Below are 57,671 nucleotides of genomic sequence, written 5' to 3' on the forward strand. Positions count from 1 at the left end.
ATCCGGTCCTGCAGGGCGCGATCGTCGAGAATGGCACGGACATCGGCGGAGATGCGGCGGACGATCTCGGGCGGCGTCGCAGCGGGAGCGACAAGCCCGGTCCAACCCGCCGCCTCATAGCCGGGCGACAGCGTTTCCCCGATTGTCGGAAGTTCCGGAAGCTGCGGAATGCGGCGCGGCTGGGCCACGGCCATGGCCCGGGCACGCCCGCCCTGGACCTGCGGCAGGGCGCTTGCGACGCTGTCCATCATGAGCGGCACATTGCCGGCCACCAGGTCCGAGATGCCCGGGCCCGATCCCCGATAATGCACGATGTTGAAGCGCAGCCCGGTGCGCAGCTGTAGCAGTTCGATGGCGAGATGCTGGCTGGTGGCCGGGCCTGCCGAGGCGATGTTGATCTCGCCCGGCCTGGCGCGGACCAGTGCCGCGAGCTCCTGGATCGTCTGGGCCGGGAAGCTTGGATGGGCGATCACCAGCAGGGGCACCATGACGACGTTGCTGATGGGCGCGAAGTCGCGCTCGGCGTCATAGGGCAGCCGTTGCAGCACGGAGGGATTCACGCCCAGCGTGCCGGAAGTGCCGGCCGTCAGCGTGTACCCGTCAGGCGCGGCGCGGGCGCCGGCCTCGAGCGCCGGTGCCCCGGCGCCACCGCCGCGGTTCTCGACGACGACGCGTTGCGGCCAGCGCTGCGAAAGCTGGTCGGCCACGAGCCGCGTGAAGATGTCGGCGGCCTGGCCGGGCGGGAAGGGCACAATAATCCGGACAGGCCGCTCCGGCCAACCCGATTGCGCCTGAGCGGCGAAGGGCAACAAGGCAGGCGCGGCCAACAGGCCCCGGCGCGTGATCGTCATCGTTTTCCTCCCTCGGCGGGTCTTGCCGCTCTTTGGTGTGCGGTTAGCTTGGCGGCATGGGAAAAGGAAACGCAAGGCTATGAACGCACTCGATATCGCGGTCCTGCCTGGCGACGGCATCGGACCGGAGGTGATGGAAGCCGCGGTGGCCGTGCTGCAGAAAGTGGATGCGCGCCATGCACTGGGGCTGGGCTTCACCGAGCTCCGCGCTGGCGCCTTCGCCTATCGCGATACGGGGACGGATCTCTCCGATGAGGTCTTCGAGCGTTCTCGCAAGGCGGATGCCATCCTGCTCGGCGCGATGGGTTGGCCCGGCATTCGTCACGCGGACGGCACGGAGCTCGCCCCGCAGATCACCTTGCGCCAGAGGTTGGACCTCTTCGGTGGGGTACGCCCCATCCGTGCCATCCCGGGCGTGCCTCTGCCGCTTGCCGATCCGCGCGCCGCGAAGATCGATTTCGTGATCCTGAGGGAGAGCACCGAGGGACTGTTCTTCTCCAAGGACAAGGGCCTGGTCACGCCGGATATGGCGGAGGAGACGCTGCGGATGACGCGCGGCACCTCGCTGCGGCTGGCGCGCATGTCCTTCGATCTCGCCGGGCAACGCGCGCAGCGGCTGGGTCGGCCGGGGCGTGTGACGCTGGTGGACAAGGCCAATGTCTTCCGCGCCTTCGCCTGGCTGCGCGCGATCTTCGGCGAGGTAGCGGCCGAGTATCCGGATGTGCGCCATGATGCTGCCTATGTGGACGCCATGGCGCTCGATCTGATCCGGCAGCCTTGGGATTTCGACCTGCTGCCCACCGAGAACATGTTCGGCGACATCCTGTCGGATCTTGCTGCCGGGCTGATCGGCGGCATGGGCTTCGCGCCATCGGCCGATCTCGGCGAGGCGCACGCCGTGTTCCAGCCGAGCCACGGCACGGCGCCTGACATTGCGGGTCAGGGCAAGGCCAATCCCACCGCGACGATCCTCTCGGCGGCCATGATGTTGGACTGGCTGGCGATGCGCGGCGCGGGCGCGCATCTGGCCGAGGCTGCCGGGGAGATCAGGGACGCGGTGGATGCCGCCTTCCTGGGCGGATTGAGGACGGCGGATGTCGGCGGCCCGACCGGCACGGTGGAGGCCACGCGCGCCGTGCTCGACGCGTTGGGCTGATGCTCCGATGGACGTGATCCCCTGGGCGATGGTCCGGCCCTCTGCGAAATCCGGCAAGGTGATCGCCGCCTCGGTTTTCCGCCGTGTGGTTGACCATGATCATCCCCATCGCGACGCCGGCGGCACAAATCTGCCGGAGGAATGGCCCGGTGTTGCGACCGGGCGCGTGGCGTCCGCTGTCGTTCCGGGTTAAGCATTGCAAGATGCGTCTCCGGTTGGGCCAATCGATGTTGCGACCAGACCATGCCCGCGAGGTGATCCGTGCCGGCGGTTCCGGCGAGACGACGATGGATGGTTGCCTCGCCGATGCCCTGCTGGATGCCGCCGGGGTGAGAACCGTGGTTGCCCGGTGCCAGGCGGCCGGCGCAACATTCTGAAGACGAAGACTGGAGAATTTTTGTATGAGCGGACTCAAGCCTCTCGCACGCATTCACTGCCCCCCGCGATCGGCCATGCAATCGGGCCGGGCGAATACCCACGAGTGGGTTTTGGAATACGCCCCCTCCGAAAGCGTGCGCCTCGATCCGTTGACCGGATGGCCGGGCTCGGGTGATACGCGCAACCAGCTCTGTCTTCGATTCCCGACCCAGGAGGCGGCCGTGGCCTACGCCGAGGCCAAGGAAATTTCCTTCGAGATCGAGCCGCGTTTGCCGGCAAAGCCGATCAAGCCCAAGGTCTATGCGGATAATTTCCGTACCAACCGGGGCGAGAACTGGACGCACTGACCGGATTCCGCGCCCTTAGCTCAGTTGGATAGAGCAGGAGCCTTCTAAGCTTCAGGTCGGTGGTTCGATTCCACCAGGGCGCGCCATTTTGAAATCACCCGCCGAAAGCGCAGCTATCGCTTTGAACGGTAAGGATAAAGTAGGAGTTCTAAACCCCTCTTTCCGGACGTACGGAAGTTTGCCCGCGAATACCAATTTCAGGACTGCCCGGCGCTTCTCAAGCGACCCAGAATCCCAAAGATTGCAAGGGTTTGCGAGGAAGGTCAGGGCGGTTCTAAGACTCTCGTCAAAGGTCTTCCCCAAAACCACGGTATTCGCCATGCGCTCCTTGATGAGGATCGCATCGGCTTCAAGCTTGCGGACCCGTTCCTCGAAGGCTGCGATCACGCTCGGGACAGTCGCATCGAGGATTCGGTCGAGCACCTGGTCGCGCTGGGCGTTGATCCTCACCAGCTCGACGGCCATCGCCTTCTTCTGCGCCGCGATCTGGTCGCCCCGATTGTCCCAGAGATCACGGAACATCCGGCTTGCCACCTTGAACAGCTTCTCGGTCGGACGAACCGAATTGAGGAGCTGATCGAACTCACCTTCGATCACGTCGCGGCGAATCGACTTGCCGTAGCTGGGGCAACCCGGCTTGTGGCAATGGTAGTAGGGGTGGAGCTGGTACTTCCCTTTGGCCCAGCACGAGGTCAGGGAGGAGTTGCAGTCGCCGCACGCGACGAAGCCCCGGAGCGGGAAGTCTTCGTCGAGGTTCCGGCGCTTGGCCGTGCGGCCAATGCCGCTCAGACGCTCCAGAATGCGATGATGGGTCTGATAGGTGATCAGGGCCTCGTGCTGCGCGGGTCGGAGCGAAACGTCCCAGCTAGGCGCGTCGATGTAGCCTGCATAAGCCACCTGCTTCAGAAGGATGCCGACGCGCTGGTGCCGGACAAGACCGCGCCGATCCTTCGGGAAGAGCGGATTGTCCTGAAGGAAACGGACGACATCCGCCTGAGTCTCGAAGCGGCCATGGGCATAGCCTTCGAGCGCTTCCTGGACGACAGACGCCACAGGCTCATTGCGTTTCAGCATCATGCCGCGCTGGGGCACGCGTTCCCAGCGATAGCCGACCGGAGCCTGGAACACCCAATAACCGTTCATCACGCGGGCGCGCATGCGGTTCTTGGTCTGCTCGGCGTTCTTACGGCGGTGATGGTGAGAGAAGGTCGCCTGAAGGTGCTCCTGGAATTCGGAATCGGCGTCGTCGCCGAACTGCACCGTGGGAGATTTCAGAATGCCGCCCGCTTTTCGGATCAGATCGCGAAGGTCGATGTGGGTGCCCAGGTCGCGGGCGAGGCGGGAGATGTCGTCAATCACGACCATCACGCCGCGCGAGCGATGCTGGCGCAGAAATGCGAGCAGCGCTTTCATGGCCGGGCGGTCGGAGACGCTTCCAGTGATGTCATCCTTGAAGACGCCGACCACGCTCCAGCCTTGGAACTCGGCATATTCGCGGCAGCGCGTTTCCTGGCTCTGGAGCCCCTGGCCACGGCTAACCTGTTTGTGGTCGGAAACCCGGCAGTAGATCACCGCCGGGGTTGTTTGCTTCTCGGGCATGGAGTGTCGCCTTTCTGGCACCGCTCGTCGGTGTCCTCTCAGTGGTTGGTTGAGGCCGAGTCTACTCGGAGCGGGACTCGCCGTCCGGGCTGGGGAGCAGGGGGGCGATGTTATCCACATCGATTCCCATCTCGACGAAGCTGCGCATGATCTCGAAGATCACGCGGAGCAGCTCGTCCTTCTGAGCGTCGTCCATGTCGAACTCGCTCAGCTCGGCGCGGTAGTTATCGGGGTTGAACTCCAACGCGCCGGGGACGGGCGCGGGAGTGTTGCGAGCTTGCGCGCCATTCGCGCAAACATCGCTCTTCGTGTCGTTCGTGTTCATCACACCCTCCTTGAACTCACCATATAGAACAAAACAGGAACAATCAAGGAATTTAATCCTACTGTTCTCTTTTTCGTCTTTGGCTTGAAGGGGATTGGATCAGCATTTCAGCAGCCCGGCGACGCGCTGCGGCTTGCAATTCAGGAGATCAAAACGGAAATTAAATTCCGGTCGCTGGAGAATGGTTTTTGCTTGGATCTCGTTCTCGTGGCCGTCCGCGAAAGCATACCAATCCATTGAGCCGAATCAAAGCGAACGCGGCGCTCGCCGTGCTCACGCTCGTTCAGCAGGAGGAGGGATGGTCCAAGGCTGAAACAGGCCGACAGATCGGCGCTTTCGGCGACGTGGCAGCATCGAAGAAGATTGCCGACCGCCAGCACGCGGATTTTGTGATGGACGACAAGACGGCGGCGAAAGCGCTCGATGGTGGTCCGGTCGACGCCCATTTCGAATGGGCGATCTATCTTTGGGCCCGGGCGAAATATTCCAAAGATCTGGCAGACAGATGCACCGAGGAGGAGATGAGGCAGCAGGAGCCATTGATCGCTGCTTTCACCGATTTCTGGGGCGTCAAATCACTATCGGCCGATCTTGTTCGGAGCGCGGCGGGTGAATACGAGATGTATCGCCCTTTCTATAAAGATCCCCATTCAAAGATCCTGGTGTCGCGTTTCAGCGTCGGCGGCGCCAGCATGTTCCGATGCGAGATGCGGGCAGACGCATCCGACATCGGCAAGGACGTCCCGCGAGACAGATTTCACGGGAAGCTTATCCCGCACGGTGAGAGGCTGATGGCCGTACTGCGGTCCCCCATGCGGATCAGCTCCAGCATCATCATCCATTTTGACCAGATTGTATGCGAGCACTCCGACGAACTGATTACAGCCATGGACGGCGTGATGCTCACCGCGATTGGCTATGGCCCATCCAGCGCCTGGCCTGCCTGCTGGCGCCGGGTCGAGAGCGCGGAGCATGCTCACCCCCGCCTGATCGAAAAGGCCGACTGGGGTAATCTCGATGAGAGTATCCTCGACGCATTGGGCCGGGGCACGGTGCACTGGAATCCGAGGCACAACTCATCGTTCAAGCGTGCTGCAGGTTCCTAGACGACTAGAGCGGCTGGCGTAGCTCCCGGCATCAGCTGGTGCTTGTGGAGCCGCTCCTCGTTGGGGGAGGCGATTCACAAAATAAGCAAACTGAACCGTGCAAGGTGTGCGGTGTAGTACCGCAACCTTGGCAAGGGGGCCGCTGCGCGCCCCCGTTGCATCCCCCAGCATGGCGGCTCTTCGGGGATAGACCCACTCATCACCGCCGCAACGTATGGCCGTTGCATCACCAATCAGGGCGCCTCCGTGCTCCCCGATACCCCATGGCCAACCTCTCGCGGTTGGATCACGACCAGGGAGACTTCGCTCTCCCTTGGAACCCATCGACCAGGGCCGTGCCTGCCCCTTGGAACCCAGCCTCTCCCGAGGGGCCAACCATGCGCGGATTGGATGCGCGCCAACCTTTCGCGGTTGGATCACGATGAAGTAGACCTTCATCTCCCCTGGACCCCATCGACCTCGCAGGCTAGCTTTTTTTCATCTCAGCGAGTCGGCGGTTGATCGATTTTCGTTACATGGAATTGAGATCAAAGATGAAAAGACGTGGATTAACTGTCGCTACTGAAATTCTTTCAAGCCGATTGTCTTCGTGATATCATAGCAAAAACAACAGTGGGAAATCGTGTCAAACGCAAAGCAAATTATAGCAATGCTTAAAAGTCGCTCCGATGGGGACGACGACTTGTTCTTTTCGATAGCACTACAAATAGCTGCGTCTGAGGCACGTCAAGGGCATAAAGATACCGCAGAAGAAATGCGTTTAGAAGTTGATCGCGCACGAGCTGCGCGTTCCCGAGGCCCTTCCGTACCAATAGCTTTTGGAGCACCTCGCGGCAATCTTGAAGGATTGCTCGAAATGCGCCAATCCCGCTTCAAAATGAAAGATGTGGTTCTTAACCCACGTCTGGTTGATCGAATGGCCGACGTGGTTCGCCAGCAACGAAAGCGCGACTGGCTGCGGGAGCATGGAAAGGTGCCTGCACGCCGATTGCTATTCGTTGGCCCTCCCGGCTCAGGGAAAACAATGTCCGCCGAGGCGTTCGCTGGCGAGCTAAATCTGCCCCTTTATGTGATCCGCCTTGAAGGGATTATTACAAAATTTATGGGCGAAACCGCCGCTAAGCTGCGCCTAGTTTTTGACGAATCAGCAAAGCGTCGCGGCGTTTACCTTTTTGATGAGTTTGACGCCGTCGGAAGTCACCGCAACTCCACTAACGATGTTGCGGAAATGCGCCGGGTACTGAACTCCTTTTTACAATTTATGGAAGAAGATAACGCTACTGATAGTTTGATAATTTGCGCCACTAATCATCCCTCGCTTCTTGATAGAGCCTTGCTTCGCCGATACGATCAGGTTCTGGAATTCAAAACACCATCACAGAATGACATTAAAGAAATTATTAGCGTCAATTTGCGACCAATGAAGGCCCAGCGCCTATCTTGGAAGAAAATTTTTGATGCGGCAGAAAATCTTAGTCAATCGGAGTTAGTTCGGGCTGCGGATGATGCCGTTAAGACGGCAATTCTTGAGCAAAGAACCACGATCTCTACGGAAAATATATTGGAGCGGCTCCAAGAGCGCCGCGATATGCGGGCAGCTTTTCTTGATGATCCGGCATAATAATTATAATGACAAGCCGGTTTGATCTTCCTCATCTAGTTATTTCAGCTCGCGTCACCTCCGGCGAGTATGCCGGTCAAGGTGGCGGGGGTTCGAGCTCGCCCCGCATACGAGCTGCCCATGGGGCAAAGCTTGCGGCGGAACTTTCTGCTGCACTTGTCGCGGCGGACGCGTCAAGAATGGTCGATGCGCGCCTAGAGGCCGCGACAGGTAGCTACATTGAAGTCCAGTTACGTAGAGGGACTAATCCCGATACTATAGAGCGAAAGAAGAGTGGTATTTCTCCAAGGGCTGTGAAGGACGATGACGGCGGGCGAACAGTCGCTCTCTTCGTTCCGGATCACGCTCGCGCTGCCTTAGCTTCAATAATTGAAGATTACCGAAATGGCCCGCTCACGGCAGCAGGTAATCCGCCAAAACAAGCAACGGTTGAACCAATCGAAGCGTTCCGCCGCGCCCGCCTGGAAACATTATGGACAGATGATCCCACTACATTACCGCGCGATGCTCAGCATCAAATGTGGTGGTCAGTTTGGGTGTCGCCAGCCAATGAGCCTGCACTTGAAGATATTTGTCAGCGCCTGAGCCTGCGGCCAGCCAATAAGGATCGAAGGCTGTACTTTCCCGAAGCTACAGTCGTCCCTGTTTATGCGACGAGGGCCGCCATTGAGCTTATGATGTTCGCTACGGGTATCATCGCGGAATTAAGACGCGCAACTGATACGCCAGCCTTTTTCCTCGATGATGTGCGATTTAATGAGCACGAATGGAACGACGATCTCGCAACGAGAATTACTTGGCCAGGAAATGATGTTCCGGCAGTATGTCTGCTTGATACTGGCGTAAATAGAGGGCATGCCTTGCTTGAGCCTGCCCTTACTGTCGCGGACCAGCACGCAATCGATGTGACTTGGGGAGTTGATGATCACGATGATCACGGGACTGCCATGGCGGGTGTCATTCTACATGGTGATCTTACAAGCCCATTATCAGACACTGGCCAAAGAGTTCTATCTCACCGCCTTGAATCGGTGAAGCTGCTGCCGCCTAGAGGGGCTGCAGCTAACGATCCACACTCATTTGGGGCTTTAACGCAAGCCGCAGTTGCGTTACCCGAAATTGCGCAGCCTGAGCGGCAGCGTGTCTACTGTATGGCAATTACAAATGAAAACGTTTCCGGTGCACAACCTTCAATTTGGAGCGCTGCTATAGATCAAGCGGTGTCTGGAACGATGATAGGCGACGAAGCGAATGCTCCGCGCAGATTATTTATCGTCTCGGCTGGTAATACTGAACCCGTAATGGAGCGAGCGCGTTGGCTTGGCCAGGATGCCTATCCTGCGGAAGATCCTAGCCAAGCATGGAACGCACTTACTATAGGCGGTTATACTGACCTCGCAGTGATTGATGATGAAGGTTACGAAGACTGGACGCCGATGGCTGAAGTGGGGGCATTAAGTCCGCATAGTAGAACCTCGGTGCGGTGGCCGGGCCGAACACCATTTAAGCCTGAATTGGTTTTAGAGGCTGGAAATCGGGCTGTAAGCCCCGGTGGTATAGACTTAGTAAATCTAGATTCACTTTGCCTTCTTACCACAGGGCGAGACTTAGGGCAGCGCCCCTTAGTTCCAATTAATGCAACAAGTGCCGCGACCGCGCAGGCAGCTCGAATGGCTGCACAGCTCACTGCAACATTTCCGGATTATTGGCCTGAAACGATCAGAGCTCTGATGGTCCATAGTGCTGAATATACTCAACCAATGCGAGCGAACCTCGACGCCGTAGCAGGTTTGAGGGATCGTTACGCGATAGTCCGTCAATTCGGTTATGGCGTTCCGGACGTAGACCGGGCCTCGGCTTCGGCACGAGATCATCTTGCGTTGATTGCTCAAAATAACATTCAGCCGTTCAGACTCGAAGGCATACGTAAATTTAATGAATGTCATTATTATTCACTGCCATTGCCTAATCAGATATTGGAGCAGCTAGGTAACGAGTCGATCACTCTGAAAATCTCGCTGTCTTATTTTATTCAACCTAACCCGGGTTTCTCAGCAAATGTTGACCCTCAGCGTTATCAATCTTTCGGATTGAGATTTGATCTTCGAAGAAAAGGTGAGTCTCTGGCGAATTTTAAGAGTCGAGTTAATGCTTCGGAGCGGCAGAGTAATGGCGCTGCGGCGCCCAATCACCCCGACGATGCTCGCTGGCTACTGGGTCCTGATAGCGTGTCGGCGGGTTCGCTTCATTGCGATACGTGGCAAGGTCCAGCGATTGATTTGCTTGGTAGGGATAGCCTCTGTATCAAGCCCGTTGGAGGTTGGTGGCGGGACCGTGCGGACCGAACTGTTGTAGGCCGTCAAGCACGCTACGCCCTGGTGATTACGCTCAAAGCGCCGCGGACCGATGTTGACCTTTACTCTGCTATTTCGGCCGTGATTGCTCCGCCAATAGCGACGCCAACGCCAATTCAGGTTTAACAAAAATTCCTTATTGGGCATCTTAGGGTTAATATGAAATTGCCTTCCAGCATTGAAATCGAACAAAACGACGACGAATATTTTGCAATACCAGAGGATGCAATAAAATATCTTCCAGAAGAATGGCGGGAGCCAATTCAAGCTCAAATGGATAATGGGCGAGCAGTCCTCAAATCTATTGATAAAGAGCTTTCGCAATTATTCAAACTTATAAACTCTATCCCGTCGCTAATCACTTTGAAGCATATACGAGATCGGATGGTTGCATATGAATTTTCCGCAAATATTGATTCTATTTTAGAAAATGAAATGCTAACTACGGCGTTTGTTGTTACATATGTGCGCCTTCATCATGGTGGGGATGCCGTTGGCTTTTCTCGTAAAACGCTCCCTGAGAATCTCCGCAAATCTCACGACGAGATAATCGAGTTTCGGAACAAAAGATATGCCCACAATGACGGCCATCCTTCTGTTGAAAGTGCAACAGAAATACAATTTTATGATAATACGTTTAGTATTCGTCCGACGTTAAAATTAGGAACTTATATCGGCGGAGCCTTGGCTTGGCGCGATTTAGTAGATTTTCTTGACCAATTGACGCACACTCGCATCCATAAGCTTCTGGCCGCCCTAAAGACCAAAACTGGCCTAAACTGGACTTTCCCATCTGGGCCAGAAACCAAGCAATGATTAAACGCCCTCACACGGGATCGCCGGAAATTCTGTTGGGGGGTTGATAAAGCTGAGGACTTAGGGCTTCGCCCCCAGCGCACTCCGGAGAGCCTTCCACCCAGCTTCGGTCGCTGCGCTCCCTGCCAGCCGGGTCCCTGCGAAGGCTCCCCTCCGTTTGCACCCCCATTCTCGCCGAAGGGCAGAGGTCCAACTGCGTTGGACCTTGCCTCTAATCGGAGCGGAGCGTCTTCAGGATAGCCTCGATGTCGTCGTCCGCAGAGGACACATCCGGCGTGAAGAGAGCCGCGCCGTTTGACCGGGAGTATTCCAGCCAGGCGTAAGGCGAAGGCCGCTGCCGCACATCGCGCAGATACCCGCTCAATTCGGCGCGCTCCCAGAAGTTTGGCATATCGACGGTGAAGAAGCCGGAGTCACGGGCTTCGAGGAGACCCGTCTCGCCGCCCGTCGCCTTGCGAATGTCCTCCACCTGGAGGACAGGGCGCGATTGTTCCACCAGATTGTCGCCGGAGCCGTTGACCTGGTTTTGCGAGACGTTGAACCCGCGCACCATGACGCTGGTCTTGCCGGAGCGGTGCTCCATGTCCTTCAGCGTCTCGTTGTCCGGCAGGCCGCGATAGATGGTATGCGCCACAGCCTTCTTCCAAAGGCGCGCCATCTCCCGCCCATAGCGGGCCTCAATCTGCGCGGCGGCATTCTGGAAGACGCCGAGGAAGTTGATTCCGCCTTCGCGGTAGAGGGTCAGGATCTCATAGAAGTTCGAGACATAGAGCTGGCCCCATTCTTCGCCCACGACCATCGCGCGCAGCGGCCCATGGGCATCCGCGAAGCGCTCGATGACCGCCGCCGCCATCGCGCCGACGAAAGTTCGACTCGTCTGGCTGCGCGCAGAGCCGATGATAAAGAGCGCCGTGCGCTCATGCTTCATGTCGGCAGGATCGAAGCTGTTGGCATCGGTCGCGGCGCGTGCCGCCGAGCCCCGCTGGTAGCCTTGGAGCTTCTCCAAGAACATGGACGAATAGGCGTTCCACTGGTCCCGGGATTCCGTCAGGCCCGCGAGCTGGAGCGACATTCCAGACTCGTCCTGCATCCGGCCATCGCTCGCCCAGGTCTTCAGATCCTCGGCAATGTCCTCGCGGCCACGACCGTAAAAGTCCCACAGACCGCCCGCCGTGCAGGGCCAGCGCTTCGAGGGAAACTTCGCGGCAATCTTGATGTAGTGGGCCGCCGCCGTGCGAGCGCCCTGGCCAACCCATTTCGAGCCTGCGTCAGGATCGACCGGGAAGTGGTAGCTCGCGGCATCGTTCGCCGCCTCGCCGAGCAGGCCATGCAGCGCGGGGCGCGCGGCGATTTCCAGGACGCGCGTGTTGAAGTTGTAGGTCTCTGTCGGATAGCCGTAGAGGCGACCAGCGTTGAGGAAGCGGACGCGGTAGCCTTGCCGCTCCAATGTCTTCCACGACATCCAGGCCAGCTCACCGTCCTTGGGGTCAGTGATAATTTTGCTCAGATGCGCCGTGCGCGGGGAGACGAGATTCACACCCAGGAAGCGAGTGAGCTTGCCTTTGCCTGCCTGTGCATCAATGGCGACAGGCTCCGTGCCATCATAGACGAGCGCCCGGCCACGGTTGAAGCCAAGCTCAATGCCCCGGCGCAGCCGTTCGCCGGATGGTACGAGCGCGCTCATAGCAAGCCGGAATCGTTGAGGTTATAAGGATCATCCAGCCTGGCATCGCCGAGCGCGCCGCTCGGGTTGGCATCCAGCATGGCTCTCGATTGCGCCTCGGCGCGGGCTTCCGCCCGCGCTCTGGCAACTCGCGCTTCATCGGCATCCTGCCACGCGCGCCGCTGCTGCGCGTGGGATTCGAACATCCAGAAGAACTGCACGAACTCGCTGACGTAGCGGAACATCAGCGCCGCGCCTCATCATCCCACGAGGCATAGTCGAAGGGCTTGGCGGGCGGCGGGAGGGTGGCGCCGGGCGCGGGCGGCGGCTCCGGCTGCTGCTGCGCCAGCTTCTGCGCGTCTTCGGCTTCCTTGAACTTCTCGATCAGCAAACCGAGGATCAAGGAGCCAAAGGTGTAGCCGATAATCCCGGCATACATCGGGAAGTCGGGGTGGGTGTAGATCGGCAGACCCAGCCACTGGCAGATGAGACGCAGGATCGGCAGGCCCATGAGGATGCCGATCAGGCCGCGCCCCACATAAGAGCGGGCTTCCTCCGGCGTGACGATGGCACCGAAGAGCGAACGCGGCTTGTTCCAGGCCCAGAAGGCCACGAAGGTGAAGAACAGCGCGGCCAGCGCCACCATCGCGGCGATGAAGATGACGAAGTAGCCAACGATGCACACCGCGATGATGAGGATCGCCATTTGCGGGTCCACCTGGTTGTTATTGTTGGACATGAGCAGAACTCCTTGGGGTTGAGGGCTAGCGTTCAAGCCTGAGCGAGCGTTCCGCCCCGCGCGCGTGCGCGGCCTCCGGCTCTTGCCCACGCGAGAATTTGAGGAAGCGGCCAATGTCGGCGCGCAGCTCGGAGAGCTGCTTGGCCTGGCCGCGTCGAAGCTCTTTGAACTGATCTTGAAGGACCGCGCGCTGGTCGCGCTGCTTGTCGATCACCGCCTGCCGTTCGGCGGCATGACGCTGGCGCGTCAGCTCGGCCTCAGCCTCATTTCCAGCGCGGACTTGCTGGTAGCGGCCCGTAATGCGGTGCCACAGGCCGAGAAGACCCTTGGGAAGCCGCGCCTGGCGCGCCTTCGTCTCGGTTTGCCATTCCGCCGCTTGGCGCTGGCCAACCTTCTTGCGCGCCTCCCTGTGGAGGTGCGTCATCTCCATCTTGTAGTGAGAAAGCTTGGCCGTGCGGGCGTGGAAGCGCGTTCGCGCTTCCTCAACATGACGCCGCAAGGCGGGCGTCATCCGCTCGCCTATGGCCTTGCGCGTGGCCTCGACGGTGGGGAGATCGTCGCCAGACCCCAGGCGCGCGCGGACATCTTTGGTTTTGAGATCGAGGGCGCGCGGCAGCGAATGGACCTCGCCGTCATGGTCCAGGACCACGAGGCCACGCTTGTCGCCCTTGGCGAGGAAGAAGCCACGCTCTTCCAGGCTGCGGTGGAAGGCGGCGCGGTTGTCCGAGCCTGCCCAGCAGGCTTGCAGCGCCTGTTTCGTCCAGCGGGGATCGACACCGCGCCGCTTGGCCTGCTGCCATTCGGCGAGATTGAAGTTGGTGGGATCGCGCTCCAGCGGCGCGGACATCCCGCGCGGCATCTTCCAGCCGTGCTCAAGATAGAGATCGCGCGAGACCTCCATCAGCCTGTTCTTGAAGAAGGAGAGCTGGCGCGCCGTCATGGTCGCCGCGTCGATGCGCGACCAGACGCAATGCGCGTGGAGGCGCCCTTCCTTTTCATGGAAGACGACGGCGCGCGGCTGGCCTTCCAGGCCGAGCCGTTCTTCGATGCTGCCAATCGCCCGCTCGAAGGCTTCCGGCTCGACGCGCGCGTCAGCCGGAGGGCTCAGGCTCAGGGAGAAAAGATACTGGCGGCACTTCGTACCGATGCTGACCGCCTCGGCCTCCTTGAACGCGCCACGCAGATCCTCCGAGACGAAGCCGCGCAGCTCGTGAAGCCGGACATGCTCATTCTCGTCAGCTCGCATGAGGTGAGCGGCGAGATCCTGGCCGCCGCTGCGCTGAGAGGCTTTGAGGATCATGCCCCGGCCTTCTGGAGGCCGAGGGCCTTGAGGAGCAGGCCGCGCATCTCCCGGACAGCCAGATAGGCGTCGTGGAGTTCGGCCTCCGTCTCCGGCGTCATCGGCAGCGAGCCGATGTTCGCCAGATGGGCGAGCTGGTTGAGGTTGCTGGCCAGGCGGCTATCGCCGAGCCGGGCCAGGAGCTTCGCCAGCGCCTCGCGGTCTTCGACCGCCAAGCCGCTCCGGCGCATCCGCGCCGGGGGCGGCGTGCCGACGACCTTGCTCTTTATATAGGTGCCGAGGGGCGCCCCCCCGGCTTCCGCCACGAGGCGGGCGCGTTCCTCCGCCGAGAGGCGGAGGCTGAAAGGCGCTGGACGTTTAGTCGACGGGGAGGGGCTGCTAGCCGCGAATTCCTGGGTTAGGGGCACGGCGGCACCGCAGCGTCTTGCGACGTGCGGTGCTCAAGGAAGGTGTTCCAATCGGCCAGGACCTCGATTATCTCATTCGAGGTAGCGCCATCCAGGCGCGCCATTCTGGAATCAACCATTGCAAGGCCGACCGTCGCCCTGAAGGGTAAGACGGATCAGGGATCGCAGTTTCGGTTCCCCCCTTGGACGCATGCCTTCCGCCAGAATCAGCTTCATGAACGCGAGGCGATCCTCCAACCTCCTCATGACCGATAAATTCCAATTCAAATGTTTTCGAGGAAGGTGAGTGCGTCTTCATGGCTCTCATCCAGGGCCTTCATGAAAACGCCGACATTGGCCGCGCGCTCGCGCGAGCAGCATCCAATCCCAAACTAGGCGGCACGTCGGCGAGGACGTGTTGCCGCCAGCCCTAAAAGGCCTGAAATTCGCGCTAATCGAGGAACGGGCCAGACCATAGCGAATTGCCATACAGGCCATGCGTTACGGAACTTGCCGAGGAAACTCGAAACGAAAAATTGGTGGAGCCAGTGATTTGCCTAAGTTGGACGAGAAGCTTGAGCCTATATTCGCCGATATCCTCCGCCGGAACTCCGGAGAAGTAGAGTTCCATCAGGCGGTCAAAGAGGTCTTCGAGAGCCTCGGGCGCGTTGTCGGCAAGAAGCCATCCTACCTCAACGATGCCCTCCTTGAACGGATTTGCGAGCCGGAGCGGCAGATCATCTTCCGCGTGCCGTGGACGGATGACAGCGGCCGCACGCATGTCAATCGTGGCTTCCGGGTCCAGTACAACTCGGCGCTCGGCCCCTATAAGGGCGGCCTTCGCTTTCATCCCTCGGTGAATCTCGGAATCATCAAGTTCCTGGGCTTCGAGCAGATGTTCAAGAACGCGCTCACCGGCATGCCCATCGGCGGCGGCAAGGGCGGCTCGGATTTCGATCCGAAGGGCCGGTCCGAAGCCGAGGTGATGCGGTTCTGCCAATCCTTCATGACGGAGCTGTACCGCCATCTCGGCGAGTACACGGACGTGCCCGCCGGCGACATGGGCGTGGGCGGGCGGGAGCTTGGCTACATGTTCGGCCAGTACAAGCGCATCACGAACCGGTACGAAGCGGGTGTTCTCACCGGAAAGGGCGTGGGCTGGGGCGGATCGCTGGTTCGCACCGAGGCGACCGGTTACGGCGCGAGCTACTTCGTGCAGGAGATGCTCCGCACCCGCGGCCAGGCCATCGAAGGCAAGCGCGTGGTCGTGTCCGGCTCGGGCAATGTCGCGATCTACACCGTTGAGAAGATCCACGAGCTCGGCGGCAAGGTCATCGCGATGTCTGACTCGGCGGGCTACGTCGTCGATGAGGAGGGTATCGACCTCGATCTCATCAAGGACATCAAGGAGAACCGCCGCGAGCGTATTTCGCAATACGTGAAGGAGCGCCCCTCGTCCCATCACTACGGCGAGGGCTCCATCTGGTCCGTTCCCTGCGACATCGCGATGCCCTCGGCAACCCAGAACGAGCTGACGGGCCGGGACGCGGAGATGCTGCTGCGCAACGGCGTGATCGCGGTCGCCGAGGGCGCGAATATGCCTTCGACGCCCGAAGCCGTCCGCGTCTTCCAGGAGGGGGGCGTGCTCTTCGGCCCCGGAAAGGCCGCGAACGCCGGCGGCGTCGCCACCAGCGCCCTGGAGATGCAGCAGAACGCTTCGCGCGATTCCTGGACCTTCGAGGCGACGGAAAAGCGCCTGGCGGACATCATGCGCGACATCCACCGGGCCTGTGCGGAGACCGCCAAGGAGTATGGGGCTTCGGACAACTACGTGCTGGGCGCGAATATCGTTGGCTTTAGCCGTGTGGCGGATGCCATGCGTTCCCACGGCGTCATCTGACGAGGGCGGCCGGAGATATCGCAGGGCCGGGGGCGGTACCCTCCGGCCGGAGGCTCAGTTGGGCGGAAGCCCGGAGATGCAGCGGCCCCGATGGTAGGGGCCGCTGGGGGTTCGTCACCCACAAGGGCACGCCATTCCGGCGGTACGGAGGCCGTACTTCTTGGCAAACCTCCGCCGACGCGTGCCGCGGTCCTTGGCTGGGCAGCCTGTCAGGACTTGCCCGCGTAGCTCTTCCCCATGCCCTGGGCGGGGTCGGCCTGGGGGCCATAGGGCATGATCGGATAACGCAGTCCGGCCTTGGCAAGGCCTTTCAAGCCTTCGATGGCGCGGGCGAGATCCGCCGGCGGGCAAGCCATGAGCATTTCATCATCGGCCACGCCGCCATAGCGGCGCTCGGCGTAGCAGGGCAGGGAGAGGCAGACCGTACGGTCGCGCAGGGCCCGGCCCCAGCTGTCGGCGCAGGCGCTCTCGCCGGTGATGGAGAAGTCATAGCGGCGATAATTGCGCCACTGCAGCCCATTGATGAAGAGGATCATCTGAGCCGGATTTGCATAGAAAAGGCAGACGTCCGGCGGGTCGAGCCGGGCGGAGCGCAGGGGCGACACGACGAGGCCGTGATACTCCGGCGGAACGCGCGGCATCTGCGCCTGGTGTGCCGCGGAGGCCTCGATGTTCTGGAACCAAACGCCATCCATCTTGCGGCCCGAGGTGTAGAGCTCGGAGGGCGCGTTCAGGCCGATGACGCCGCCGCAATTGCTGAACTCCGGCACGTTGTCGTGCGTGATGGCGAGGGTAAAGCCCGCCATGCGCGCCTGCGTGACGAGTTGGCAGGTGGAAAAGCGCGTGCCGGGCTGGGGCCTGCGCAGGCCTGGGATGGCCTCCATCTCCGCCTGATCGCGGAAGAGCTTCATGCCGAAAGGCAGGGTGCGAAGGCGCAGCAGATCGGAAAGCCCGTGGGCCAGTTCGGCTATGGCTGCGGCATTGGGCGTTGGAACATCGATCGAACCCTCGGGCATGGCGTATCCTCCGTCTTATGATTGCCTCCACGGTCGCACAGGCGGGATGGCGACGGAAGTCGATCGTTGCAAAGGCGAGCGTCGGCGGAAGGATGTCCTTTCGGTCGCTTCAGATGATCGAACCCGGAGGTAGGTATCAGGCGGCCAGGCCGGTCAGGATGACAGAGACACCGCTGCGTTCGCATTGCTTCCGCCGAGTGACAAAAACTCCCTGTCGTGGCCTAATGACCCTTCTGAATGGATGATCTCGCCACTCACTCCCCGCCCTATGACCTGTTGCGCCCCGAGCGACAGACGATCCCACTTGTCTTTGCCTCACCGCATTCTGGACGCGACTATCCGGACGATTTCCTCGCCTCGATCCGCCTGGACGCCATCGGCATCCGACGGAGCGAAGATGCTTTCGTCGATGAGCTTTTTGCCGCGGTTCCATCCATAGGCGCCCCGCTCCTGGCCGCGCGTTTTCCACGCGCCTGGTGTGACGCGAACCGCGAACCCTGGGAGCTGGACCCCGGCATGTTCGACACTCCCCTGCCAAGCTGGGTGAACAGTGCCAGCCCGCGGGTGGGGGCCGGGCTTGGAACGATCGCTCGGGTCGTGGCCACCGGCGAGACGATCTACCGCCATCGCCTGTCCTTCTGGGAGGCCGAGCGCCGGGTTCGTTCGTGCTGGGAGCCTTACCATGCGGCCCTTTCGGCGCTTATCGCCGAAACCAGGGATCGCTTTGGTCTCTGCCTGCTGATCGATTGTCATTCCATGCCGGCCCACCCGGCCCAGGCGCTGGATCCACCGGATTTCGTGCTCGGCGATGTCCATGGCACGACCTGCTCTCCGAAAGTGACGCGGGTGATGGAGGTCGGCCTTCAGAGGCTTGGCTATCGCGTTCGGCGCAATGATCCCTATGCGGGAGGTTACATCACCCGCCACTATGGGCGGCCACGGGAGGGCATTCATGTGATCCAGATGGAGATCGCCCGCCCGCTCTACATGGACGAGCAGCACATCCGCCGGAGCGCCAATTTCCCGAAACTTCAGGCCGACATCTCAGGCCTGGTGGCGAGCCTCGCGACCGAGGACTGGAAACTCCTGACCGCGAGATAGGCGCGTCAGTAGCTGCGAAGCAGCCCGATCAGCCGGCCCTGAACCTGCACCCGGTCAGGCCCGAAGATGCGGATTTCGTGATTGCGATTGGCGGGCTCCAGCGCCACGGAATTGCCGCGCCGCCTTAGCCGCTTCAGCGTGACCTCGTTTTCGTCCACAAGCGCCACGACGATATCGCCGTTTTCGGCCGAATCACCCCGGCAAATGACGACGGTGTCGCCATCCAGAATGCCGGCCTCGATCATGGAGTCGCCCGCGACTTCAAGCGCGTAGTGCTCTCCCGTCCCCAGCATGCTGACAGGCACGTCGACGCCTTGGCCTTGATCCCTCAAGGCCTCGATCGGAATGCCCGCGGCGATGCGCCCGAAGAGCGGAAGGGTGACGGAACTGGCTTTCTCCTGCTTCGGCGGGCGGCCGAAATTGCCCTGAACGACGTTCGCGGCGATTTCTTCGGCGGCGTCCACGCGCGGAGGGATGGCGCTGCCCGGGAGCCGCACGACTTCCAGGGCGCGGGCCCGGTGCGCGCGGCGGCGGAGGAAGCCACGCTCTTCCAAGGCCGTGATGAGGCGATGGATGCCCGATTTCGACTTGAGGTCGAGCGCCGCCTTCATCTCATCGAAGGAAGGGGAAAAACCCGTCTCCTCAAGATGCTGATTGATGAACATGAGCAATTCATGTTGCTTCCGCGTAAGCATCGGATTTGAACCTCTCCCGTAGAGGGGAACATGGGTTCCCCTTAGGCCGGCGTGAACAAACCGGCAACTCGAAATTCGTTCTAGAAAGGTTCTGCCGGATCAGTCAATCGAAAAAATGGTGTCGGTCCAGTGATTTGTCAGTTCGGCAACCCTTGCGGCATCGCGGGGTGACAGGGCATGGGTGACAGGGTGGTTTCAGATATGAACTTGCTGGTGATCGGCCTGGGCTTCAGCGGCTCTGCGATCGCATCCCTCGCGGCCCGCAGCGGCATCCGCGTGACGGGAACGGTGCGCGACCTTAGGGCCGCTTCCGCCCCTCACGGCGTCCAACTGGTGGGTTTCGACGACGCGGCAGCCTTTGCCAACGCGACACATCTCGTCGTCACCACGCCACCCGGTCCCATGGGCGATCCGGTTTGGGCGCTGCATGAGCGGGCGCTTCGCGCGGCGCCATTGCGTTGGATCGGCTATCTTTCGACGACGGGTGTTTACGGGGACCGCGCCGGGGAATGGGTGGATGAAGGCACTCCACCGTCGCCGGGCCAGGCCAGGAGCAGGCGGAGGCTGGACGCGGAGCTGCAATGGGCGGGGCTGGGATCGCGCCTGGCGGTCGATCTTTTCCGCACGGCGGGCATCTACGGCCCTGGCCGCAATGCCTTTGCGGACCTCCGGGCGGGATCCGCGCGCCGCGTCATAAAGCCCGGCCATACCTTCGGCCGGATTCATCGCGATGACATCGCGCGGGCCGTGCTCGCGGCTCTGCTGGGATCGCAAAGGCCGGGCCCACGTGTCCTTCATCTGGCCGATGACGAGCCGGCGGCGCCGGCCGAAGTCACGGCCGAGGCGGCGCGGCTTCTCGGCATTCCCCCGCCCTCCGGGATTTCCTTCGCCGAAGCCTGGGCCGGGATGAGCGAGATGGGACGAAGCTTCTGGTCTGAGAACCGCCGCGTTTCCAGCATCGGGACAAAGGCCGCCCTCGGTCTCGATTGGGCCTATCCCAGCTATCGCGAAGGCCTACGCGCCATCCTCGCCGAGGAGCGCGCCGAGGGTGCGCCCGAGTAGGGCCAGATCCTCGGGCGTGGACAGTCGATGATCGCCGGACTTGATGAGCGTGACCTCCACGTCGCGGCCGGCGATGCGCTCGGCGAGGCGCAGGCTGTGCTGCCACGGGACGTCCGGATCGTCCTGGCCGTGCAGCAGTCGGACCGGGTGATGCAGGGCGATCGGGCCGCCCAGAACCAGATGATTTCGCCCGTCCTCAATCAGGGCGCGGGTGATCGGATAGGCATCCCCATATTCGCTGGGCCGCATCCAGGCCCCTTCGCGCTCGATCTGGTCCCGGACCGTGGCCGGAAATTCGGACCACATGAGTTCTTCCGTGAAGTCGGGTGCGGCGGCGATGCCGATCAGCCCGGCCACACGGTCGGGATGGCGCAGCGCCAGCAGGAGCGCGATCCAGCCGCCCATCGAGGAGCCGATCAGGATCTGCGGACCCTGGGTCAATTCCTCCAGGACGGCGGCCGCGTCGGCCGTCCACTTCCCGATGGTCCCGTCCTCGAATCGGCCGCCCGAGGTGCCATGCCCGCTATAATCGAAGCGCAGGAAGGCCCGGCCGCGGGTCGCGCACCATTCCGCGAGATAGGCGGCCTTGCTGCCGGTCATGTCGCTGTGGAAGCCGCCGAGAAAGACGACGCCGGGCCCTTTCCCGGCCAGAGCGCGGTAGGCGAGGGGCGTGTCGCCGAGGGTGCCGATGCGTTCCTTCATGCACTCCCGATGGCATGCATGGTTGCCGTCGTCCATGGCCGGGATTAGCAACGCGCCACATGCCACGCTCCCCCGCCATTCTGCAGGTCTTGCCAGCGCTGGAATCCGGTGGCGTCGAGCGTGGAACCCTGGAAATCGCCGAGGCCATCCAGGCCGCCGGCTACCGCGCGATCGTCGCATCTGCCGGGGGGCGGCTCGTGCCGGAGCTCGAGGCGCTGGGCGCCAGGCATGTGACGCTGCCGCTCGTCACCAAGTCGCCGACGGGCATCTGGCGCAATGCCGATCGGCTCGCGGCACTTGCCTCGGAGGAGGGGGTTGCCATCATCCATGCCCGCTCGCGGGCTCCCGCCTGGTCCGCGCTGATGGCCGCGCGGCGGAGCGGCGCGCATTTCGTCACGACCTATCACGGCACCTATGGCGAGGGCTGGCCGGGGAAGCGGCTGTACAATTCCGTGATGGCGCGCGGCGAGCGGGTCATCGCCATCAGCCGGCACATCGCGGACCACATCCGGCGCATCTATGGCGACGGGCCGGCGATCCGCATGATCCCTCGCGGCGTGGATCCGCGGCGCTTCGATGCGGCGAAGGTTGATCTGTCGCGGGTCATCGCCCTGCGCGACGCCTGAGTCCTTGCCCGAGGACACCGGGATCGTGCTCCTTCCGGCGCGGATGACGCGATGGAAGGGCCATGACGTGCTGATCCGGGCGTTGCCCCAGCCTCCCCGGAGTGATCGCGGTCCTGGCCGGCGATACCGCAGGGCGCGAGCGCTATGTGGGCGAACTCCGGGCCCTCGCCGAGCAGCTCGGGGTCACCGATCGCCTTCGTTTCGCCGGCCACGTCTCGGACATGCCAGCGGCCATGCTGGCGGCGAACCTCGTGGTCCATGCCAGCACGGAGCCCGAAGCCTTCGGCCGGACCGTGACCGAGGCGCAGGCACTCGGGCGCCCCATCATTGCCTCCGATCTCGGCGGCCCTCGGGAAACGATCGAGGATGGCGTCACCGGTTGGCTCACCCCTCCTGGGGATGTGGCCGCGCTGTCCGCCACGATCGCCCGTGTCCTGGCCATGCCCGCCGAAAGCCTTCGGGCGGTCGGGGAGGCGGCGCGACAGCGAGTGCCCACCCTGGAAGCCATGCAGGCGCAGACGCTGGCCGTCTATCGGGAATTGCTGTGACCCAGCGGATCCTCGTCATCAAGCTCGCCGCGCTCGGCGACTTCGTGCAGGCCTTCGGCCCCTTCGCCGCCATCCGGGCACACCACCCGGAGGCGGAGATCACGCTCCTGACGACGGGGCTCTTCGCGACACTGGCCGCCGAAAGCCCCTGGTTCGACCGGGTCTGGTCCGACGGCAGGCCCAGCTGGTGGAGCCCTGGAGCCGTTCTGCGCCTGGCGCGACGTCTGCGAGGCGCCGGCTTCGATCGTGTCTATGACCTGCAGACCTCCGGGCGATCCTCGCGCTACCGGCTCTTCGTCGGCCGTCGTGCCGAATGGTCGGGCATCGCTCCGGGGGCTTCGCATCCGGACACCGATCCGCAGCGCGATCTTCTGCATACGGCGGAGCGGCAGCGCGGGCAGCTCGTCGCCGCGGGGATCACAGCCTTCCCCGCGCCCCAACCTCGATTGGCTCGAAGCCGATGTTTCGGCTCTGGGCCTGCCGCCCCGTTTCGCGCTGATGCTTCCTGGGGCTTCCCCGGCGCGTCCGGGAAAGCGCTGGCCGGCAGAGCGGTTCGGCACCCTGGCTGCCCACCTCGACCTGCCGTCGGTGATCTGCGGCATCGCCAGCGAAACGCCGCTGGCGGAGGAAATCCGGCGCCTCGCGCCGCAGTCCATGGACCTGACTGGCCGGACGAACCTGCGACAGCTTGCCGCCGTCGCGCGTCGCGCGACCCTCGCAATCGGCAATGACAGCGGTCCGACGCATTTGGCGGCCGCCATGGGGTGCCCGACCGTCGCTCTGTTCGGTTCAGAGAGCGATCCTGCCCTCTGCGCTCCCCGCGGACGGGCCGTGACGGTCCTGCGGCGCCGGCCGATCTCGGCGCTTCCCGTGGAGGAAGTGCTTCAGGCCGCCGGCGGCTGATCCGCCCATTCCGGGCGGAGCACATGTCCCCCGCCCGGGCCGTCGCGGCGGATGAAGCCGCCGGCCGCTGTCAGCAGGGCATCGAGCGAGCCGTAGCCGGCAAAGTCGCTCCCGCGCAGGGTCTGCCCGGTTCGGTTCCGTACCATCTGCCCGAGATGGGGGACGTGCACGGGATCCTGGGCCTCCGTCATGATGTCGCGAACGACGGCGAGCAGATCGGCCGGGCTCGCCGCGCCAAAGGCTTCGCCGGGCTCCGGCGAGGCTTGCCAACCCAGCCAGCCCGCGAGCACATCCAGCCCGATGATCTCGTCGGCGGCCGCGCGGACGATGCGTCCGACCTCGGGGTGGGCGACCAGCCGTGTGCGCCGGTCCGCCGCGCGCAGCCGAACCAGCAACGGAACGAAGTCGGAATCCGTGGAGAGCAGCATGAACTCGTCGCAAGGCGCCGCCCCCAGCATGGTCTCGAAGGCATCCAGCGCGATGCGGAGGTCGGCGGCATTCTTCAACCGCGTCAGCCGCGGGCAGTCGATCACCTCGAAACCCGCAGCCATGAAGGCCCAGCGGAACTCGCCATAGCGAAAGCGCGAACCGGCCTCGTCATCCAGGACTCCGGCTGGATTCATGTAGCATCGTCGGAGCAGGGCGCGGCGGGGACGATCTTCCAGTAGCCGCTCCAGCCAGATTTCCGGCTGTTGCGCGAAGCGCAGCGCAACCTCGCTGCCCGCGCCGTCCCGCAGGCCCGAGACGAGGTTGTCGAAATCCAGAAAGATCGCGGTACGCAATTCGGGCATTGGGGACATGTCTGTTTTTGCGCCTTCGGCGCGGCTGGGGCAATGCGCCGGGCCTTGACCGGGCAGGGCGCTCTCCCCATGGTCCGCCGTTCGCTTCCACGCCAGCTACAGCAAGAGATATACAGAGATGCCTGCGATCACCCTTCCCGACGGTTTCCATCCGCCAGTTCGATGGTGCGGTGACCGGCACGGACGTGGCCGCGGCGATCGGGCCCGGCCTCGCCAAGGCGGCCCTCGCCATGGAGGTGAATGGCAAGCTCGTCGATCTCTCCGATTCGATCGAGGCGGACGCGTCCCTGCGCTTCATCACGCGCCGCGATCCGGAGGCGCTGGCGCTCATCCGGCACGATACGGCGCATGTGCTGGCGGAGGCCGTCCAGGAGCTGTTTCCGGGCACGCAGGTCACCATCGGCCCGTCGATCGAGAACGGTTTCTACTACGATTTCTCCCGCAACGAGGCCTTCACCCCCGACGACTTCGCCGCCATCGAGGCGAAGATGCGCGAGATCATCGGCCGCGGCGCCCGCTTCCAGCGCAGCGTGGTGAGCCGCGAGGAGGCGATCGACCTCTTCACCAAGAAGGGCGAGCGCTTCAAGGTCGAGCTCATCCAGGACCTGCCCGGGACCGAGACCATCAGCCTCTATAGCCAGGGCGACTGGATCGACCTCTGCCGCGGCCCGCATATGCGCAGCACGGCCGATATCGGCGTGGCCTTCAAGCTGACCAAGGTCGCGGGCGCCTATTGGCGCGGCAAGCCGGAAAACCCCGTCCTGTCGCGCATCTATGGCACCGCCTGGCGCGACCAGAAGGAGCTCGACGCCTATCTCCACATGATCGAGGAGGCCGAGAAGCGCGACCACCGGCGCATCGGCAAGGAGATGAACCTCTTCCATCTCCAGGAAGAGGCGATGGGCAGCGTCTTCTGGCATCCGAAGGGCTGGAAGCTCTACCGGACGGTCGAGGACTATATGCGCCGTCGCCTGGACGCGGCCGACTACCAGGAGGTCAAGACCCCCCAGCTCGTCGACCGCCGGCTCTGGGAGGCCTCGGGCCACTGGGAAAAGTTCCGCCACGCCATGTTCCTCGCCAAGGTCGAGGACAAGGACGAGGGCGACCGCACCTATGCGCTGAAGCCCATGAACTGCCCCTGTCATGTGCAGATCTTCAACCAGGGCATTCGCAGCTATCGCGAATTGCCGCTGCGCATGGCGGAATTCGGCGCCTGCCATCGCTTCGAGCCTTCGGGCGCGCTGCACGGCATCATGCGCGTGCGGTCCTTCACCCAGGACGACGCGCATATCTTCTGCGAGGAGCACCAGATCGCCGATGAGACGGTGCGCTTCGTGGCGCTGCTCTCGGATATCTACCGCGATCTGGGCTTCAGCGAGTTCCGCGTGAAGTTCAGCGACCGCCCGGAAACGCGTGCTGGCGACGACGCCACCTGGGATCGCGCGGAGGGCGCGCTGAAGGAAGCCTGCGCCATCGCGGGTGTCGATTTCGAGCTGAATCCCGGAGAGGGCGCCTTCTACGGCCCGAAGCTGGAATTCGTGCTGCGGGACGCGATCGGCCGAGACTGGCAGTGCGGCACGCTCCAGGTCGACTTCGTGATGCCGGAGCGGTTGGACGCGGTCTATGCCGCTGAGGACGGGACCCGCAAGCGGCCCGTCATGCTGCACCGCGCCATTCTTGGGAGCTTCGAGCGCTTCCTGGGCATGCTGATCGAGCAATATGCCGGCCGCTTCCCGCTGTGGCTGGCGCCGGTGCAGGTGGTGGTAGCGACCATCGTCTCCGATGCCGACGATTACGCGCGCGAGGTGAAGGCAGCCTTCGACAAGGCGGGGATCCGCGCCGAGCTCGACCTGCGGAACGAGAAGATCAACCGCAAGGTCGTCGACCACATCGACCAGCGGGTGCCGGTGCTCGCCGTCCTGGGGCGGCGTGAGGCCGAACAGAGGCAGGTTGTTCTTCGGCGGCTGCCCGGCCGGGAGCAGGAAGTGTTTTCGCTGGCCGATGCGGTGGCGCATCTGGCAAAGGAGGCAACCCCTCCCGATATGGGTGACCTGCCCGTTGGTGATGTTGCAGCGTGACGCGCCACGTTCCATAACGCGCGCTTGATTTACCATAACTGAGACAGGAGACGACCATAGCACGAGGCCCTATGCCCCCGACGCCCCCCTCACGTGAGGGGCCACGCGTGAACGAGGAGATCCGTGTTCCGCAGGTGCGCCTTATTGACGAGGCGGGCGAGATGCTTGGCGTGATGAGTATTCGCGATGCGCTTTACAAGGCGTACCAGTCGGGACTCGACCTGCTCGAGATCAGCCCGAACGCGGTTCCGCCTGTCTGCAAGATCACGGACTATGGCAAGTTCAAGTACGAGCAGCAGAAGAAGGCCAACGAGGCCCGCAAGAAGCAAAAGGTCGTCGAAATCAAGGAGATCAAGGTTCGTCCGAACATTGATGACCATGATTACGACGTGAAGATGCGGCAGGCGAAGAGCTTCATCGGCGAGGGCGACAAGGTGAAGGTCACCCTTCGTTTCCGCGGCCGCGAGATGGCGCACCAGGAGCTCGGCGTGAAGCTGCTGGAGCGGATTCGCACCGAGCTGGTCGAGCTGGTGAAGGTCGAGTCCATGCCTCGCCTCGAGAACCGCCAGATGATCATGGTGCTGGCGCCCAAGTAGCGCCGGCGGCACTGTTTGCCGGGCCGGTGGCCCGGCATCCCGGGGCCTGGCTATTGACTTTCGACGCCTGGGCGCTTAGGCGCCTCCTGCCGGGATAGTCCGGTTATGGTTCCGCATCAGGCGGAATCCCCGTCGCTCCGCGAGATTCGCGCAGCGGCGCATTTTTGTATGGGGTGAGTTTCGCGTGTTCGAGGCGTTGGGCAACAGGCTTCAGGGAGTGTTCGACCGGCTTCGCGGCCGTGGCGCGCTGTCCGAGGCTGACGTCTCCGACGCGCTGCGCGAGGTGCGGGTTGCCCTGCTTGAGGCCGACGTCGCGCTGCCCGTCGTTCGCGACATCATCGCGAAGGTCCGCGAGGGCGCTGTCGGGCAGGAGGTCATCCGCTCGATCCAGCCTTGGTCAGCAGGTGGTCAAGATCGTCCACGACGCGTTGGTCGAGGCGCTGGGCGGTGGCGATGAGGGGCCGCGTGGCCTCGACCTGAACGCGCCTTCGCCCCTGCCGATCCTGATGGTTGGCCTCCAGGGTTCGGGCAAGACCACCACCTCCGGCAAGATCGCCCTGCGTCTGCGCACGCGTGATCGCAAGAAGGTGCTGCTGGCGAGCCTGGACGTGCATCGTCCCGCCGCCCAGTTGCAGCTGGCGCAGCTCGCCGAGCGTGCGGAAGTGGTCAGCCTGCCCATCATCGCCGGCGAGACCCCGCTCCAGATCGCTGAACGCGCCATGGATCTGGGCCGGCGTGAGCTTTACGACATCGTCATCCTCGATACCGCCGGTCGCCTTGCGATCGACGATGCGCTGATGGACGAGGTGGCCGCGGTCAAGGCCGCGGTGAAGCCGCACGAGACCCTGCTCGTCGTCGACGCGATGACCGGCCAGGACTCGGTGAATACGGCGCGCGCTTTCAACGAGCGCGTCGGCATCACCGGCATCGTCATGACGCGCGTCGATGGCGATGCGCGCGGCGGTGCGGCCCTTTCCATGCGCGCGGTCACCGGCGCGCCGATCAAGCTGCTGGGCGCGGGCGAGAAGCTCGACGCGCTCGAGGATTTCCATCCCGATCGCATCGCCAGCCGCATCCTGGGCATGGGCGACATCGTCTCCCTCGTGGAGCGCGCGGCCGAGACCATCGACCAGGCCGAGGCCGAAAAGCTCGCGGCGCGCATGCAGAAGGGGCAGTTCAGCCTCGAGGACTATGCGAGCCAGCTGAAGCAGATCGGCAAGATGGGCAATCTCTCGGGCATCATGGGCATGCTGCCCGGCGCCCAGAAGATCAAGCAGCAGCTCGGCGACGCCAATCTCGATCAGTCGATCCTGAAGCGTCAGGCGGCCATCATCGGGAGCATGACGCTCGGCGAGCGTCGCAAGCCCGAGATCATCAAGGCGTCGCGCAAGAAGCGCATCGCCAGCGGCTCCGGCTCCTCCGTGCAGGAGGTGAACAAGCTGCTCAAACAGTTCGAGGACATGCGCGACATGATGAAGCGCATGAACAAGATGGGTCAGAAGGGGCTGATGCGTGGCGGGCTCGCCGCGCTCCTCCCCCAAGGCCGCAGGCCGTTCTGAGAATGAACCGGCCGTTCCCCATTTCCAGTTCCAACTAAGGAGAGACCCCGATGGGCCTTAAGATCCGCCTTGCCCGCGCCGGCGCCAAGAAGCGCCCCTACTACCACATCGTGGTGGCCGACAGCCGTTCGCCGCGCGACGGCCGCTTCATCGAGAAGCTGGGCAGCTACAACCCGATGCTGCCGGCCGAGCATGCGGACCGCATTCGCCTGCAGGAAGAGAAGATCAAGGAGTGGATCGGCAAGGGCGCCCTCGCGACCGATCGCGTGGCGAAGTTCCTCGGCAAGGCCGGCGTCATCCCGATGCCCGTGTTCCCCGAGCAGCCCAAGCAGTCCGCGCCGAAGAAGAAGGCGCAGGAACGCGCCGCTGCTTCCGCCGCGCGCTGATCTGAAGGCATTGGGCTGAAGGCAGATGACGGAGACGAAGGTCCTGTTGGGCGAGATCGGAAGGCCGCACGGTGTGCGCGGCCTTGTGCACGTCCGCAGCTTCACCGCCGAGCCGGAAGACCTGACCGCCTATGGCCCGCTGACGGATGAGAGCGGTACCCGGCGCTTCGCGTTGGAGTTGCTCTCGGGCGATCTGGCCCGGATCGATGGCGTCGCGGACCGGGATGCCGCTGCGCGGCTGACCGGGACGAAGCTCTACGTCCCGCGTGATGCGCTGCCGTCGCCCGAGGATCCGGACGAGTTCTATCTGTCCGACCTGGAGGGGCTCTCCGCCTTCACTGAGGCTGGCGCTCCGCTGGGGCGCGTGCGCGCGGTCGAGGATCACGGGGCAGGGGCTTTCCTCGTCCTGGAAGGGCCGCCCGAGCGGTTGATTCCCTTCACGGAGGCGGCCGTTCCGATGGTCGATCTTCGCGCGGGGCGCATCACTGTGGTGCCGCCTGAGGAAATCATCGTGGATGAGCAGGGGGCGGCATGAGCTGGTCAGCCACCGTCCTGACTCTCTTCCCGGAGATGTTCCCCGGGTCGCTCGGCGTGTCCCTGGCGGGGCGTGCCATGCGCGAGGGTATCTGGTCCTGCGAGGCGCGCGACATTCGCGCGCATGCGCTGGATCGCCACCGGACGGTGGACGACACGCCCTTTGGCGGCGGTGCGGGAATGGTCATGCGTCCGGATGTGGTGGACACGGCGATTGCCGCGGCCATGCCGGAGGGGGATACCCGCCCGCTGATCTATCTGACGCCGCGTGGCCGGCTGCTGGACCAGAGGCTGGTGCAGGAGCTTGCCGCTGGACCTGGAGCGGTGCTCCTCTGCGGCCGCTACGAGGGTGTCGATCAGCGCGTGATCGAAGCGCGTGGCATGATCGAGGTCTCGATCGGCGACTATGTGCTCTCCGGCGGCGAGTTGGCGGCCTTGACGCTGCTCGATGCCTGCGTCCGGCTTCTGCCGGGTGTGATGGGGGCGGCCGAGAGCGCGGTCGAGGAAAGCCATAGCGCTGGCCTTCTTGAATACGCCCAATACACACGGCCTGCCGAGTGGCAGGGCCGTGCCGTGCCGCAAGTGCTGCTCTCCGGCCACCACGCCGAAGTGGCCCGCTGGCGGCGGCAGGAATCTGAGGCCGCGACGCGCGAGCGCCGGCCTGACCTTTGGACCCGAATGCAGGTTGCCGGCGGCGGCGCCGCAGCCTAAATCCCTATCTCGAAAGGACTAAGCCCATGAACCTGTTGCAGCAATTCGACGCCGACCAGAAGGCCCGCCTCGTCGCTACGCGTCCGGTGCCTGAGTTCGCGCCGGGCGACACCGTTCGCGTCATGGTGAAGGTGGTCGAAGGCGAGCGCGTTCGCACCCAGGCCTATGAGGGCGTCGTGATCGCGCGCTCCAACCGCGGCCTGCACAGCAACTTCACGGTGCGCAAGCTCTCCTACGGCGAGGGCGTGGAGCGCGTCTTCCCGCTGCACTCCCCGGCGATTGCCGAGATCTCCGTGGTGCGTCGCGGCAAGGTGCGTCGCGCCAAGCTGTACTACCTGCGTGGTCGCACGGGTAAGTCGGCCCGCATCGCCGAGAAGCTGGGTCTGCGGACGCCGGCTGCGGCGCCGGCCGCTGCCAAGGACGCCGGGGAGGCCTGAAGCCCCCTCGCAGGCCGCGCCGCAAGGCGCGGCCTTTTTTGATCGATACCCGGTTTGGGGGAAATGCTAATGAGCGCCGAAAAGCCGCGCACCCTGTTCGACAAGATCTGGGCGCATCACGTTGTCGACACGCTGCCTGATGGCACCGCGCTGCTCTATATCGATCGCCACCTCGTGCACGAGGTGACGAGCCCGCAGGCCTTTGAGGGCCTTCGCGTGGCCGGTCGTCCGGTGCATCGCCCGGATGCGACCATCGCCGTCGTCGACCACAACATCGCGACCGACAGCAGCCGCCGCACGGGCATTCTCGATCCCGAGAGCCGCCTCCAGGTCGAGACGCTGGAACACAACGTCGTCGAGTTCGGCGTGCCCTATATCCCGCTGCTCGATGCGCGGCAGGGCATCGTGCACGTGATCGGTCCGGAGCTCGGCCTCTCGTTGCCCGGCATGACGATCGTCTGCGGCGATAGCCACACCTCGACGCATGGCGCCATGGGCGCGCTTTCCTTCGGCATTGGCACCAGCGAGGTCGAGCATGTGCTCGCCACGCAGACCCTGCTGCAGAAGCCCGCGAAGAACATGCGCGCGACGGTCGACGGCAAGCTGCCGCTCGGCTGCTCGGCAAAGGACATCGTGCTGGCCATCATCGGCAAGATCGGCACGGCGGGCGGCACGGGTCATGTGATCGAATTCGCCGGCGAGGCCATCCGCGCGCTCGACATGGCCGGCCGCATGACGGTCTGCAACATGAGCATCGAGGCTGGCGCGCGCGCCGGCATGGTGGCGCCCGACCAAACCACCTTCGACTATGTGAAGGGCCGGCCGCATGCGCCGCAGGGTGAGGCCTTCGACCGCGCGGTCGCCTGGTGGTCCACGCTGCCGAGCGATGCAGGCGCGCATTTCGACAAGGAAGTCTCCCTCCGCGCCGAGGACATCGTGCCCATGGTTACCTGGGGCACGAGCCCCGAGGACGTGGCGCCCATCACCGCGCTGGTGCCCAATCCCGAAGACGCCGCGGATGAGACGCGTCGCGCCCAGCTGCAGCGGATGGTGGAGTATATGGGCCTGACGCCCGGCCAGAAGCTGACTGACCTCAAGGTGGACGTCGTCTTCATTGGCAGCTGCACCAACAGCCGCATCGAGGACATGCGCGCGGCCGCCGCCATCGCCAAGGGCCGCCATGTGGCCGAGGGCGTGCGCGCCATGGTCGTGCCCGGCTCCGGTCTCGTGAAGCTGCAGGCAGAGGAGGAGGGTCTCGATCGCGTCTTCCTCGATGCGGGCTTCGAGTGGCGTGAGGCGGGCTGTTCGATGTGCCTCGGCATGAACCCGGACAAGCTGACGCCGGGGCAGCGTTCTGCCAGCACCTCGAACCGCAATTTCGAAGGACGGCAGGGGCCGGGCGGTCGTACGCACCTGCTCTCGCCGGCGATGGCCGCCGCAGCCGCGTTGGCGGGTCATCTGGCTGATGTCCGCGATTGGCAACCCGTAGGGAGCGCTTGATCCATGAAGGCCTTCACAACCCTCACTGGTGTCGCGGCACCGCTGCCCGCGGCGAATATCGATACCGACAAGATCATCCCGGCGCGCTTTCTCAAGACGATCGCGCGCACGGGGCTCGGCAAGCATCTCTTCGCGAACATGCGTTTCAACGAGGATGGCTCCGAGAAGCCGGACTTCGTGCTGAACCAGCCCGCCTATCGCAACTCCGAGATCCTCATTGCCTACGAGAATTTCGGCTGCGGCAGCTCGCGTGAGCATGCGCCCTGGGCACTGTTGGATTTCGGCATCCGCTGCGTGATCGCGCCGGATTTTGCCGACATCTTCCACAACAACAGCTTCAAGAACGGCATCCTGCCCATCCGTCTGCCGCGCGAGATCTGCGAGAAGCTGATGGACGATGCGAAGCTGGGCGGCAACGCCCGCCTCACGGTGGATCTGGAGCGCTCGGTCGTGGTGCGCCCGAACGGCGAGGAGATCCCCTTTGAGATCGATGCCTTCCGTCGCCACTGCCTGCTGAACGGCCTCGACGACATCGGCCAGACCATGCAGCACAAGCCCGCCATCGACAGCTTCGAGGCGCGCCAGCGCGCCGCGCAGCCCTGGCTCTACGCCTGAAAGATCCCTGATGTCCGCGAACAAGAAGCTGCTGGTCCTGCCGGGTGACGGCATCGGGCCCGAAGTCATGGGCGAAGTGCGCCGCGTGATCGACTGGATGGAGCGCCGCCGCCGCGCGAGCTTCCAGATCGAGGAAGGCCTCGTTGGCGGCGCGGCCCTCGATGCCGAGGGCACGCCTTGCCCCGATAAGACGGTCGAGGCCGCGCGCCAGGCCGATGCCGTGCTGTTCGGCAGCGTGGGTGGCCCGAAGTGGGACAGCCTGCCCTTCGATCAGCGTCCTGAGCTCGGCATCCTGCGTCTGCGCAAGGATCTCGGCCTCTTCGCGAATCTGCGCCCGGCCATCGTGCTGGATCCGCTCGTGGATGCGTCATCGCTGAAGGCGGAGGTCGTTCGCGGCCTGGACATCATCATCGTCCGGGAGAGCACGGGCGGCATTTATTTCGGCGAGCCGCGTGGCGTGCACATCGATTCGAACGGCAAGCGCGTTGGCGTCGACACCGAGGTCTACTCGGAAGACGAGATTGCGCGTGTTGCTCGCGTTGCCTTCGACCTGGCCCGCAAGCGCCGCAACAGGGTGACGAGCACCGAGAAGGCCAATGTCATGCAGACCGGCCGCCTTTGGCGCGCGGTGGTCAGCGAAGTGCACAAGGCCGAGTTCCCGGACGTGGAGCTCGAGCACATGTACGCCGACAACGCGGCCATGCAGCTCTGCTCGCGGCCCAAGCAGTTCGACGTGATTCTCGCATCCAACCTTTTCGGCGATGTGCTGAGCGATCTGGCGGCCGCTTTGACGGGCTCCTTGGGCATGCTGCCCTCGGCCACGCTGGGCGCCGTCGGCGCCGATGGAAAGCGCTATGCGCTCTACGAGCCGATCCATGGTTCGGCACCGGACATCGCGGGCAAGGGCATCGCCAATCCCTGCGCGCAGATTCTCTCCTTCGCGATGCTGCTGCGCTGGTCCTTCGGAATGGAAGAGGACGCGAAGCTTATCGAGCGCGCCGTGGAGCAGGTTCTCGCTGGCGGCCTGCGCACGGCCGACATCATGCAGCCCGGCATGGCCCGTATCAGCACGGCCGTGATGGGCGAGAGCGTGGTGCGTGAGCTGGATAAGCTAAACGCCTGACAACATTCTGCGATTAATCGTTGGTGGGGGGGGGTTGCGTCCTGCGATCCAGAGCGGTATCTCCCCGCTCACCAGCAAGCACCCGTAGCTCAATGGATAGAGCACCAGACTACGAATCTGGGGGTTGGAGGTTCGAGTCCTTCCGGGTGCGCCATGGTTTCCGCGACATTCAGCGAGTTCGTTTCGAAATACTCCGTAAGCGGTTTTCGCCTGCGGACTCTAAGCGGACTCTGTCGCGATCTCCTAATCTTCCCGGCCTTCTAGGACGGCATGCCTCTTTCTCGCGGGCGCGCCTTCCCTTCGACCTCGGGCCTGAAATTCCACCCGAGCAAAAAAAAACCTCTGCGTGAGACCCATAGCGGTCAGGGCCCCTTGAGATCCTAGAGATTTGCCCCCCCCGGGTGCTGGGCCGATCATCGGGCCTGGCCGGTCCACTCATGAACCTGGTTGAACTCGTATCCTGAACCTGGGACTGGTTTGGGCGGGCGCCTTTGCCCGCCGTATTGGGTCTGACCCCTGGGAGGACCTGCGGCTCGCGCGGCCGCGTCTCCGGCCGGACGGTGAGCGAGCCCGAGCGCCTCATCTGCCGGCCCATCTCGCCTCGCCGAACGCAGCGCCGCGGGCCGTCCTGTGCCGTGTGGCGACGTCCCGGGCGGTCCGGGACCGTCATCCCAGGGCCTCTTTTCTTCCTCCCCTTTACCCAAACCTCTTCTCTCCTTCACACCTTCTCACTTCATTGATATCATTGGATAATCCGTTCTCGCCGGCTTCTCACCTGCCGCCGGCCTTCTCACCATCGGGCGCCCGGTGAGAGGCCGGGACCGACGGCGCGCCATCTGCACGCCCTTGGCCCCAAGCCGGACGCGTCGCCTCCGACCGACTCGTCTCGCATCACAACGTCCTGGGTCGTCCCGGACCGTCACGCTGAAGGCGCTTCCGTCCTCCCCTCTACCCAACCCCTTCTCCCCTTCTCACATTCTCACCTCATTGAAATTGTTGAATAACCCCTTCTCACCAGCTTCTCACCCGAACGCGGCTTTCTCACCCTCGGGCCCGGACGGCTCCGAACGGGATGATGGACTCGTGGTGAGAAGCGCCGAGGGCGCGGGACGTGCGCGTGCATGGAAGCCAGCGCGACCTCCCGGCTCCGTTCACACGCTCATGCGGTCATAGGGAGTGGGCACCGCGGCAGCGGCGCCATGGCGCGTCGGTCGCTGCGCGGACGGGGGCTATTCGGCGGCCTCGGCCAAGCCGTCGCTGTCGCCGCTCATGATGGAGCCGAGGACCTCGTAGACGGCGACGCCGCGGGGAAAGCCCGGCGGCTTGGCCGTGCGGGTGGTGCCAGTTGGGCCTGGCCGGAGAAAGCCCCTGGCGGTGAGGTGGCGGGCGGCAGCGCCGGCATCGAGGCCGGCCATGACCTCGCGAAAGCCTTCGGCCGTGAAGAGCCAGCGGTAGAAGCCGCCGCCATGGACCTGCGCATCGCCCTGCCAGCGCTTCCAGCCCAGGCGCTTGTGGACAGGGCGGCCCTCGGCCGGCGGATCGGAAGCGGTGGGCACGTCGGCGTGATTCTCGGATCTGTCCCGCCAGAGTTCAAAGCGCGACTGGCCGTCGGCAGCGATGCATGTGCGGATGCGGGCCACGGCCTCCATGTCCTCGCGGGCGCCGGCGCTGCCGCGGGCCTCCAGCCAGGCGCGAAAGCAGGCCCCGGCCGCGGCCCAGGCCTCGCCCTCGGACCAACCGGTGACACCCGCCTGTGTAGCGAGCTCGCCGCCGAGGCCGATGATGGCAAAGCGTCGCGCGACGCTGCGCACTTGGCCGTCGGCACCCGCTGGCAGGAACTCCCCCAGGAAGTCGAGCACGCGGGGCCTGAGTGTGTCGGGCGCCCAGGTGGCGTCGGCGTTCACCTGCGGCAGCAGCCACCGCAGGAAGGCCGGCCCGGCGGTGCCGTGCTGCAGGCGCATGAGCCCGTCCAGCATCTCGGCGAAGGCGGCGGGCGTGGCGGCGCCGTGCAGCGTCTCGAAGGCGCCCAGCCCCTTGCCGGCATCGGCGGGCAGATCCACCAGGCGCACCTCCTGGCCGGCCACGGTGCGCTGGCCAGCCTCGGCCATGACGTCGCCGATGCGCTTCTCGCCGGTGCTGAGCAGCAGCAGCCGCCAGGTGAGCGAGGGCTTGGCGCGTCCCTCGCGCTGGGCGCGGCCTTTGCCGATGCCGTTGGCCAGCATGTAGGCGACCTCGCCGAGCTCGCGCGGCTCGACCTGGCCGATCTCGTCGAGGGGCAGGAGCACGTCGTTGTGCTCGGCCGCCGTGGCCTCCAGCGCATTGCCGGTGGCGCGCCAGCTGCGCGCGAAGGGCGTGTGGCCGCGCGGCGCACCCCAGACGCTGGCAGCGGCGTAGAGGGCGGTGCTCTTGCCGCGGCGGGACTGGCCGTGCAGGTGCACGCCGCCGCCGGTCTCGCCGAGCAGGGTGAGGAGCGGTCCCGCGAAGGCGCAGCAGACGGCGAGGACGAGGATGCGGTTGCCGGCGCAGCGGCCGGCGACGTCGCGGCGCCAGTCTTCGATCGTGCCGGCGCTGCGGTAGATGGCGGGCGGGGTGGACGGGAGCTCGAGGCGGACGGTCTCGCCGTCGAGCTCGCCCATGGCCTCGTGCGGCAGGACAAAGACCGCGGCCTCGCTCGTGCTGAAATGCCAGCCGACGCGCGGGACCGTGCGGACGCGGTGGGTTGGGCGCTGCTGGGCGAGGAACTCCACGAAGGCGGCGCGCGCGGCGGGGCTGGGGGCGAGGTAGAGGCCGCCGCCGGCGAGCCGCGCGCGCGCGTCGGCGGCCTCGCCGGCGATCATGGATCGGGGCAGCACCCATTCGTGGGGATGGCCGTCGCGGTCGCGCCACTGCAACAGCAGGCCCCATCCCTCGTTCTCGCCGTCGCGGGTCTCGGCCAGGATGTCGAAGCGCCCCGACACCAAATAGGAGCCGCGCGGCTTGCCCTCCTTGTCGTAGGCGACACGGCAGAGCCCCTCGGTGGTCATCTCGAAGCCGCCGACCTCGGTGCCGCGCCAGAGGCCACCGCCGGTGGTGCGCGAGCCCGTGGAGCGAGCGCCAGCGGGGGTAGCGCCGGCCAGGGCCTCGCGCATCAGCGCCTTGTTGGGAGGCTTTTGCGGTGATTCGCCGCCGGAAACCTGGGTCAAGCTTGGTGATCCTCGGCGGTGAGGGCGTCGTTGAAGTCCTTGCCGACGGGTGAGCGGGCGATGCGGATCTCGCGGTCCTCGGCGGCGAGGGATTCCACAGCGCGGGCCAGGGCGGCGGCGGCGGGCGAGCCGGGCGGATCGTTGTCGGCGGCGACGGTGATGCGCGTGACGGCGGCAGGCAAACGAACGCGGCCGATGTTGCTGAGCGAGACGGCGGCGAGGACGCGCAGCTCGGGCGCGGCCAGGGCGATGGAGAGGCCGGTCTCGAGGCCCTCGGCGAGGACAACCTCGGCGCCGGGCTCGGCGTCGCGCAGAGGCGTGCCGTCCTGGCCGCGCCAGAGCGGCACGAAGCCGCCGGCGAAGCTGCCGAGGACCTTCTTGGGCGCGGCGAGCGGCGCCTTACGCCAGCTGCCAGCGTCCTGCTGCAGGTAGGTGCGATGCGTGGCGAGGTGCGCGCCATCCGCATCGGTGACGGCGGCGAGCAGGGCAGGCAGCGGGGCGCTGGCCTCGGCGCACCAGCAGCGCGGGTGAAAGCGCAGCGCGGCGGGGATGCGGCCGAGCTCGCGCAGGTCGATGCCGCGGGTAGCGAGGTAGAGGGAGGCGGGGCATTCGCCGGTAAGCGCCATCGCCTCCCGGAAGAGCGTGAGCGCCTTGCGGCGGCGCGCGGTCGCCTCGGCGTCCAGGGCGGCGCGGGGCTGTGACGGCTCGGGCGGAGGCGTGCGGGGTGTCGGCGCAATCTCGCTCGGCGCCTCGCCGGGCGGCGTGTAGCCGAGCCGTCGCAGGCCCCAACGCCAGGCAGCGCCCTTGTCGCCGGCAAAGAGCACGGCGGCCGCCAGGTCCAGCGCATCGCCGCTGGCGCCGCCGGCGAAGTCGGCCCAGAGGCCGGCGCGCGCGCCCGAGATGCAGATGGACAGCGAGGCGCCGACCTCCCCGTGCAGGCTGCCCACGACCATCTCCCGGCCGTTCCGCCGGGCGGCGGGCAGGAGCTCGGCGACGAGCCCGGCCATGTCGCTGGCTAGCAGGTGCGCGACCTCCGACGCCGACGGGAGAGACGATCGAGGCGTCACGCGGTCGGCTCGAGGAAAGGGCGCGGCTGTACGGTCGGAGACGGCGCAGGCGCGGGGGACGTCGGCGGGCCGTGATCGATCGGCAGGTCGCGGACCTTCCAGACGACCGGCACGCCGGCCATGGCGCGCAGGGCGCGGTCCCAGGCGGGCCACCAGTTCCGGCCGGCCAGGATTGTCCGCTGCAGCTCGTCGAGCCGGTCGATGGCCTTACCGGCGGGCGACAACGAGCCCCGTCCCTGCATCATCGGCGCGAGGCGTTGGGACAGGAGGTCGATGCCCCAGGCCGCCGGAAGGGTCGTCCAGCGATAGATGCCGACCTCGGCCTTGCGTTCGATCCAACGCCATTCGGCGCCGCTCCCCAAGGTGCTCCGGGCGGTGCAGGCGTTGACCGCCGTGGCGGCGATCGCGAGATCCTCCGCGGCGGACGGCAGGCGGTGCGAGAGCGCGGCGGCGGCCCTGGCGCAGGCGTCCGACGCAGGCTCGTCGAGGACGTCGAGCACGTAGGGGTGAGGCAGCCGAAAGCCGATCGCGGCCAAGTCGCCGAAATCGAACTCCTGCAGCACGTCCGAGCCGCGCGGGGGAAAGGGATGGGCGGGGAAGCGCGTCACGACCGCGCCTCCCGGGCGGTGGCGGCCGTCTCGGCGCTGGTGCTGGCGAAGGTGCGGCTGGCGATCCACCCCTCCAGCGCCCGTCTGGAGTAGCCGATGCGACCGGGCGTGAGACGAACGTAGGGAGCCCCGCCACCCTCCAAGCGGAGCCGCTGCAAAGTACGGGTGGAGAGCCCAGTGGCCTCGGCGGCCTGCGATTCGTTGAGGATCACATCGGGCACCGATGCAGAACCGCGCCCATCCGGCGCGGCGAGCATGGTGGTAGAGAGGAGCAGGCAGCGCATTGCGGTCGATCCTTGTGAAGCCCGATGGGACAATCCCCCTCGGGTTCCGCAAGGCATCGCCGAAGAGCGACAGGCTCCGCATCCGACAACCCCCGGAAACCACGGAAACCGCGCCCTACCTCAAATCCAGATCCCTCATAATGTCGGCCAAGGTCGACGGCGCGGGCTCCTCGCCGGCAAATCCGGTCGCTATGTCGCGGACAAGGTTGCGCAAGTCTGCCTGGTCGGAGGGGAGGCCGTCGGGGGTGTTGGCGATCTCGCGAAGCCGGTTGTTGATCCGCATCCGATCGAATTTCTGCGGCCTACCTCCTCGGTTCTCGCTTCTGCCCGACAGCTCGGCCGGGCGCTGTGACGCCTGGACGGCGAACGGTGTAGGCGCCGGTAGAGAACGGACTGCTTCCGTAGCTGGAATCGCTTCGACCAAGATGGCTTCTAGGCGGAACACCCTGCCCCCGGGCCGCTTAATAACAATGGTGCCGTCCTGGATATCGGCTCTGATGAAAGTGTTTGAAGCGATGCGATCCGGCGCGTAATGCCGCGGCAGAATGATCCTGTCCGCACCCAACGGCGCATCGAAATCACCGCCCGTGATCCGAAGATCCACCCGAGCGAAGATGGCACACAGAAGGTCGGGGGCAACGCGACCTAAGGCCTTCCTGGGTATGTCTGAGTTCCATGCCAGCCAATCCAACTCGGGTAAGAGAGCGAAAGATGCTTGCAGCAAATCCCACCCTTCAGCGGGCGGGACAGGCGGAACACGCCAGAACATCAAATCACCATAGCTTCGGCCGTCGAATTCGGCCGATGCCTCCGCGGCCTCCGCGCGAAGATCGCCCCCGCTCTCCCAATCCACCGGCCTAAATGTAAAGTATGGGCCCGCACCAGCCCCTCTCTCCACGCCGGCGCAAAGCACGGACCCGCCGCGCAATTTACGGTGCAGATCCGCTAGAAGGGCTTCAAACTTGGGGCGCTCAAAATATGCGCGACGCCCTGGGTCAGTGAGGGCGCTTCTCAAGGCCTCTTGCGGCAAACTCACCATCGGTGTGGCCAAGGCCTTGCGCCAGGCATGGAGCAGTCCCGGATCGGTCAGGGTCTCCAATGCAACATGGAACGGCACCCCGCGTGGGTCCGGTGGCGCGTCTGCATCCATCGCTCGCGCCTCACGTCGCGGCATTCTCCTCACGGGGCAGGACGCTGCGGCCGGCGGGGCGTGAGGACCCCGCACTCGCTGGCCGGCGTGGCCGCAGCGGGCCGGATTATAGCGGTCTCCAAGCCGACGCGCCACGCGCAACGAACGGGTGAGCCGGTGCGCGCTCATGGCGATGTCTCCCCGAGCACGTCCCGCGCGAGCGAGTGCGCCAGGCTCGCTTGAGGCGCGTCGAGAGGGATGGTCGCGGCACCCGGCTGCGTCTCAATCGCGCCGAGCAGGGCGCGCGCTTTGGCCCGGCGTCCATGAACCGTCGCAGCGGACAGGGCCGCGGCCTGGTTCAGCAGGGCCGAAATCTCGCCGCGCAGATCCTCGCGGGCGCGGGCCTGCAGGACCGCCGCCCCGCGCAGCAGGGTCAGCAGCTCGATGTCCGACCCCACCGGCGCCTCGTCCAGGCCCAGCCGCGACAGGTCGTGCAGCGCCGCGCGCGCGAGCACCATCAGCCGCGGCACCTCCGGCACCAGCCGCAGCGCGACCTCGGCGGTGGCCCGCCGCCGGCATACGTCAGAAGACGTATCAGCTCGCCGTCGTCACCGGCGGTGCCGGCAACGGCCCTGGACATCGGAACGGCCAATCCGGCGAAAACCCGGAGCGCCGCACGGCGGCCGGTTCCGCTCATGTCAGGAACTCCGGCCGGAGGGGGCTCCACCGCAGGAGCGGCCGCAGCTCGGGCGTGAGACGCCAGAGGTCGTGCAGGGCTCGTGGCGATCTTGCCCTCGGCCTCGCCAGGTCCGCCGCGCAGCGCCTGCAGGACGAGGGCAAGCTTGGCGAGGATGTCCTGCGGACCCTCGGCCGGCAGGGCGGCCAGGACGAAAGCGGCGACCTCCCATTCGGCGTAGGCCGCCCGCACGGCGGCGTCCGCAGCGGCTTCGTCCTCGCCGCCCTCGGCGCGCGAAAACAGGATGCAGGCCACCCCCTCGGCCTCGTAGAGCGCCGCGATGCGCTGCGCCTGGCGCAGGATGGGCGAGGGCCCCGGCGCTGCGCCGACGAGTGGCAGGACGGCCGCGAGAGCGCCGGCCCCGCCGAGCCCCCTGCGCGAAACTGTGGTATCTCGAGAATCAGCCATGATCCGGGCTCCCAAAGCGCTCGGGTTGAGGTCAGGCCGGGTGGGGTGCTGGTAACACTCCGCTCGGCCGTTTCAGTTATTGTTCCAACATCGGAACACGGATACGATATGTCCGCGTTGCTGAGAGCGCAAGAACTTCGTAACAGGATTACGATGCTGCCCGTTCAATCACGCATGGCGCGAGCTGCCTTGGGCTGGGGGGTTCGCGACCTCGCTTCTGCTGCGAAGGTGTCGCCGGACACTATCGCCAGGCTGGAGCGTGGAGAGACGCTCTATGCGCGAACGATCGATGCGATCCGGGCTGCCTTGGAAGTCGCCGGCGTCGAGTTCATCGCGGAGAACGGCGGCGGGCCGGGCGTGCGGCTGAGGAAAGCAACGACATAGTTTGATCGTGTTGGCCTCCAGCGTTGCGCGCCTGATCCACGGGCGCGAGACCAACTTCGCGAAGCGAGGACCGCTATGCGCCCATGTCGGCCGTTCAATACGCTCACGCCTGCAACCGAAAGCGGCACTTCAATCTGTGCAAGTCGAATTGCGACTACCGCCCTAAGCGGCATTGCTGGAGCTCGACGGCGCCATTGGCGCAAAACTCGTCGACCCACGACGTGACCTGCTAGAGCGGGCTCCGACCTGACTGAATCACGAAAGTCCTTCCCCGACGCGGCGCGGATCTGATTCAGGCTGTCCGTCGGGAGGGGGCCTACAGACATGTCGAAGGCGCTGTCGGTGGATCTTTGGGAACGTGTCGTCGCGGCGATCGAGGCAGGATCCTCGTGCCGGGCAGCCGCTTCACGCTTCGGCGTCGGCATATCGAGCGCGATCCGCTGGGCGTCCTTGAAGCGTGCGGTGGGTTCGGTGGCGCCGGGGCCACTTGGCGGGGATCGCCGCTCGGGGCGGGTCGAGGCGCATGCACCGCTGATCCTCGGTCTGCTGGAGCGGACGCCAGACATTACGCTGAGCGAGTTGCGCGCGGAATTGGCGGAGGCCGGTGTGCCGGTTGGCATCGCCACGCTGTGGCAGTTCTTCGCACGGCGGCGGATCACGCTGAAAAAAAGTCGGCACTCGCGGCAGAAGAGCAGCGCCCTGACATCCTGACGCGGCGCTGGGAATGGTTCGAGGGGCAGCTCGATCTCGACCCGGACCGCCTGGTGTTCATCGACGAGACCTGGGCCTCGACCAACATGGCCCGCACCCGCGGCCGGGCACCGCGCGGCGAGCGCCTGCGCGTTGCCATCCCGCACGGCCACTGGAAGACGACGACCTTCGTCGCCGACCTGCGCAACTCCGGCATGGTCGCGCCGATGGTGCTCGATGGACCGATCAATGGCGTGACCTTCCAGGCCTATGTGGATCAAGTGCTCGCTCCCGACCCGCGTCCTGGAGACATCGTCATCATGGATAATCTGGGCAGCCATAAGCGGCCCGGCATTCGCAGCGCCATCGAAGCTGCCGGCGCGAGCCTGCTCTACCTGCCGCCCTACAGCCCCGACTTCAATCCCATCGAAAACGCCTTTGCCAAGCTCAAGGCCCTGCTGCGCAAAGCCGCCGGGCGCACCGTTGACGGCCTGTGGAATGCCATCGGCCGCATCAGCGATGCTCTTCTCGCCCGTAGAGTGCGCCAACTACTTCAGCGCAGCAGGGTATGACCCAGACTGATCGAAAAGTACTCTAATAGGCTGCTGAAAAACTCGCTGGCGAACCGCTGCCATCAAAATGAGCGGGCTTTCTGACTCGTAGACGGCAGCGTCGCGAAGCATTTGTTCGCGATGGCCGTCTGCGAGGAGGCGATATGTCTCGTGGAAAGTGGTGCGACAGTTTTTCAGCAGCCTGCTAAGCCGCGTCAAGACAAAGATACCGTAGCTGACAGTGGACGCTTACGGTCATCCGGGAAAATAAGCCAGCGCGCCGTAATCAACCAGTGGAAGCCGTCAACCCACCATCGACGACGAGTTCCGTTGCGGTCACATATTTCGCCTCGTCAGAAGCAAGGAACAGCGCGGCATGGGCCACGTCCCATCCTTCGCCCATCTGGCCGACGGGAACGGCGGCGTTGCGCTTCGCCACGAACCCCTCCAGGTCGCCGCTCGCAAATTGCTCGGCGAGCTTGGCCACCAGCGGCGTGTACATGAGACCTGGCAACACGCAGTTCATGCGGATGCCGCGTGGAGCATAGGTGATGGCGGTGGTCTTGCTGAAATGGATCAGCCCCGCCTTGGCCGCCGAATAGGCCGCCTGGGGCTTGCCCGTGTAGCGAATGCCCGCCGTGGAGGCGATGCTGACCACGGCTCCCTTTCCCTGCTTCTGCATGATCGGCAGCACCGCGTGGCAGCAGAGGAATGCGCTTTTAAGGTTGATGGAGAGCTGGCTGTCCCACAGCGCCTCGTCCATCTCACCCGGGATGGCGGGTTCGGACTTGCCGACATTGTTCACCAGCACGTCGATGCGGCCGAAGCGCGCCATGCAGGCTTCGACCAGCCGCGCCACCTCGGCGGAATCCGTGACGTCGCCCGTCGCAATCTCGCAGGTGCCGCCCTCGCTTTGGATGATCGCCTGCGTCTCCCGCGCCGCCGCCTCGTTGAGGTCCACGCCGAAGATGCGCGCCCCTTGGCGCGCAAAGAGCACCGCGATCGACTTGCCATTGCCCCAGCCGGGGCCGACCGAGCCACAGCCGGTCAGGAAGACCACCTTATCCGTCAGTTTGAACATACGCTCACTCGATCTCGATGTTGGCGGCGCGGATGACGGGGCCCCAGAGCGCCGCCTCCTCCGCGATGAAGCGCGTCGCGCGCTCGGGCGTGGAATCCGTCACGGGCACGAAGGCGATGGCCTCCAGCGCGCGGGCAATTTCGGGCTTGGACATGGCCGCGCGCGCGGCAGCGGCCAGGCGCTCCAGCCGGTCCGGCGGCGTGCCGGGCGGCGCGGCCAGGTAGTTGGCGATGCGGGTCACGACGTCGAGTCCACTCTCGCGCGCGGTCGGCACCTCGGGCACCACCGCGGCGCGCTGCTCGCCGAGGACGGAGATGATCCGCAGCCTCCCGTCGCGGTGCTGCGGCAGCAGCGTCGTGAAAGCGTCCACGGCGAAGGTGATCGTGCCGGAGACAAGATCCTGGGTCAGCGGCCCCGAGCCTCGGTAGGGCACGTGCACCACATCCAGGTTGCCGGCGCGTATCCGCAGCAACTCCGTCGAGAGGTGCGGGGCGCCGCCGATGCCCGAGCTGCCATAGCTGATCCGGCCCGGCTGGGCGCGGATCAGCGCAATCAGCTCGGCCAGGCTGTTCACGCCAAGGCGTGGGTGGACCGCCAGGGCGAGCGGCGTGATGCCGAGGATGGCGATGTGGGAAAACCCCGTCACGGGATCGAAGGGCGGCACGCGACGTGTGAGGGGGCCGGTGATCCCGGCCGTCGGGCTTTGAAAGATCAACGTGTACCCGTCCGGTCGGGCGCGATGCACCTCGCCCGAGCCGATGAGACCGCCCGCCCCGCCGCGGTTGTCGATGACCACGGATTGGCCGAGCGCCTGCCCGAAGGGCTCGGCAAACATGCGCCCAAAAATGTCCGTGTTTCCACCTGGCGGGAAAGGCACCACCAAGCGGATGCTAGAACTGGGGAAAGGCGCTTGCGCATAAGCGGGGGCGGCCAGCAGTCCAAGGCCGGCGGCAGCGCGCAGGATCTGGCGCTTTTTCATGGCTTTTTCCTCTTCACCCTCTCACTGGGGCAAAGATAGCCAACGTCGCGCGGCCGGGGCTGTCAATGTGAGGGTGCGGCGGCCCAGTGGCTTGCCTTCAGGTTCTATGCATGCCCCAGCGCGCAGCTACTGGGAGAAGAATCGTCGCACGCTCAATGTGATCGCGCGCAAGAGCGGGTTCGTCACCGGTGCGGCCGCCATGACCGGCTACCACTCCGTCGAGCCGCATACCGGCATCGCCGCGACATCGACTTCGGCACAGGGGCTGTTTGACGCGGTCACAGACTGGATCGTCGCCAACGGCCGCGAACCTGGCTCGCTTCCAGATCCGGAAGGTCGCTGAGATTGGCGAACGCTCGGGGACCGAGCGAGCGCGGCGCGGATAAGCGCCTGCTTTGGAGCGGTTCTATCCTGAAAGCTGCCGGTCCGCTGTCGGCCACATCCCGCCGGGCCGCGCTGCGCCCGTATCGACATTTGTAAAGCTCCGTTTCGACTACACAGCTGGCGCCACCAGCTTCGCAACACATGCAATGTGCTCAATCACTTATTCTCGGCGACCATCACCAATAAGAGCGAACGATGCCCAGTAAAATGGATGGCCGTAGTTCACGCCACCGCTGACAATTGGGATGATTTCCAGCTGTGCCTGTTGCAAGGCCTGAGCGCTACCCACCGGTCTCTGCCCAGCGGCGGGAGCGGCATGGGTAATGGTAAGCATGCGAACCATCAATACCGTTGCAGCGACATCGCTTGCCAACCAATGCGAGGCGACGAGGCCCCGCGCGCCGGCAATGAAGAAGGCGCGAGCCAGCCCTGACAGCGCCTCCGCGGATTGCTCGGAACCACCCGCCACGCCCGGCCCGGCCGTGTTGCAGGCCGATAGGATGACGAGGTCCGCATTCATCTTCAGCTGCGTGATGGCGCTGGCGCCCAGGAAGGCGCCCGCGGCATTCGCCGAATTCGGCGGGTTCGACAACATGATGGACGGCTCGGTCAGGCAGGAGAGGTCTCCTGGAAGCAGGCCGTGCGTCGCGAAATGGACGATCCTGTATTCGTCCAGGGAGGTGCGCCGCACGCTCTCGGCGGTAAAGTCCATCGCCAGGCGCTGCACCGCGCCCGAGCCCATGGCATCGGCCGAGAGCTGGATCTCCCGCCGGAAGCCCGGAAGGCTCCCCAGGGAAGCGGCGGCACGGGCGTCCGTTCCACATCGGCCCGGCGGGAAGCTGCGCTCGAGCTGCAGCAAACTGGCCGGCCGGAAATCGCCGAAGCCGATATAGCCGCGCGGCGCGTCGCTGCCGGGCGACCGGCCTCGCAGGGTCATGAGGGCCTGGACCGAAGGCGCATGCACGATGGCATGCTGGCGGATGAGCCAGGGCGCCCGCCCCAGATTGCCATCGGGAACGGGCCCGGTCAGAAGCATTCCGAAGGGCAGCCCCAGGAGCGGCCCGTCGGGAACCACGACGAGGCTTTGCGCCCCGTCGAGCAACGCATCCAGCGGCCGCAGAAGCTTGTCGTACAGCTCACGCGCCGCCGCCTCATCGAAGGGCAGCAGCCCGCCGCCTGGCTGAGGCCCGGCGTCGACCGAGGATCGCGCGGCCCGGATCAGCTGCGCGACCTGAGTCTCCGTTACCTCCAGCCGGACGGCCTGAAGCGGTCGGCCGCGGCGCAGCCCGATGGCATAGCTGAAGCGCGGGCCCAATGTGATCTGGACCAGGGCCTCGTTCGCTCCCAGTCGTTCAAGGACGGTCGGCGCATCGATCTGCGTGTCGCGCAGTTGGAGGTATTCCGGCGCGGCGGCCGCGATGTCGCTTTCGGCCTCCTCGCGCGCCGCGCGGCGCGCGCGGATGCGCCCGTCCAGGTCGCCCGCGTCGCGGCCCGAGGAAATGAGGCTGTCCCGCTCCGCCAGCAGCGCGTTCACCTCGACGTCGAGGTCCTGGCGCCGGCGGATGGCGTCAGCCACTCGCTCGTTGCCGCCTGACGCTCCCAGGCGGGCGCTGGTCTGGTTCAGGAAGCGGGCGGTCTCGCTGCGTTGGGAAAGCTGAATCGCGCCGAAAGCCTCCGCGGCCAAGGCTTCCGCCTGGGCTGGATTGTCGCGCACCATCGCGACGAGCGTGTCGACGAAGGGCAGGATATCGGCCGGACCGAGCCCGATCCGTCGTTCCCGCAGGATCGCGGCCGCGCGCCGGAAGACGGCCAGCGCCTCGGCCTTCTGTCCCAAGGCCAGGAATTCCCGCCCGGAGAGGAAGAGCGTCGTGGCGACCGGCCTCTCCCCCGGAAGACTGGCCGAGAGTCGCTCGCCCGCCGAGCGGAAGCGCTCCGCCGAGACCCCTTCGCCATCCGCGCGGACCAGCGCCATGCCCTCGGCCCGCAGGGTGCGCCCCGCGAGGATGCCCGGGGCGAGGCCGGCATTGCGCAGCACGGTCTGGCCGCGGGCCATCATCGCCGAGGCCTTGTCCGGGTCCCCCAGCCGCGATGCGACGACGGAGCCGTAGCGCACCGTTTCCGCCATGCCGAGGATCGCCGAATAGACCTGCGGCTCGATGACCTCGCCAAAGACCGGCTGCTGCGCCCTAGAAGCGAGGAGCCGCGCGGGCACCGCCGCGCGGTATTCCGCCTCCGCCGCATCCAGTTGCTCCGCGGCCTCGCGCAGTCGGGAGCGGTTCAGCTCGTGCATCCCCCGGTATTGGTGCAGGCGGGCCGAGGCGGTGCGGTCGGCGGAGGCCGCGGCCATCGCGGCCGCCCGCTCGAACAGCCGGTCCGCCTCCTGGAAGCGCCGCTGGTTCGAAAGGTTGATCGCAATGTGCATGAGGGGCGTCGCGAGATTGGGATTCGAGTCCGAGCGCAGCACCGCAATGCGGGCCGCCAGCGCCTGGCGATAGACGTCCTCGGCCCCGGCGAAGTTCTCGGTCTGGTTCAGGTCGCGCCCCAGCAGCAGCAGGCGGTCGTACTGCGCCTCGTCCGCCGCGCCAACCTGGTCCGCCGCCAGCCGCGAGACCGCGAGTTGCACCGCCTCGGAACGCGCGATCCGAGCGGAATCGCCGGCCGGCGCGGGCTGCCCGGTCACCATGCGCTCGATGACCGGCAAGGTGGCGGGGAGTCCGTCGGCGACGACTATCCCGTCCCGCCCCCGCACCACGAGGCCCATATGGGCGGAGCCGTTGGACCGGCGGGTGCAGGCCAGCAGCCGCGCCGGGGCATTCCCCAGGATGGTGGTGTTCTGCGGCGCCTCGCATTGGAAGCGCTGCTCGATCCATTCCCGCCAGCGCCCGGAGGTAGCGAGCTGGTCCAGATCTCCCGGCTCGCGCAACGTGTAGATGCGGGCCGAAGGCTGCGTCCAGCCGCCGCAGAACACCTCCTCGGCATGGGCGAGCGGGAGCCCCAGGCTGCCGCCCCCGGCGCGCTGCGCGACGCAAGCCTCGTTGCGCTGGTTACGCCCGACCGGCAGGCTTTCTGTCCCCGAGCCCCGGGCGGAACTCGCATAGGCTTCCGGCGGCGGGCCGGCGCAGCCGGCCTGGAGGAGGGCGGCCAGGACGGCGGAGAGGGTCAGGAGGTGGCGCAAGCTCAGTAGTCCTGATCGGCGACGTTGGTCAGCATCACGTCCGGGTCGTCCACGGTGCCGAGTTCGTTGTTCAGGACCACGTTGTTGACCACGGGGATGATGGGGATCCGGAAGATCACGGGCGTCACGCAGTTCACGCTGGTCAGCGTGCAGTTGTTGAAGCGATAGAACTGCGCGCCGGTCGGCGGCACGCCCAGGGCCAAGGCGCTGACGCCGCCGAAGCGGGCGGCACTTACGCCGTCGAAATCGTTGAGCGTGCCGGTGAGGTCTACCGCGCGGCCACTGGGCAGCTGGTCTCCCGGCACGCCGAAGATCCCGAGGCGGCCCGCCTCCAGCCGGCCGGTGGCAGTGCCACCGTTGAGCAGAAGGAAGACCGGCTCGCCCGGGGCCGTCAGGTTGAGGGCGACGTTCCCCGCTGCGGCGTTCGAGGGCGCGGCCGGCGCGCCGTCGTCGATGCCGAAGAACAGTTCCCCGCGCCGCGCGCCGACCAGCTGCCAGGGCTGGTCGTCGAAGTTGCGCGCGGGACTGTCGGCCGTGGCGGGGGTCAGGAGATCCGGCAGGCGGCTCAGGAAGATGCCGGAGCGTGTGTCCAGGATGACGAGCGGCAGCCGGTCGGCCGAGAGCGCCTGCACCTGCGTCGCCGCCTCGCCCGCATCGCCGATGCCGCCGCGGGCCGAGAGCAGCAGGCCGGTGCCGGCACGGAAGACGCTGCCCGCGGTCGTCAGGTGCCCGCCGGAGACCAGCTCGATACGATCTCCGGTGATCTGGTTCTGCGTGTAGTCGAGCGCCCCTCCCACCGAGATCCGCAGCGGCCGGAAGGCGGAAACGCCGCCGGCCAGCGCGGTGCTCGCGCTCATCGTGACCCGCTGGATGCGGCCGGACCCGCCCGCCTCGACGGTCAGCGCATCGGAGGTCGAGAAGCTGCCGTCGGAGGCCGAGAAGCTTCTGGCAGAACGGATGCTCAGCGCCCCGTTGGAGCGCAGCGTCGAGCCGGCGAAGGCGACATTGCCGGCGGCGGCCGTCACGCCGGCCGTCCCGCCCGCAGACAGGGTGCTGGCCAGCGCGGACACGCCCTGGGTGGCGGAGAGCAGCAGGTTGCCGCCCGCCGTCATCGAGACCGCCGCCAGGTCCAGGGAGCCCGCCGCGACCCGGATGCCGAGATCGCCCGAGGCCTGGATCCGGCCGCGCAGGGCGACGGAGCCGGTCGTCACGTTCAGACCGAGCGCCCCGCCTGCCTGGACGTCATAGATGTTTGCGGCGGCCAGACTTCCGCTGCTCCAGAGGAAGTCGCGGCCGGCCGAGACGCCCCGGCCGGCGTCGCCCAGATTGCCGGTCGAGATAGAGCTGTCGGTCTTCAGGGCATCCCGGCCCGCCGTGACATAGAGCGTCCGCGCCACGGAGAGGCCGCTGCCGGACAGGATCACGTCCACGGGCGCATCCAGCGTCGCATCTCGTCCGGCCCCTAGATTCGAGCCGGCCTGCGCGAGAATCGACCCCCCCTGGGAACGCAACGCCAGGTCACTGCCGGCCACGACCGGGCCGAGCACGGTCAGGTCGCCGCCGGCGGTGATCGACACCGCCTCCGTCGCGCTCGTGGCCCGGCGCAGAAGCAGCGGACCGGTATCCCGGAAGGTCAGGGATCCCAGGAGCTGGGCATCAAGCTCGCCCACCGTATTGGCCGCCTGCGTGAGCTCAAGCGACAGCGCCGCCGGGCCGGAGAAGCCCGCCACCGTCAACCCGCGGCCGATGACGCTGCCCGTCCCGACGATGGCGCCATCCGTGTTGAAGGAGACGGGGCCGCTGCCGGCGTCGGCCGTGATGATGTGGAAGCCGAGCCCCTGTCCGAAGCGGAGCGGCCCGTCCACGAGGATGTCGATCGCCCCCACCTGGCTGCCCGCCGCGCTGAGGTCGAGGCTCGTGGCCCGGCTGCCTCCGCCCCCGGTACCCCGGACGCTCAGGGAGCTCGCCGCCAGGGAGCCGGTGCCCTGGATGGCGCCGCTGGTGTTGAGCGTCATCGTCCCCCCGGCGAGGGTGGGACCGTTCAGAAGGATGTCGCGCGCCGCGGTGATCAGGAGCGCGCCTGCCGTATCGATCCGCCCCTGGCTCGTGAAGCTACCGGTCCGCGCCAGGATGGCGCCGCCATTAATGACGGCTCCCGCCAGGTTCGACACGCTGCCCTCGGCCGTCACCGTCCCGCCGATGCGACCGGAATTCAGGATACTCGCGCCCGACATCGCATCGGCGCCGATGCCGCCGGCATTCGTGATCGGCCCGGCCGCGGTCGCCGTGAGGCCGATGCTGCCCGTATTGGTCAGGGCGCCGCCCATCGCGGTGGCCGCAAGGCCGATGGTCCCCGAATTCGTGAGCGTGCCGCCGGAGAGCGCGGCCAGCCCGATGCTGCCCGAATTGGTCAGCGTCCCCGAGGCCGTCGCACTCCCGCCGATGGCGCCGGCATTGGCCAGAGCGCCGGCGAGGGAGGCGGCGCTTCCTAGGATCGCGCCGCCGGCTTGATTGGACAGGTCGAGCTGAGCCTGGGCCCCGGCGCCGATCCGCCCGCCATTGCCGAGCGAAGCGGCGGTGGAGACGGCGCTGCCGCCGATCACACCGCCGGCCAAATTTTGCAGCAGCCCGGCCGCCGTTGCATTGCCGCCGATGCGGCCAGAATTGGTGAGCGTCGTCGCCGCCGTCGCGGTCAGGCCGATGCCGCCGGAATTCACGATGGCATCGCCCGTCGAGCGCGCCAGGCCTGTGATGGTCGCGGCCGGGCCGTTCGTCAGGAGCCCGCCTGCCAGGGCATCGCCGCCGATGCTGCCGGTGTTCGTGAGTGCCGCCGCCGCCGTGGCGGTGCGGCCGATACTGCCCGTATTCGAGATGGCCTCGCCCGTGGAGGTGGCCAGCCCTGTGATGCTCGCGCCCGGGCCATTGGTCAGGAGCCTCGCCGCCAGGGCATCGCCGCCGATGCTGCCGGTGTTCGTGAGCGTCGCCGCCGCCGTGGCGGAAAGGCCGATGGTACCCGCATTGCCGATGGCACCGCCCGTGGAGCGCGCGATCCCCGTGATGACCGCGCCCGCGGCATTGGTGAGGAGCCCGCCCGCCAGGGCATCGCCGCCGATGCGACCGGAATTGGTGAGTGTCGTCGCGGCGCTCGCGGTTAGGCCGATGCTGCCCTCATTCGAGATGGCGCCGCCGGTGGAGCTGACCAGCCCCAGGATGGTGCCGGCCGTGGTGTTGGTCAGCAGCCCCGCAGCCAGCGCGTCGCCGCCGATGCGGTCGCTGTTCGTGAGGGTGGTCGCCGCGGTGGCGGAAAGGCCGATTCGTCCCGAATTTTCGATGGCGCCGCCGGTGGATCGGGCCAGGCCGGTGATGATCGCGGCCGGTCCATTCGTCAGCAGCGCGCCCGCCAGGGCATCGCCCCCAATGCTGCCGGTGTTCGTGAGGGCGGTCGCCGCGGTCGCGGAAAGGCCGATGCTGCCGGAGTTACCGATCGCGTCGGTCGTGGATCGGGCCAGACCGGTGATGATCGCGCCCGCGCCATTGGTCAGGAGCCCGCCCGCCGTCGCGTCGCCGCCGATGCTGCCGGTGTTGGACAGCGTCGTCGCCGCCGAGGCCAGCCCCCGGATGCCAGCGGAATTGTCGATCGAGCCGCCGCTCGAAACGGCCTCGCCCCGAATATCCCCGCCGATCTGGTTGGTCAGCAGGCCGCCCGCCAGGGCATCGCCGCCGATGCGGCCGGAATTGGTCAGGCTCGTCAGCGCCGTCGCGATGCCGTCGATGGTGCCGGTGTTCACCAGGCCCGCGCCCGTCGAGGTCGCCGTGCCGCCGATGGAGCCGGAATTGGTCAGCAGACCCGCGGCCTCGGCCGTCAGCCCGATGCTGCCGGAGCTGGTGAGGGTCGTCGCGGCCAGGGCCGCCCCGCCGATGCCGCCGTCGTTGACGATGGCGGAAGCCAACGAGGTCGCGCCGCCCGTGATCGTCGCCAGGGTCCGGTTGGTGAGCTGCCCGGTCGCGATGGCGCCGTCGCCGATGAAGCCGCCATTGTCCAGGGTCGTCGCCGCCGTCACCGCGCCGGTGATCCGGCCCGCATTGTCGACGGCGCCCGTGGACGAGATCGCGGGCCCGCCGATGGTGGCGCCGGCACGGTTGGCGAGGTCGCCGACGGCGCGGGCCTCGGCGCCGATCCCGCCGGTATTGGTCAGGGCCGCGCTGGAGGTGGCCGCGCCGCCGATGGTGCCGCCATTGGTCAAGTCTCCGCCGGATGTCGCCGCGCCGGTGATCCGCCCGCCGTTCTGCAGCGCGCCCGCCGTGGAGGAGGCGTCGCCGGTGATGGTGCCGCCGAGCAGGTTGGTCAGCAGGCCGGAGGAGGTCGCGCCCCCGCCGATGCCGCCGGAATTCTGCAGCGCGCCGGCCGCGAGCGCCGCGCCGTCGATGGTTCCGGAATTGGTCAGACCGCCGCCGGTCGAGGTGGCGTTGCCGAGGACGCGGCCGGAATTCGTCAGCAGGCCGCCTGCCAGCGCGGCCAGGCCGATCCGGTTGGAATTGGTCAGCGTCGTCCCTGCCGTCGCGCCGCCGGTGATGGTGCCGAAGTTCGCCAGGGCGCCCGCGGTCGTCGTCGCGCTGCCGCCGATCGAGGCGCCGAGCTGATTGGTGAGGGCCTCGCCCGCGATCGCGGTGCCGCCGATGCTGCCGCTGTTGGTGATGTCCGTCGCGGCATCGGCCCTGCCGACGATCGTCGCCGCATTGGAGACGGCGCCGCCCGTGGAGGCCGCGTCGCCGCCGATCCTGGCGCCGGACGAATTGGTGAGGAGGCCGGCCGAGGAAGCGCTGCCGGTGATGGTGCCGGCATTCGTCAGCGCGCCCGCCGTCGAGGTCGCGGAACCGCCGATCGTGGCGCCGGAGAGATTGGTCAGCAGCAGGGTCGAGGTGGCATCGCCGTCGATCCGCCCCGCATTGCGCAGCGTTCCCGCCGCCAAGGCGGAGCCGCGGATCGTCCCGTTGTTGGTCAGGCTGCCGGTGCTGGCATCCACGATCAGGCCCGGCGAAAGGCTGGAGATCGTGATGCCCGAATTGATCGTCACGCCCGTCGAGCCCGCAAGCTCCAGCGCGACGGGGGCCACGATGCTCGAGGCCACGGTGATCGCGCCTGTGGTCGTGATGATAAGGCGATCGGCGGTGACGATGGTGGCCAGGCTTCCCGGCGGCAGCGTGGTGTCGCCGCCGGTGGAGCCGATGACGATGTCGCCGGGCGTGGCGCGCCGCAGTTGGACCGTGCCTCCCAGGGCGATCAGCGACTCGCTGAGCGTGATGGAGTCGGAGGTCAGCGACAGGGTCTTGCCGTTGCCGGCGGCCAGCGAGGCGTTGAGGCCGATCGCGCCGGTCAGCGAGGTGAGAGAGACGTTCCCGGCCGAGCTTCCGCTGCCGGGGGCGACGAGCAAAGCGCCGCTCTGCGAGAAGCCCAGGTCGCCGGAAGTCAGGGCGCTGAGCAGGCCGACCGCATTGCCGCTTCCGGACAGGTCCAGGCCGCCGGCGCGCAGTGTGCTCGAGCCGCCCACCGTCAGGGTGGTGGCGGTCACCCCGCCGCCGGTGATGATGCCATCGGACCGCAGGGTGACCGTGCCGAGGAGGCCGGGATCGGCCCGGACGACGTTGAATCCGCCGGCCTGGGCATAGGCGATCGACCCGGTCCCCGTAAGGCTGACGTCGCCCGTCACCGCATTGCCGGAGAGGTTGATGAGATCCGCCCGACCGCCGCCAAAGCCGCGGGCGGCCAGGGACGATCCGGCGACGCCGGAGCCGGTGATGTTCCCATCTGAGCGCAGGTTCACTGCGCCAGTCCCAGCATCCGCCCGGCCGACCAGCAGCGAGGCCGCCTGATAGAAGCTCAGCGCGCCGCTGGTCATGATGTCCAGCGTGCCCGAGACGGCATTGCCCGTGGTCAGGTTCAGGCTGCCGGCCCTGGCGCCCGTCGCTCCCCGGACCGTGAGGGATCCGCCGAGGGCACCACCGCCGGTGATGGCGCCATCGGAAGCGAGGGTGATGGCACCGTTCAGGGTCGACGCCGCCCGCGTGACCGACAGGTTTCCCGCCTGGGAGAAGGAGATGCCGCCGAGCGCGCGGATATCGACCGCCCCGGTGACGGCATTGCTGGTCAGGTCGACGCTGGTCGCCGCCAGGCTCGCGCCGGCGATGCTCAGCGAGGATCCGGCGACGCCGGTGCCGGAGATGGCGCCGTCGGAGCGCAACGTCACGGCGCCGGTGCCCGCATCCACGCGCGCCAGGCTCAATGCGCCCGACTGGATGAAGCTTGTTGAGCCGGAGGCCAGGATATCGATGGCGCCCGAGATCGCGTTGCCGGTCACCAGTGTCACGGCACCCGCCCGCGCGCCGGTAGCGCCCGCGACGGTGAGGAAGGTGCCCGAAATGTTCGAGCCCTGCACGTCGCCGTCGGAGCGCATCGTTACCGCGGCCCCGCTCGCGGCGCGCGCCAGGGTCAGGCCGCCGGCCTGGGCGAAGCCGATGGCGCCGCTGGCACGGAGGTCGATCGAACCGGTGACGGCATTGCCGCTGAGATCGATGCTGGCCGCCGCCGTGTTGGTGGTGCCCGCCACCGAAAGCGAGGCTCCGGCCACGCTCGTGCCCGTCATGCTGCCATTCGACCGCAGGGTGACCGCGCCCGTTCCCGCATCGGCCCGGGTGAGCAGGATATTGCCATCCTGCGCAAAGGTCAGGTTCCCGACGGTCTGCAGGCTGACGGCGCCGGTGACGGCGTTGCCCGTCGAAAGGCTGATGCCGCCCGCCCGCGTGCTGGTGAATCCCTCCACCGTCAGGCCGCTTCCGGAGATGTTGCTCCCGCCCACCGTCCCGTCGGAGCGCAGCGTGACCAAGCCGCCGCTGGCGGCGCGCGCGAGGCTGATATCGCCGAGCTGAGCAAAGCCGATATCACCGCTCGCCTGAAGGTCGACGGAGCCGGTAACGGCATTGCCGCCGAGATCGACGCTTGCCGCGGCCGTATTGGTGGTGCCCGCCACGGTGAGCGAGGCGCCGACGACGCCCGTGCCCGTCACGCTGCCATTCGAGCGCAGGGTGACCGCGTCGGTTCCCGCGTCGGCCCGGGTGAGCAGGATATCGCCAGACTGCGCGAAGGTCAGGTTGCCGCCGGCGCGGAGGCTGACGGCGCCGGTGACCGAATTGCCCGTCGAGAGGTCGACGCCCCCGGATCGCTCGCCGCTGAAGCCCTCCACCGTCAGGCCGGAGCCGAGGAGGTTGGACCCGCTGACGGCGCCATCGGAACGCAGGGTGATGGTCCCCGTTCCCGCATCGGCCCGCGCCAGCTGCAGGGCGCCGACCTGGCCGAAGGCGATGTCGCCGGCCGTCCGGATATCCAGCGCGCCGGTGACGGCATTGCCGGTCAGCAGCGTCAGCGACTGGGCTGCCGCGCCCGTGAAGCCGCCCGCCGTCAGCGATGCGCCCACCACGCCACCGCCGGTGATCGCGCCGTCCGAGCCTAGGATGACGGCGGCCACGCCCGCATCCGCCTGGGTGACGGTCAGCGCGCCCGCCTGCTGGAAGGTCAGGGCGCCGCTCGTCCGGGCATCCAGCGAGGCGATCGCATTGCCCGCGGTCAAAGCGAGGCTGGCCGCCCGCGTGGCGCCGCCGGTGGAACCACGCACCGTCAGCGAAGAGCCGGCGACCGTACCGCCCGTGATGGCGCCATCGGAACCCAGCGTGATCGCCGAGGCCCCCGCACTCGCCTGCATAACCGTCAGTGCCCCGACCTGGCGGAAGGTCAGCGTTCCGCTCGTCAGCGCATCCAGGGAAGTGATGGTGTTGCCCGCCAGCAGCTCCAGGCTGGCGGCGCGCGTCGTCCCGCCCGCCGCGCCGCGCACCGTGAGCGAGGAACCGAGGACGCCGCCGCCGGTGATGGCGCCATCTGAGCCCAGCGTGATCGCGGAAGCGCCCGCATCCGCCTGGGTGATGGTCAGCGTACCCGCCTGCTGGAAGGTCAGTGCGCCAGTGGTCAGCGCATCGAGGGAAGTGATGGTATTGCCCGTCAGCAGCTCCAAGCTGGCGGCGCGCGTCGTCCCGGCCGCCGCGCCGCGCACTGTCAGCGAGGAGCCAAGGGCACCGCCACCTGTGATAGCCCCGTCCGAGCCGAGATAGACGGCGGTGGCGCCGGCATCCGCCTGCGTGACGGTCAGCGCACCGGCCTGCTGGAAGGTCAGCGCGCCGCTCGTCAGCGCATCCAGCGAGGTGATGGCGTTGCCCGTGGTCAAGGCGAGGCTCGCCGCCCGCGTGATGCCGCCGGCCGCACCGCGCACCGTCAACGAGGAGCCGAGGACGCCGCCACCCGTGATGGCCCCGTCCGAGCCGAGGGTGACCCCGGAAATACCCGCATCTGCCTGGGTGATGGTCAGCGCGCCGGCCTGTTGGAAGGCCAGGGCGCCGCTCGTCAGCGCATCCAGGGAGGTGATGGAATTGCCCGAGATCAATTCCAGGCTGGCAGCGCGCGTGGTGCCGCCTGCTGCGCCGCGCACCGTCAGCGAGGAGCCGAGCACACCACCACCCGTGATGGCCCCGTCCGACCCCAGGGTGACCGCCGCTACGCCCGCATCCGCCTGAGTGATCGTCAGCGCCCCCACTTGCTGGAAGGTCAGCGCTCCGATCGTCAACGCATCCAGGGAAGTGATGGCGTTGCCCGTCAGTAGCTCCAGGCTGGCGCCTCGCGTCGTCCCGCCAGCCGAGCCGCGCACCGTCAGCAAGGAACCGAGGACGCCACCGCCAGTGATGGCCCCGTCCGAGCCCAGCGAAACCGTCGCGGCGCCGGCATCCGCCTGCGCGACCGTCAGCGCCCCGATCTGGCGGAAGGTCAGCGCTCCGCTCGTCAGCGCATCCAGGGAAGTGATGGCGTTGCCCGTCATCAGCTCCAGGCTGGCGGCTCGCGTGGTGCCGCCGGCCGCGCCGCGCACTGTCAGCGAGGCGCCGACGACGACACCGCCGGTGATGGCCCCATCCGAGCCCAGCGAGACCGCTGCGGCGCCGGCATCCGCCTGCGTGACGGTGAGCGCGCCGGCCTGCTGGAAGGTCAGCGCTCCGCTCGTCCGCGCATCCAACGAGGCGATGGCGTTGCCGCCGGTCAGGTCCAGGCTGGCGGCGCGCGTGGTGCCGCCAGCCGCGCCCCGCACTGTCAGCGAGGCCGCAGACAGCGCCCCCGTTCCCGAAATCGCGCCGTCGGCATTGATCACCAGCGCGCCGGTGCCGGCATTCGCCGCGCCCGCCAGGGTGACCGTGCCCGGCGCTGTCATCGTGATGCCGGCGGCGGAGATGGTGCCGGCCGCGGCGGAAGTGATGCTCGAGCCCGAATTCAGCACGAGACCGATGCCCGTGAGGTTCAAGGCCGCGTTGAAGGTGATGCCGGTGCCGCCCCCCGTGGTGGTCTCCAGCGTCAGCGTGCGCGCGGCCGAGGAGGCAGTCACCGCGTCGTTG

The 57,671-nt window shown here is 66.2% G+C and carries 45 protein-coding genes, 2 tRNA genes and 4 pseudogenes (2 of these 51 running past the window's edge); 28 read left to right on the top strand and 23 right to left on the bottom strand.

Features of this window, described 5'->3' with window-relative positions; genetic code table 11:
- Positions 1-851: the 5' portion of a Bug family tripartite tricarboxylate transporter substrate binding protein gene (locus ACO057_RS17670; protein ID WP_421993927.1), read on the bottom strand. Its footprint begins 121 nt before the window's first position; 851 of the gene's 972 nt are visible here — the first part of the coding sequence; it begins with the start codon at positions 849-851; its stop codon lies off the left edge, out of view.
- Positions 852-930: 79 nt separating this feature from the next.
- On the opposite strand from ACO057_RS17670, the gene ACO057_RS17675 reads away from it, so the two are divergent.
- The 4 genes from ACO057_RS17675 (at position 931) to ACO057_RS17690 (ending at position 2,818) form a co-directional block, all read left to right on the top strand.
- On the top strand, positions 931-2,007 hold the full coding sequence (locus ACO057_RS17675) for an isocitrate/isopropylmalate dehydrogenase family protein (RefSeq protein ID WP_421993928.1): 1,077 nt from the start codon (positions 931-933) through the stop codon (positions 2,005-2,007).
- A gap of 95 nt (positions 2,008-2,102) precedes the next feature.
- Positions 2,103-2,384, top strand: a complete 282-nt coding sequence (locus tag ACO057_RS17680) for a hypothetical protein (RefSeq protein ID WP_421993929.1) — start codon at positions 2,103-2,105, stop codon at positions 2,382-2,384.
- Positions 2,385-2,408: 24 nt separating this feature from the next.
- Complete coding sequence (locus tag ACO057_RS17685; protein ID WP_421993930.1) at positions 2,409-2,732, top strand: ETC complex I subunit; 324 nt, start codon at positions 2,409-2,411, stop codon at positions 2,730-2,732.
- A 9-nt stretch (positions 2,733-2,741) separates the two neighbouring features.
- A tRNA-Arg gene (locus tag ACO057_RS17690) sits at positions 2,742-2,818 on the top strand.
- On the opposite strand, the gene ACO057_RS17695 is transcribed toward ACO057_RS17690, so the two are convergent.
- Both ACO057_RS17695 and ACO057_RS17700 read right to left on the bottom strand, forming a co-directional pair.
- Positions 2,784-4,331: a recombinase family protein gene (locus ACO057_RS17695; protein ID WP_421993931.1), complete on the bottom strand. Its 1,548-nt coding sequence runs from the start codon at positions 4,329-4,331 to the stop codon at positions 2,784-2,786. The two genes, ACO057_RS17690 and ACO057_RS17695, sit on opposite strands and share 35 nt — an antisense overlap.
- 61 nt (positions 4,332-4,392) lie before the next feature.
- Positions 4,393-4,656, bottom strand: a complete 264-nt coding sequence (locus tag ACO057_RS17700) for a hypothetical protein (protein WP_421993932.1) — start codon at positions 4,654-4,656, stop codon at positions 4,393-4,395.
- 236 nt (positions 4,657-4,892) lie between these two features.
- Between ACO057_RS17700 and ACO057_RS17705 the strand changes: the two genes are divergently transcribed.
- The 4 genes from ACO057_RS17705 (at position 4,893) to ACO057_RS17720 (ending at position 10,553) form a co-directional block, all read left to right on the top strand.
- Positions 4,893-5,762, top strand: coding sequence for a hypothetical protein (locus ACO057_RS17705; RefSeq protein ID WP_421993933.1), 870 nt, complete (start codon positions 4,893-4,895; stop codon positions 5,760-5,762).
- Positions 5,763-6,411: 649 nt separating this feature from the next.
- A complete protein-coding gene (locus ACO057_RS17710) occupies positions 6,412-7,383 on the top strand; it encodes an AAA family ATPase (protein ID WP_421993934.1) in 972 nt (323 codons plus the stop codon).
- Between the two features lie 179 nt (positions 7,384-7,562).
- Positions 7,563-9,863, top strand: a complete 2,301-nt coding sequence (locus tag ACO057_RS17715) for a S8 family peptidase (RefSeq protein WP_421993935.1) — start codon at positions 7,563-7,565, stop codon at positions 9,861-9,863.
- 33 nt (positions 9,864-9,896) lie between these two features.
- Positions 9,897-10,553: a hypothetical protein gene (locus ACO057_RS17720; protein WP_421993936.1), complete on the top strand. Its 657-nt coding sequence runs from the start codon at positions 9,897-9,899 to the stop codon at positions 10,551-10,553.
- Positions 10,554-10,764: 211 nt separating this feature from the next.
- Here the strand turns inward: ACO057_RS17720 and ACO057_RS17725 are convergent, their stop codons facing one another.
- Genes ACO057_RS17725 through ACO057_RS17745 form a run of 5 tightly spaced genes read right to left on the bottom strand, consistent with a single transcriptional unit; the run spans position 10,765 to position 14,560 of the window.
- Positions 10,765-12,237: a type IV secretory system conjugative DNA transfer family protein gene (locus tag ACO057_RS17725; protein WP_421993937.1), complete on the bottom strand. Its 1,473-nt coding sequence runs from the start codon at positions 12,235-12,237 to the stop codon at positions 10,765-10,767.
- Positions 12,234-12,461 (bottom strand): hypothetical protein, encoded by a 228-nt coding sequence (locus ACO057_RS17730; protein WP_421993938.1) that lies wholly within the window; start codon positions 12,459-12,461, stop codon positions 12,234-12,236. The genes ACO057_RS17725 and ACO057_RS17730 overlap by 4 nt, the downstream gene beginning before the upstream one ends.
- Positions 12,461-12,922 carry a hypothetical protein gene (locus ACO057_RS17735; RefSeq protein ID WP_421993939.1) on the bottom strand — a complete coding sequence of 154 codons (462 nt, stop codon included), beginning with the start codon at positions 12,920-12,922 and terminating at the stop codon, positions 12,461-12,463. The genes ACO057_RS17730 and ACO057_RS17735 overlap by 1 nt, the downstream gene beginning before the upstream one ends.
- A gap of 58 nt (positions 12,923-12,980) precedes the next feature.
- Positions 12,981-14,255 (bottom strand): relaxase/mobilization nuclease domain-containing protein, encoded by a 1,275-nt coding sequence (locus ACO057_RS17740; RefSeq protein ID WP_421993940.1) that lies wholly within the window; start codon positions 14,253-14,255, stop codon positions 12,981-12,983.
- Entirely contained in the window at positions 14,252-14,560 is a 309-nt protein-coding gene (locus tag ACO057_RS17745; protein ID WP_421993941.1) for a hypothetical protein, read from the bottom strand. Before ACO057_RS17745 ends, ACO057_RS17740 begins: the two co-directional genes overlap by 4 nt.
- Positions 14,561-15,137: 577 nt before the next feature.
- Between ACO057_RS17745 and gdhA the strand changes: the two genes are divergently transcribed.
- Positions 15,138-16,541, top strand: coding sequence for an NADP-specific glutamate dehydrogenase (gene gdhA / locus ACO057_RS17750; RefSeq protein WP_421993942.1), 1,404 nt, complete (start codon positions 15,138-15,140; stop codon positions 16,539-16,541).
- A 209-nt stretch (positions 16,542-16,750) separates the two neighbouring features.
- Here gdhA and ACO057_RS17755 read toward each other — a convergent pair whose 3' ends face one another.
- The gene (locus ACO057_RS17755) at positions 16,751-17,557 is read right to left on the bottom strand and encodes a DUF169 domain-containing protein (protein ID WP_421993943.1); all 807 of its coding nucleotides are present in this window, start codon (positions 17,555-17,557) and stop codon (positions 16,751-16,753) included.
- Positions 17,558-17,794: 237 nt separating this feature from the next.
- Between ACO057_RS17755 and ACO057_RS17760 the strand changes: the two genes are divergently transcribed.
- Complete coding sequence (locus ACO057_RS17760) at positions 17,795-18,658, top strand: N-formylglutamate amidohydrolase (RefSeq protein WP_421993944.1); 864 nt, start codon at positions 17,795-17,797, stop codon at positions 18,656-18,658.
- Between the two features lie 5 nt (positions 18,659-18,663).
- Here ACO057_RS17760 and lexA read toward each other — a convergent pair whose 3' ends face one another.
- Entirely contained in the window at positions 18,664-19,353 is a 690-nt protein-coding gene (gene lexA / locus ACO057_RS17765) for a transcriptional repressor LexA (protein WP_421993945.1), read from the bottom strand.
- A gap of 177 nt (positions 19,354-19,530) precedes the next feature.
- Here lexA and ACO057_RS17770 point away from each other — a divergent pair, with 177 nt between their 5' ends.
- Positions 19,531-20,415, top strand: a complete 885-nt coding sequence (locus ACO057_RS17770) for an SDR family NAD(P)-dependent oxidoreductase (protein ID WP_421993946.1) — start codon at positions 19,531-19,533, stop codon at positions 20,413-20,415.
- Here ACO057_RS17770 and ACO057_RS17775 read toward each other — a convergent pair.
- Positions 20,368-21,117 carry an alpha/beta hydrolase gene (locus ACO057_RS17775; RefSeq protein WP_421993947.1) on the bottom strand — a complete coding sequence of 250 codons (750 nt, stop codon included), beginning with the start codon at positions 21,115-21,117 and terminating at the stop codon, positions 20,368-20,370. The two genes, ACO057_RS17770 and ACO057_RS17775, sit on opposite strands and share 48 nt — an antisense overlap.
- Positions 21,118-21,176: 59 nt before the next feature.
- Here ACO057_RS17775 and ACO057_RS17780 point away from each other — a divergent pair, with 59 nt between their 5' ends.
- From ACO057_RS17780 to ACO057_RS17790, 3 genes and pseudogenes are all read left to right on the top strand, one after another.
- Entirely contained in the window at positions 21,177-21,743 is a 567-nt protein-coding gene (locus tag ACO057_RS17780; protein ID WP_421993948.1) for a glycosyltransferase, read from the top strand.
- A 101-nt stretch (positions 21,744-21,844) separates the two neighbouring features.
- Entirely contained in the window at positions 21,845-22,291 is a 447-nt protein-coding gene (locus ACO057_RS17785; protein WP_421993949.1) for a glycosyltransferase, read from the top strand.
- Positions 22,282-23,194, top strand: a pseudogene (locus ACO057_RS17790) (glycosyltransferase family 9 protein). The gene ACO057_RS17785 and the pseudogene ACO057_RS17790 overlap by 10 nt, the downstream one beginning before the upstream one ends.
- Here ACO057_RS17790 and ACO057_RS17795 read toward each other — a convergent pair.
- Positions 23,176-23,985, bottom strand: coding sequence for an NYN domain-containing protein (locus ACO057_RS17795; RefSeq protein WP_421993950.1), 810 nt, complete (start codon positions 23,983-23,985; stop codon positions 23,176-23,178). The pseudogene ACO057_RS17790 and the gene ACO057_RS17795 overlap by 19 nt on opposite strands.
- Positions 23,986-24,112: 127 nt before the next feature.
- On the opposite strand from ACO057_RS17795, the pseudogene thrS reads away from it, so the two are divergent.
- The 11 genes and pseudogenes from thrS to ACO057_RS17850 all read left to right on the top strand — a co-directional run bounded on the left by thrS (position 24,113) and on the right by ACO057_RS17850 (position 33,687).
- A pseudogene (gene thrS, locus ACO057_RS17800) lies at positions 24,113-26,072 on the top strand (threonine--tRNA ligase).
- Between the two features lie 71 nt (positions 26,073-26,143).
- Positions 26,144-26,668, top strand: coding sequence for a translation initiation factor IF-3 (gene infC, locus ACO057_RS17805; RefSeq protein WP_421993951.1), 525 nt, complete (start codon positions 26,144-26,146; stop codon positions 26,666-26,668).
- A 184-nt stretch (positions 26,669-26,852) separates the two neighbouring features.
- Positions 26,853-28,227: pseudogene (gene ffh / locus ACO057_RS17810) on the top strand (signal recognition particle protein).
- 50 nt (positions 28,228-28,277) lie between these two features.
- Positions 28,278-28,613 carry a 30S ribosomal protein S16 gene (rpsP, locus tag ACO057_RS17815; RefSeq protein ID WP_421993952.1) on the top strand — a complete coding sequence of 112 codons (336 nt, stop codon included), beginning with the start codon at positions 28,278-28,280 and terminating at the stop codon, positions 28,611-28,613.
- Between the two features lie 25 nt (positions 28,614-28,638).
- On the top strand, positions 28,639-29,148 hold the full coding sequence (gene rimM / locus ACO057_RS17820; RefSeq protein WP_421993953.1) for a ribosome maturation factor RimM: 510 nt from the start codon (positions 28,639-28,641) through the stop codon (positions 29,146-29,148).
- Entirely contained in the window at positions 29,145-29,858 is a 714-nt protein-coding gene (trmD, locus tag ACO057_RS17825) for a tRNA (guanosine(37)-N1)-methyltransferase TrmD (protein ID WP_421993954.1), read from the top strand. The genes rimM and trmD overlap by 4 nt, the downstream gene beginning before the upstream one ends.
- A 26-nt stretch (positions 29,859-29,884) precedes the next feature.
- Entirely contained in the window at positions 29,885-30,295 is a 411-nt protein-coding gene (gene rplS / locus ACO057_RS17830; protein ID WP_421993955.1) for a 50S ribosomal protein L19, read from the top strand.
- Between the two features lie 69 nt (positions 30,296-30,364).
- Complete coding sequence (leuC, locus tag ACO057_RS17835; protein WP_421993956.1) at positions 30,365-31,795, top strand: 3-isopropylmalate dehydratase large subunit; 1,431 nt, start codon at positions 30,365-30,367, stop codon at positions 31,793-31,795.
- 3 nt (positions 31,796-31,798) lie between these two features.
- A complete protein-coding gene (leuD, locus tag ACO057_RS17840) occupies positions 31,799-32,410 on the top strand; it encodes a 3-isopropylmalate dehydratase small subunit (RefSeq protein ID WP_421993957.1) in 612 nt (203 codons plus the stop codon).
- A gap of 10 nt (positions 32,411-32,420) precedes the next feature.
- Positions 32,421-33,533, top strand: coding sequence for a 3-isopropylmalate dehydrogenase (gene leuB / locus ACO057_RS17845; RefSeq protein WP_421993958.1), 1,113 nt, complete (start codon positions 32,421-32,423; stop codon positions 33,531-33,533).
- A 78-nt stretch (positions 33,534-33,611) separates the two neighbouring features.
- Positions 33,612-33,687, top strand: a tRNA-Arg gene (locus ACO057_RS17850).
- A 1,075-nt stretch (positions 33,688-34,762) separates the two neighbouring features.
- On the opposite strand, the gene ACO057_RS17855 is transcribed toward ACO057_RS17850, so the two are convergent.
- The 7 genes from ACO057_RS17855 to ACO057_RS17885 form a co-directional block, all read right to left on the bottom strand.
- Entirely contained in the window at positions 34,763-36,715 is a 1,953-nt protein-coding gene (locus ACO057_RS17855; RefSeq protein ID WP_421993959.1) for a DUF927 domain-containing protein, read from the bottom strand.
- Positions 36,712-37,722 carry a DUF7146 domain-containing protein gene (locus tag ACO057_RS17860; protein ID WP_421993960.1) on the bottom strand — a complete coding sequence of 337 codons (1,011 nt, stop codon included), beginning with the start codon at positions 37,720-37,722 and terminating at the stop codon, positions 36,712-36,714. Before ACO057_RS17860 ends, ACO057_RS17855 begins: the two co-directional genes overlap by 4 nt.
- A 56-nt stretch (positions 37,723-37,778) precedes the next feature.
- A complete protein-coding gene (locus ACO057_RS17865; RefSeq protein WP_421993961.1) occupies positions 37,779-38,390 on the bottom strand; it encodes a hypothetical protein in 612 nt (203 codons plus the stop codon).
- Positions 38,387-38,674, bottom strand: coding sequence for a helix-turn-helix transcriptional regulator (locus ACO057_RS17870; RefSeq protein WP_421993962.1), 288 nt, complete (start codon positions 38,672-38,674; stop codon positions 38,387-38,389). The genes ACO057_RS17865 and ACO057_RS17870 overlap by 4 nt, the downstream gene beginning before the upstream one ends.
- Before the next feature lie 115 nt (positions 38,675-38,789).
- Complete coding sequence (locus tag ACO057_RS17875; RefSeq protein WP_421993963.1) at positions 38,790-39,824, bottom strand: hypothetical protein; 1,035 nt, start codon at positions 39,822-39,824, stop codon at positions 38,790-38,792.
- Positions 39,825-39,988: 164 nt separating this feature from the next.
- Positions 39,989-40,321 (bottom strand): hypothetical protein, encoded by a 333-nt coding sequence (locus ACO057_RS17880; protein WP_421993964.1) that lies wholly within the window; start codon positions 40,319-40,321, stop codon positions 39,989-39,991.
- Entirely contained in the window at positions 40,321-40,947 is a 627-nt protein-coding gene (locus ACO057_RS17885; protein WP_421993965.1) for a hypothetical protein, read from the bottom strand. Before ACO057_RS17885 ends, ACO057_RS17880 begins: the two co-directional genes overlap by 1 nt.
- A gap of 174 nt (positions 40,948-41,121) precedes the next feature.
- Between ACO057_RS17885 and ACO057_RS17890 the strand changes: the two genes are divergently transcribed.
- On the top strand, positions 41,122-41,331 hold the full coding sequence (locus ACO057_RS17890) for a helix-turn-helix domain-containing protein (protein ID WP_421994631.1): 210 nt from the start codon (positions 41,122-41,124) through the stop codon (positions 41,329-41,331).
- Positions 41,332-41,655: 324 nt separating this feature from the next.
- Positions 41,656-42,603 (top strand): annotated as a pseudogene (locus ACO057_RS17895) (IS630 family transposase).
- A 255-nt stretch (positions 42,604-42,858) separates the two neighbouring features.
- On the opposite strand, the gene ACO057_RS17900 reads toward ACO057_RS17895, so the two are convergent.
- Entirely contained in the window at positions 42,859-43,653 is a 795-nt protein-coding gene (locus tag ACO057_RS17900) for an SDR family NAD(P)-dependent oxidoreductase (protein ID WP_421993966.1), read from the bottom strand.
- 4 nt (positions 43,654-43,657) lie between these two features.
- Positions 43,658-44,488 (bottom strand): Bug family tripartite tricarboxylate transporter substrate binding protein, encoded by an 831-nt coding sequence (locus tag ACO057_RS17905; protein ID WP_421993967.1) that lies wholly within the window; start codon positions 44,486-44,488, stop codon positions 43,658-43,660.
- A 250-nt stretch (positions 44,489-44,738) separates the two neighbouring features.
- On the opposite strand from ACO057_RS17905, the gene ACO057_RS17910 reads away from it, so the two are divergent.
- Positions 44,739-44,975 (top strand): hypothetical protein, encoded by a 237-nt coding sequence (locus ACO057_RS17910; RefSeq protein ID WP_421993968.1) that lies wholly within the window; start codon positions 44,739-44,741, stop codon positions 44,973-44,975.
- Between the two features lie 201 nt (positions 44,976-45,176).
- Here the strand turns inward: ACO057_RS17910 and ACO057_RS17915 are convergent, their stop codons facing one another.
- Positions 45,177-48,191, bottom strand: coding sequence for a CHAT domain-containing protein (locus ACO057_RS17915; protein ID WP_421993969.1), 3,015 nt, complete (start codon positions 48,189-48,191; stop codon positions 45,177-45,179).
- Positions 48,192-48,193: 2 nt separating this feature from the next.
- Positions 48,194-57,671: the 3' portion of a beta strand repeat-containing protein gene (locus ACO057_RS17920; RefSeq protein WP_421993971.1), read on the bottom strand. Its footprint extends 1,499 nt past the window's final position; only the last 9,478 of its 10,977 coding nucleotides appear in the window; its start codon lies beyond the right edge, outside the window; the stop codon is at positions 48,194-48,196.

The organism is Roseococcus sp. (assembly GCF_965227005.1).
Lineage (GTDB): Bacteria > Pseudomonadota > Alphaproteobacteria > Acetobacterales > Acetobacteraceae > Roseococcus.

What these genes read in the sequence shown, in the direction of transcription:
- ACO057_RS17675 (WP_421993928.1), top strand. Translation starts at nt 931, where the DNA reads ATGAACGCACTCGATATCGCGGTCCTGCCTGGCGACGGCATCGGACCG.
- ACO057_RS17680 (WP_421993929.1), top strand. Translation starts at nt 2,103, where the DNA reads ATGATCATCCCCATCGCGACGCCGGCGGCACAAATCTGCCGGAGGAAT.
- ACO057_RS17685 (WP_421993930.1), top strand. Translation starts at nt 2,409, where the DNA reads ATGAGCGGACTCAAGCCTCTCGCACGCATTCACTGCCCCCCGCGATCG.
- ACO057_RS17695 (WP_421993931.1), bottom strand. Translation starts at nt 4,331, where the DNA reads ATGCCCGAGAAGCAAACAACCCCGGCGGTGATCTACTGCCGGGTTTCC.
- ACO057_RS17700 (WP_421993932.1), bottom strand. Translation starts at nt 4,656, where the DNA reads ATGAACACGAACGACACGAAGAGCGATGTTTGCGCGAATGGCGCGCAA.
- ACO057_RS17710 (WP_421993934.1), top strand. Translation starts at nt 6,412, where the DNA reads ATGCTTAAAAGTCGCTCCGATGGGGACGACGACTTGTTCTTTTCGATA.
- ACO057_RS17715 (WP_421993935.1), top strand. Translation starts at nt 7,563, where the DNA reads ATGGTCGATGCGCGCCTAGAGGCCGCGACAGGTAGCTACATTGAAGTC.
- ACO057_RS17720 (WP_421993936.1), top strand. Translation starts at nt 9,897, where the DNA reads ATGAAATTGCCTTCCAGCATTGAAATCGAACAAAACGACGACGAATAT.
- ACO057_RS17725 (WP_421993937.1), bottom strand. Translation starts at nt 12,237, where the DNA reads ATGAGCGCGCTCGTACCATCCGGCGAACGGCTGCGCCGGGGCATTGAG.
- ACO057_RS17730 (WP_421993938.1), bottom strand. Translation starts at nt 12,461, where the DNA reads ATGTTCCGCTACGTCAGCGAGTTCGTGCAGTTCTTCTGGATGTTCGAA.
- ACO057_RS17735 (WP_421993939.1), bottom strand. Translation starts at nt 12,922, where the DNA reads ATGGCGATCCTCATCATCGCGGTGTGCATCGTTGGCTACTTCGTCATC.
- ACO057_RS17740 (WP_421993940.1), bottom strand. Translation starts at nt 14,255, where the DNA reads ATGATCCTCAAAGCCTCTCAGCGCAGCGGCGGCCAGGATCTCGCCGCT.
- gdhA (WP_421993942.1), top strand. Translation starts at nt 15,138, where the DNA reads ATGCGTTACGGAACTTGCCGAGGAAACTCGAAACGAAAAATTGGTGGA.
- ACO057_RS17755 (WP_421993943.1), bottom strand. Translation starts at nt 17,557, where the DNA reads ATGCCCGAGGGTTCGATCGATGTTCCAACGCCCAATGCCGCAGCCATA.
- ACO057_RS17760 (WP_421993944.1), top strand. Translation starts at nt 17,795, where the DNA reads ATGGATGATCTCGCCACTCACTCCCCGCCCTATGACCTGTTGCGCCCC.
- lexA (WP_421993945.1), bottom strand. Translation starts at nt 19,353, where the DNA reads ATGCTTACGCGGAAGCAACATGAATTGCTCATGTTCATCAATCAGCAT.
- ACO057_RS17770 (WP_421993946.1), top strand. Translation starts at nt 19,531, where the DNA reads ATGGGTGACAGGGTGGTTTCAGATATGAACTTGCTGGTGATCGGCCTG.
- ACO057_RS17775 (WP_421993947.1), bottom strand. Translation starts at nt 21,117, where the DNA reads ATGAAGGAACGCATCGGCACCCTCGGCGACACGCCCCTCGCCTACCGC.
- ACO057_RS17780 (WP_421993948.1), top strand. Translation starts at nt 21,177, where the DNA reads ATGCCACGCTCCCCCGCCATTCTGCAGGTCTTGCCAGCGCTGGAATCC.
- ACO057_RS17795 (WP_421993950.1), bottom strand. Translation starts at nt 23,985, where the DNA reads ATGCCCGAATTGCGTACCGCGATCTTTCTGGATTTCGACAACCTCGTC.
- infC (WP_421993951.1), top strand. Translation starts at nt 26,144, where the DNA reads ATGCCCCCGACGCCCCCCTCACGTGAGGGGCCACGCGTGAACGAGGAG.
- rpsP (WP_421993952.1), top strand. Translation starts at nt 28,278, where the DNA reads ATGGGCCTTAAGATCCGCCTTGCCCGCGCCGGCGCCAAGAAGCGCCCC.
- rimM (WP_421993953.1), top strand. Translation starts at nt 28,639, where the DNA reads ATGACGGAGACGAAGGTCCTGTTGGGCGAGATCGGAAGGCCGCACGGT.
- trmD (WP_421993954.1), top strand. Translation starts at nt 29,145, where the DNA reads ATGAGCTGGTCAGCCACCGTCCTGACTCTCTTCCCGGAGATGTTCCCC.
- rplS (WP_421993955.1), top strand. Translation starts at nt 29,885, where the DNA reads ATGAACCTGTTGCAGCAATTCGACGCCGACCAGAAGGCCCGCCTCGTC.
- leuC (WP_421993956.1), top strand. Translation starts at nt 30,365, where the DNA reads ATGAGCGCCGAAAAGCCGCGCACCCTGTTCGACAAGATCTGGGCGCAT.
- leuD (WP_421993957.1), top strand. Translation starts at nt 31,799, where the DNA reads ATGAAGGCCTTCACAACCCTCACTGGTGTCGCGGCACCGCTGCCCGCG.
- leuB (WP_421993958.1), top strand. Translation starts at nt 32,421, where the DNA reads ATGTCCGCGAACAAGAAGCTGCTGGTCCTGCCGGGTGACGGCATCGGG.
- ACO057_RS17860 (WP_421993960.1), bottom strand. Translation starts at nt 37,722, where the DNA reads ATGGCCGGGCTCGTCGCCGAGCTCCTGCCCGCCGCCCGGCGGAACGGC.
- ACO057_RS17870 (WP_421993962.1), bottom strand. Translation starts at nt 38,674, where the DNA reads ATGCGCTGCCTGCTCCTCTCTACCACCATGCTCGCCGCGCCGGATGGG.
- ACO057_RS17875 (WP_421993963.1), bottom strand. Translation starts at nt 39,824, where the DNA reads ATGGATGCAGACGCGCCACCGGACCCACGCGGGGTGCCGTTCCATGTT.
- ACO057_RS17880 (WP_421993964.1), bottom strand. Translation starts at nt 40,321, where the DNA reads ATGGTGCTCGCGCGCGCGGCGCTGCACGACCTGTCGCGGCTGGGCCTG.
- ACO057_RS17885 (WP_421993965.1), bottom strand. Translation starts at nt 40,947, where the DNA reads ATGGCTGATTCTCGAGATACCACAGTTTCGCGCAGGGGGCTCGGCGGG.
- ACO057_RS17890 (WP_421994631.1), top strand. Translation starts at nt 41,122, where the DNA reads ATGGCGCGAGCTGCCTTGGGCTGGGGGGTTCGCGACCTCGCTTCTGCT.
- ACO057_RS17900 (WP_421993966.1), bottom strand. Translation starts at nt 43,653, where the DNA reads ATGTTCAAACTGACGGATAAGGTGGTCTTCCTGACCGGCTGTGGCTCG.
- ACO057_RS17905 (WP_421993967.1), bottom strand. Translation starts at nt 44,488, where the DNA reads ATGTTTGCCGAGCCCTTCGGGCAGGCGCTCGGCCAATCCGTGGTCATC.
- ACO057_RS17910 (WP_421993968.1), top strand. Translation starts at nt 44,739, where the DNA reads ATGCATGCCCCAGCGCGCAGCTACTGGGAGAAGAATCGTCGCACGCTC.